The following is a 53,510-nucleotide window of genomic DNA, read 5'->3' as shown; positions in this document are numbered from 1 at the left end:
CGCCTGGTGCTCCATGGGCGGCGCGCGCCGCTCGATCGCGCTGATCAATTCGCCTGTTACGCTGTGGGTCTGCCTCGGTTATCTCCTGTTCGCGCTGGTCATGACCATGGCCGGCCGTTTCCCCGCCTTCGGCGGCATGTTCCCGGAATGGCTGTTCTCGGCCTTCAACCCCAACGACAAGACCAACCTCGCGCCGTACCGCTTCCTCCATTTCGTGGTGATCGTGATCCTGGTGATCCGCTTCGTGCCGAAGGAGTGGCCGGGGCTGGAGTGGAAGGTGTTCGATCCCTTGATCGTCTGCGGCCAGCAGTCGCTCGCCGTGTTCTGCGTCGGCGTGTTCCTGTCCTTCGTCGGTCATTTCGAGCTGTCGATGAGCTCGGGCTCGCTGCTCGCGCAGATCTTCGTCAGTGTCGCCGGCATCGCGATCATGACGACAGTGGCCTATTACATCTCGTGGTCGAAGAAGCAGGACAAGCCGCTGAAGCCGCCGCCGGCCAAGCCGGCTGCCGAAGCGAAGGCGGCCTGAGAGGCGGCGGCTAAGCCGCCTCTTCGCCGTCGAACTCGGTAAACTTCTTGTAGATCCAGTCGCGGCCGTCGTGGCGACGCCAGACCTTGCCGAGCACGAACTGCCCGTTGATGGAGCGGCGCGGTACGATCACCGTCCAGAGGTGCCAGATCTCGGTCCAGTTCGATTGCGGACCGACGGTCCTGATGTTGGGATCAAGAGACATGGGCAGAACTCGCTGGCGCAGAACTCAAAAGATGCGCGCGCCGCGACGAACCGTCATCTGTGGTCCCACAGAGTGAAAGCAGCCCATCGCGAGCCGGGACCGACGTGATAACAGCCACGCAGACGACCGCAACAGCCGCTCGTCTTTAACCTTGCCGATCAACCTTACTTCTTGGGATGGGGCGGCGCGATCGGTTGAAAGTCGGCGCCGGTTTTTCTAGAATGTCCGTGATTTGAGGGCGAGCGCGCCGTTTCGGCGCACAGTGATTTCTACACTGAACTTTGCAGACGATCGGAACGTTTGGAAGCAAGTAGATTGCGGGGGGACGACAATGATGAAATTGCAATGGGCACGTCTGCGCCTCGCGCTCCGCGTGGCGCCGCCCGCGCCAATCGTGAGCACGGCCTCTCGAGAGCCACCGCAAGCCGCCAACGACAACCAGATGGCCTGGTCATACGTCCCATTTCCGCCCGGCTGGTGCGCGTCGAACTGACGAGCGCGGCCCGAAAAGCGCAACGCCGCACAAGCGGAATATTCATCGCTTGGCGGCGTCCGTTTAGACATTGGGCGCTGAAATCCCCAACACGGATTTGTCGATGGCGACGGGCGAAGGTTCGATGAGGCTTTGCTGATTTCCGCGCGATGCGGAGGCCGGACACGTGGATGTGGCCATTGCCGGTTGGATGCTGACCTCTAGGCCAGCGCCGCCCGGGACTGGTCGGGGCAGCTGGATTCGAACCAACGACCTGCAGTACCCAAAACTGCCGCGCTACCAGGCTGCGCTATACCCCGAATGTCCGGCGAGCCCCGTCGATACACGCTTCCCAGAGCGCCAGCAAGCTTCCAAAGCCGCCGGCCGGGGTCGCAATAGCCCTGCCCGCCCTATTTGCCGCCGAACAGGGGGTGGCCGACGCGGTCACCGGGGCGGATGCCGTACTTCTGCGCCGTTCCCGCCACCACCTCCAGCACGGCCCGGGCGGGCCCCCGGGAGGAGATGATCTTCGTCGACAACGGCTCGGTATTCTCGGCGATGCGCAAAATGCGGCCATCGGCGCGGATGAAGATCATGTCGAGCGAAACATAAGTGTTCTTCATCCACATCGAGATTTCCTGCTCGGGATTGAAGTCGAACAGCATGCCTTTGCCGTCGGCCAATTCCTTGCGGTACATCAGGCCGGTCTCCTTCTCCTCCGCGGTCGTTGCCATCTCGACCGAGAACACCTGCACGCCATTCTTGGTGACGATCTCGAGCGGCTGGAAGCTGGCGGCGCCGGCCGGCGCGGCGGCGACGGCCCAGACGGCGATGACGAGGATGGCGGCCAGCCAGCCCTTCAGAGCGGACCAGACGGCCTTTCGATCAGAATTCATGGGGGCTCTCGCGGCGTGGGACTTAAGTCAGTCCTTACGCGGCGACCGCCGGAAAAGGAAGAGGCGCGCCACACTTGCAGCGCGCCTCTGCTCACGATTGCGGGAATTCTTAGTGCGACTGCAATCCCGGCGATCCGGTCTCGGGATGGATCTCGGCCGCCATCATACCCTTGGAGCCGGGCCCGAAGCGGACCAGCACATACTGGCCCGGCCTGAGCTCGGTCATGCCGAAGCGGCGCAGCGTTTCCATGTGCACGAAGATGTCAGGGGTACCCTCGCCGCAGGTCAGGAAGCCGAAGCCGCGCAGCCGGTTGAACCATTTGACTTGAGCCCGCTCCAGCCCGCTGGTCGGGGTGACCGTGACATGGGTGCGCGGCGGCAGCATCTGCGCCGGATGGATCGCGGTCGACTCGTCCATCGAGACGACGCGGAAAGCCTGGTAGCCCTTGGCGCGCTGGATGCACTCGACGACGATGCGGGCGCCTTCATAAGCCGTCTGAAAGCCGTCGCGCCTAAGCACGGTAACGTGCAGGAGGACGTCGGGCCAGCCATTGTCGGGAACGATGAAGCCGTAACCTTTGGAGGCGTCGAACCATTTGATGACGCCGGTGACCTCGACGAGGTTGGCGCTGGCTTCGCCCAATCCGGTGAACGGACTGAGTGCGGTGTCGCGGCCGGCGCTGCCATGCTCGCTCGGCGTCAAGCGCCCCGGCGAGGTGCCCTGTCCGGGAACTCCAAGCTTCTTGGACTCAAATCCGTCCGACGACCCCATAACCCCGGACCCCACACTGCCATGCAACCCGCCACATTGGCGGCGCTCGAATCACGCGTCTTAAGAGAATGTTCTCAATTCGACGCGACGCGAATCTTTCGACTCAAAAGATAACACTCCCGGTTGCGACGCATAGACAAAAAAGAGATTCGCCGGAACCTATGAACAGCTTGCACAGCCGCGAATCAAATTGACGCCTCAATTTGCGACAAAGGGCCCGAGAGTCTCGCCGATGTCGTGCTGGATGACGAGGTCGGCGATGTCGTCCTGCTCGGTCGGCTCGCGATTGATGATCACGAGACGTGCACCGGCGCGCTTGGCCATCATCGGAAAGCCGGCGGCCGGCCAGACCACCAGCGAGGAACCGATCGCGATGAAGAGATCGCAAGCCTGCGACAGCGCTGTCGCGCGCTGCATCTCGTCCTCCGGCATCATCTGCCCGAAGGAAATCGTGGCGGTTTTCACCGGCTCGTCGCAGGCGGTGCAGTTGGGCGCCGCGCCATCGTCGTCGAAACGGCGCTTCACCCAGTCGAGCGGATAGGCCTGCCCACAACCGATGCAGCGCGCATAAGTGGTATTTCCGTGAAGTTCAACCACGTGCTCCGGCGCGAAGCCCGAGGCCTGGTGCAGGTTGTCGATGTTCTGGGTGATGACGGCGGGAACCTTGCCGGCGCGGTAGAGCGATGCCAGCGCCCGATGGCCGCGGCCGGGCTTCGCTGCGGCAAAGACCGCCTCCATCGCAAAGCGCCGCCGCCAGGATTCGTCCCGCGCCTCCTGGCTCGCGACGAACTCGTGGAACGGGATCGGACGGTTGCGCGTCCAAATTCCGCCCGGCGAGCGGAAATCGGGAATGCCGCATTCGGTCGAGATGCCGGCACCGGTGAACGGCACGATGGTCCTGGCCTCGGCGATCATGTCGCCGAGCCGCTCGATACCGCTCTGAAGATCCGATGCGATCAATCGCGCCTCCCGAGTCCGTTCGGCATGACAGCAACATGCGCAAGCGGCAAGATCGTTGACGCTCTTATCAAGCGCCAACGCAACGCGCTCGGCAATTTCTTCCGACCTTCGCATATCACAATCCTGCAATGCCTCCTCCCCATTGACGCCCCATTCGGAAGTGCCAATGGATGTGTTGACGCGACTCAACGTGATTGCGGCGGCAGTGCTTGAGTTCAGATGTGCACATACTCAAGGTGTAGAGGGGAGATTTGACATGACCGAAGACGAACAGCGCAAAGAGCGCGAACGCGAAGAGATCGCCGCCCGTATCGCCGCCTTCCGTGCCACCCAGGAAAAGTTCAAGCGCGAGCGCGAGGAATACTTCGTGTCGACGCTGGAGAATGCCCGCAAGGTCGAGCGACCCTCGCTCTGGCCGTAGCATCGTCGCGCTGGCAGGCGCGATGACATGCGAATGAAAAAAGCCCGGAGCAGCGCTCCGGGCTTTTCGCTATTGGGGTCACCCAATCGCCGACCTACCAATGGCGCCAGTGGTGGTGACGCCGATAGTAAGGCCCGCCGTAATAGGCATACGGACCCGGTCCGTAATAGTAGCTCGGGCCGTCATAATAGCCGTAGCGGGGGCCGTAATAGCCATAGGGGCGAGAGGCTGCGACCGCGCCCGCGGTGATCGCGCCGGCGGCCAGGCCGAACGCAAGACCCGGGCCGATGCCGCGATCATGCGCCTCGGCGGGCGCAGGGGCTGCCACCGCGGTTACGCCGACGGCTGCGATGGTGGCCAGAACTGCCAGTGTCTTCGTCATGCTCTCCTCCTTCGCGTCTTGCGGGGATAACCGCGAGCGCCTGCGATGGTTGCGCGGGCGCAGGGAACCGATCGCCGTCAAAAACATGTCGATACGAGGGGAACGAAATCGCCTGTGGCGGATTGACGTTGCAAGTGCGGGAGCCTCCGCCATCCGGGTTGAGGCGACAGCACGAAGACCCCGTCAGCATCTCCGCGATGCTGGCGGGGTTTTCAGTTTAACGGGAGCAGATGGCAGCAGGCCATGACGGTTGCCAGCAGGGACGACGATCGAGGAGGAAAGCTTGCCGTTATCCGCTTTGCTGGCCCGTATCCGCAAATTGGTTCCCAGATCCGACGATGAGCACTACGACGAGATCGTCCGCAGCTTCGGTGTCGGCACGCTGCGCCCGCCGCCGACTCCGATGAGCGACCGCGAGCTGGCGCAGGCCATCGCCGAGTTCCTGAAGGAGCAGCCGTCGAGCGAATCCGTCGCCACCCTCGGCCGAAGGCTCGACCCCACCTCTCCGCTCTGAATTTCTCTGCGGGAGCACGGAACCGGGATTACGCGCGGACGTTGAATCTTTCCTCCCGCTGAGCGGAGGGAAAGAAGGCCGATATGCCCGTCTGGCTCGAAGTCTTGCTCAACCTGTCCGGCTATGCCGGCTTCGTGGCGCTCGCCTCGCGCGGTGACGCAGGCCCGCAGGCGCCGGCCGACGACCGCCGCTGCGGCGACGAGCGTTGAGCGTCAATTGGCGCGCGGTGCTTGGCCTGCCGTCCGGACCAGCCGGTCGGCCTTGACCGCAACGCGCGTGTCCTCGGCCTGCGGCCGCAGCGAGAAGCTGATCACGACGAAGGCAAGACAGAATAGCGCGCCGACGACGGCGACGCGCCGGTAGGTGTGCCGGTCGCCTTGAAAAAAGGACGGCTCTGAAAAAGGCATCATGGCAAATTGCTTCTTGGCAAAGTCGTTTCTTGCTTGTCTTTGCAGGACACCTACTCCAAGGCGCAGCAAGCGCAACGCGATTGGGCTTTTAACCTAACCGAATAGGGTTATCGGCATCCGCGTAAGCTATTGTTAGCCAGACCGCAGCCGGCAGCTCCGCGGCGATGAACTGCAACAACAACGACCTGCTTTGTTCCAGCTTCGACTCCATTTCGTTCGCGAAGAACGAATCGGAGTCGCAAGAATGAGCGCAGAGTAATTCCTAACGATCGATGAAGGCGCGCGCGCTCACACGTTCGGCGGCAGGACTCTTCGGCGGCAAGACCCTTCTGCAACAAGACCCTTCTCCGACAAAACTCCGCGACAAGAGTTCGCCGGCAAGCAAGGCGGCGACAGATCAAGCGCGCTCCCCTCAGAGCGGGGTCGGGCTTGCGCGTCGGCGCGCGGCGTCGATGCAGGTCAGGCCGCCCGCTTCGTCTTCTCCTTCGAGAAGCATTCGAGGATCTGGATGCGGAGCTCTTCCGCGGCAGGCCCCTCGAGCTTCCTGAGCTCGTTCCAGAGCCTGATCACTTCGCGCTGTTTCTCGACGGTCATGAGCAACCTCCAACGGTCCACCTGGGCGGCTCATACTAGAACAAAATGAGAACAAAAAGTCCAGCCCCCCGCAGGCGAAATTTCCTCGGGGCGACGTTGAACCTTTGCGGCGCAGCAAGCACTCATTGAAGCTGGGGATTTCAGCGCCCAGTTACACGGCAGCGCCGCCTGACGAACATATTCCGTCACGGCGGCGCTGTTGCTTTTTGCAATTTCAACTTTAGGTTAGGAGCCATGGCTGTCGGCCAGGCGCTGAAATCCCAACGCCGTCAGCCAGAAGAGCCTCGCGCGAAAGCGCGGGGCTTTTTCTTGTGAAGCGGGTGAGGATGGTGACGGAACGGGGCTCGCCGTTCCGGACAGCGCGAGTACCGCGCGCTACGGCCTGTATTTGATGGTCGCGGTGATGTTCGGCATCGCCATGGCCGAGCATCACCTGGTCTTCAGCCGTTGCTCGCTGCGCCGTCGCGCCAATGAGCGCGCCGCAACGACATCGCCGGCACGTCAGACGGCGTCCTTGGCCACCTTCAGCGGCGAGGCTTTGACCGACTTGCTGGCGGGCTTCGCCGCGAACTGCATCGGCTCCTTGGTGAAGGGATTGACGCCCATGCGGGCTTCGGTCGCCGGCTTGTTCACGACCGACATCTTCACGAAGCCGGGAATGACGAACTCGCCGGACTCGTTGAGCTCCTTGTAGCCGACGGTCGCCATGTACTCGATCACGGACTTCACGTCGTTCTTCGAAAGCTGCGTGCCCTCGGCAATTGCATCGATCAATTGGGTCTTCGTCATCTTTGCCATGGTCTGAATTCCTTTGAATGGGTGCGCGGAGCAATCTGCTGCTGGGGACGCGGCCGGACCCGCGAATGCGCGCTGCTGATTCATGCCAGAAGTCATGAAGTGATCGGGCTTAGACCCTATCGAGGCCGAAAACGCAAGCATGGGCTCTGCGGGGTTCCGGACTTCCTGTGCAAGATGTTGTAAGACCTGCAATTTTCTTGAACCTGCCAGAGCACCGCGCCTGCCATAAGGTCGCAAGTTTTCCGATGGGGTGCTGATGAAGGTCGCTATCGTCATTGCAGGTTTGATCGTGTTCGCCGTCGCAGCCCTCGTCGCGATCCAGCCAGGCTTCTTGAAGCCTGCGTCGCTTGCGCTCGTGAAAAAGTCCGACATCTTCGGCTTCTCGCCGGGGATGACATTCGATGAGGCGAGCAAGCTCGTCAGTCAACGCCACTATCTCTGCCGGCAGAGCCGAGGTCCGTACACCCTCGAATGCGAGATCAACGGCGCCAAGGTCACAGCCCACGGCGTTGAAGCCGACGCCAGGCATCCGATCTGGCGCGTCGATGCGACGCTGAACAATCCCGGATCGCAGGACACCGCCGTCAAATCGATCTCTGAGCAGTTCAACGCACCGGCCACCAAGGACCGCGAAGGCTGGACTTGGATCGTCGGCCGCGGGCTCAAGCTGAGTTATGACGGCGCCACCTTGAACCTGGTGGACGAGGCCATGGAGGCCGGGCTTCGCAAGGAGGACGCCAGGCGTTAGAGCATGATCCGGAGAAGTGTGTAGCGGTTCTCCGAAAAGATCATGCTCAAACAATAACCTAAAGCGCGATGACGATTCATCGCGCTTTAGAGCATGGAGTCACCTCGTCGTGAAACTTGTGGCTCGGCGCCCGTTGTTGACGCTTCAGTAACCTAACGCGACCAAGCTTCGATCAGGTTGGTTGCGTTGGAGTATCCTGACAATGCTGGATTTTAACGAGCTGCGTGAACTCGCAGCTGATGTTCGTATTTTTGTCGACGTCGCCGAAGACAAGGCGGAAGCGCTCAGAGCGGTCATCGCGGCTTACGACGTGGTGCTGGCGATCTTCCCCGTCAATGACGGCATGGGCCTCCACGTCATCAAGGGCAAGGAGATCCTGGACCAGATCGCGGCGTCGCGGACACACGCGATGTACAGCCACACGGCGATCGCGGTTCCGGATCTCGCACATGCCGAAGCGCTCAAGTTCCTGACGACGCCGGTCGAACACCGGATCGCGGCCTAGCCCGGCCGCAAGGGCGTGAAAGTGCGCACCGGCTTTCAGCGATGGAGGCAGGTCGCTCAGCAGCTTTGTCCGGACGCGCGGGCTCAAGCGGTTCGCCGCTTCCGTCGCAGGCCGATGCGCGTGCCCGGGAGATTGATGCCAAGCTCAATCGCGCGCGACCTGATCGATGCAATGGGCCGCTTCAGCTTCACGATCATCAGTGTGAGGCTCTTGCCGGTTTCACACATGGATCGAAGCAGCCGGTCGTCCTCTTCCGACCAGCGTTCGTGGTTGTAGGTGCGGGCAGCCATGGACGTTTGCCTCTGAGGCCAATGAGGCGGGACCTTAAGCGGGAGAATGTCAAAGGACCCGGCTTCGCCTGTTCTGAGCGCGGCGGCTGGGGGTCAGTTGAAGGGCGGCTTGTTACGCTGCCGCCTGACACAGAGATAGTTTTTCGAGGTCGATTTTCAACCGACTTACGGATTTGTAATTGCCGGGCGCGAGTGCATCCGCGTTTCGGCCAAGCGGCGCATCTTCTTTTTGAACTTTCTTGCCGCTTGCGCGTCTTACAGTTGAAGCGTCCCTAAGCTTCACCTCGACAGAGAACCCCGCTTCCCAAGGGCGGGGTTTTCGCTTTTGGCGCTGCATCAGCTCGCCCGGGATTTCAAGCGCTCTTTGCCGTTGACCCGGCAGCCCTCCAGACGCATTTTTTGCGACGGGCAGGGTTTTGAGGAGCCGTGATGCCGAAAACCCTTGTGGAATTCAGAGCGCAGAACCTTCGTTTGCTCGAGCGGCTTTGTCCCGAGGACCCGCGATATATCGCGGCTTGGCTGAAGCAGTTCGATGAGCAGAACGGGATCACGCCAAAAGCTCGTCGGAGGTCCGGCAAGAGCACTGCTTCGCCGCGAAGCAAGACCGCTTCGCCCGGGCGCACCAGGTCGGCTCTCTCCTCCGTCTCACCGCGCTAATCGGCGGCAGCGACAAGCGCGCATGCTTGGGGTTGCTTGCGCGCTCGCGACATAACCGAAGCGGCGCAAGCTTACATGACGCATCGTTCGTTGTGCGCGGGCTAATTTGCATCCGACGGCTTTGCCGGACCTCAGCGGCAGCGAGCCGCTGGAACGCTCACGGAATGTCCGCCGCCTTCCGGTTTTCTCCGATCGAAACCGGCTTGTTCAGGAAATACTCGCGGTTGCCTGTCGCAGCTTCCGCGTACTGGTCGATGGCGACGATGATGGCCTGGACGTGGGCATAGCACCACCCTTCCCGCGTCGCTCGTCGGCGAACGTCCTCGAGCGCGGTCAGGAAGGGCGACAGGTCTCTCTCGTCGTCGAACCATCGCCTGCTCACCATGTCCTCCCGCCGAGCACCCTGCCCTTGGTCTGGCGCGGCTCTGCCGCCTTCAGCGCGTCGCGTTCCGCGCACAGGCTCTCGACCTTCGCTTCCATCCGCGACAGCAGCGCTTCGGCCGAGGCCGTGCCGATACCTGCCCGCTGGAGCTGGAGGATCTCCTTCCTCTGCCTGCCCATCTGGCTGCGCATCCGTTCGATCTCCCGCCTGAGAAAGTCCAGGTCCGGCATTGTTCCGCCTCGCGAATTCTAGATTTGACCCATGAGAACAAAAACGGAACGAAGAGTCGAGTCCGACGTTCTACGGAAAACGGAATGGGAGATGAGCGATGGCCGACAACACCCGGAAGGACCCGAAGGACTGGGTTTCCGGCGACGATCCGATGACCGGAGCCCAGGAATCCTATCTCAAGACCCTCGCCGAGCAGGCCCACGAGAGCCCGCCCGCGGACGAGCTGACCAAGGCCGAGGCCTCGGAGCTGATCGACAAGATGCGGCAAAAGGCCGGGCTGGAGCAGTGAGCCGTCCGATTGCGGGAACCCGCCGTCGTGCGTATGCAAACGAAATTGGGAAGCGAGAATGCCTTATTTCGTTTGTGCCCGCGACGGAGCGGGCCAGATCATCTTGAAGAGAGACACCCGGGAAGCGGCCGAGAAGAAAGCCGCCGAGCTCCGCGACATGGGCTATTTCGAAGTCGAGATCGTCGCCAAGGGTGACGACGAGACGGCGTGAGGATCATGCTTCCCTCAGCACCTTGAAGGCGCTGAGAATGACGAAAGCACCGAGACCGTAGGTCAGTGCATTCACGACCCAGGACATGGCGATGCCGGCGAAGGTCGACCCTCCAACCGCTCCCCAGAAGAAATACGCTGCGGTGATGCCCGGCCACTCCAGCCAAAGAAACGCGAAGTCGGTCAGCGGCTCCAGGACGAGGAGCACCGTCGAGACGAGCGCCCCGATGGCCAATGCCACGGCGAGGTATGTCTTCACGGAGAGCATCAAAGACCCAGCAGGCCGGCAATAGCAGGAATGAGAAAAAAGGCGGCGGCCCCGAGCAGGAGGCCGAGGAAAAGGCGCGCAGAGCGGCTTTGAATCTTGGTATCGAGCCACGCACAGATGGCCACCGCAGCCTCTCTCAGCCAGCTGCCCACGATGGCTCTGACGAGATCGAACAGGATTTCTGCAAGGAATGCGGACATGGCGTTTGGTCGGCGCGACGTCTGGCGGGGTTCACGAGGCCGGTCATCGCGTGTTTCGATCGGCACGCGAGCCGCCGCGACGATAGCCCCGCAACGTTAGCGGGCGGGCGCCGCGGTCCTCTGCCGCCTCTTGTGCTCGTCATTCAATTGAATTACGCTGCTATATCGCATCGAAGGAGGCGAACGTGGCCGCAAATGCCCTTGTCCAGACCCGCATCGACGCCGAAGTCCGTGATCGTGCCTCTGCCGTCCTTGAGGAGATGGGGCTAACTGTATCGGACGCGGTACGCATCCTGCTGACCCGGACTGCCAATGAGGGCGCGCTACCGCTCGAGCTCCTCACGAACGGCAAGGCTCATGACGCCTGGTTTCGCGCGAAGGTTCTGGAGGCGTTGAACGATGCCCGGCCCGATGTCTCCGACGAACAGGCCGAAGCGCATTTCGCAAAGCGGCGCGCGGCGGCTCGCCGCAGGGCGGACGAACCAAAGTCGTGAAGCTCGTCTGGTCCGCCTTCGCGCTGTCGGACCGCGACGGCATCTTCACCCACATCGTCGCTGAAAATCCCCGGGCAGCCATCGCACTCGACGAGCGGATCGCTGCCGCTGCGCATCGACTCGTCGAGTTTCCCGAGAGTGGGGGCCCTGGCCGTGTCGCCGGCACACGCGAGCTCGTCATTGTGGGCACGCCCTATGTCGCGGCTTATACCGTAACGGAAAGCACGATCCGGATATTGCGCATCCTGCACGGCGCCCAGAGGTGGCCCGATGAGCTCCCCGAAGATTGAGGCTGCAGTGAGCTTACGCACATTCTTCGGCGACGACCTTCGGGCGCCACTCCCGCTGACTCTCAATGAGCGATCACGCAATCAACGCGAAACGGTGGCTTGAATGAAAACCGCACTTGTCTTCGGCGCAACCGGCTTCATCGGCTCGCATTTGCTGCGCGACCTGTTGGACAGTCCCGATTATTCGCGGGTTGTGGCGGTGGCCCGCAAGCCGCTGGCGGTGATCCATCCGAAGCTCACGGTGCTGATCGGTGATCTCGCTTCCCTGCCCGCACTCAAGCCGCAATTGGTTGCGGACGAGATCTTCATTGCGCTGGGGACGACGCGCAAGCACACGCCCGACGAGGCCGAGTACTACAAGATCGATCACGATTATCCGGTGTTGGCGGCCGAGATCGCCAGGGCGAACGGCGCACGATCGGTGTTTCTGGTCACGGCCGTTGGCGCCAACGCCGCTTCCAGCGTGTTCTATCTCAGGACTAAGGGCGAGGTGGAGCGGGACATTCTCTCGCTCGATTTCGAGCACACGCATATTTTCCGCCCGTCGATGATCCTCGGCGAGCGCGACGAGGACCGCCCGCGTGAACGCCTCATCATCGCGATATGGGGCGTGCTCAATCCGCTGCTCCTTGGCCCGGCCGACCGCTATCGCGGGCTCGCCGGCAACGACATCGCCCATGCCATCGCCAAAGCCGCGCGGCATCAAACCGAGAAGGTGCGAATCTATCATTGGAAAGAAATGGCGGCACTGCTTCGAACGTGATGCAGCTCGTAGGATGGGTAGAGCGAAGCGAAACCCATCGAGGGCCCTGTTGCGTGACGAAGCATGATGGGTTTCGCAAGTGCTCTACCCATCCTACGAACTAAGTCAGTGTCCGGCGTCCCGCCCCACACTCCGGGAGTCTGGTGCACGTCACCCAAAGTCGCAGCCGCCTCTTCGGGTGACGTTAATCCCAACAGCTTCCAATCAATCCTGCTTCATGAAGATCTCGCGCCGCAACTGCTTTTGCCCCGCTTTGAAATGACCGGGCACCCATTCCTTCCAATTCTCCTTCAGGAAACCGGCGTCCGGGTCGCCCTTGCCCGCCTCCTTGATCTTCTTGACGACATAGCGCGAATAGAAGTGGTCGAACACGCGCATGAACTCGCCGAAATAGATGTCGGCGACTCTCGTGTTACCGCGGATGACCAGCATATTCTCGTCGTTGGCGTTCTGTGACGGCTGGCTGAAATTTGCAGTGCCGGTGACGACGACCGGGTCGCCCCCCAGCGGATCGACTAGCAGAAACTTGTCGTGAACATAGAAGTTGCGGTTGAAACCGGTCAGCTTCTCGCCGAGGAAGAATTCGAGATCGCCCTTTGAAAGCTTGGCTCCGGGCGCCATGACACTGTTACCCGTGACTTTGATTTCGTCGGCAAACTCGTCTCCCGGATCCTTGTCGAACAGCGAGTAGCGGAGAGTATCATCGTCTTTTGCCAGCGCCTCGTAGAGGAAGTCGTCCAGGTTGAAGGCGAACGTGATACAGGCCATCCGCTTGGCGTCGGCGATGAGATCCGCATACCATTCCAGTGTCGTCGGCTTCGTCTTGTCGTCGCGCGGCGAGTACAGCTGCAAGATGCGATTCTTCGGCGGCAAAGTATGGCGCGCAGGCGTCGCATCGACAGCGAGATTTGCTTTCTTCAGGGGAGCAAGCGTGACGTCCGGTGCAGCCAGGCGCTCCCAATAATCGAGGAAGCTCTGTGCAATCTCCCCATCCCATATGACATGGCCGACATTGGAATGGCCGAAGATGCCGCCCGAGGAAATGTTCGTCGACCCCGTCCAGACGGCGATCGGCACGTCGTTGTGGAGCAGAACGATGAACTTATTGTGCCTAATTCCGGCGCGCGACTTCTGCGGCGTGCAGATGCTCTTGATCTTGGCCGCAGCTATCATCTCCTCGTTTTCGTCCACATAGCTTTGTGCCTCGTAGCGGATATCGACGTCGACGCCGGCATTCTTCGCTTTCTTGAACGCCAGGCCGACGGGCTTGTAGCGAAACTCGTAAAGCATCGCCCGCAAGGCGTAGTCACCGGGGTTTTGCAGCGTCGAGGGATATTCGATGAACTTGACGAGTGCCTCGAACAGGCCACGGGAAAGCCATTTCAGCGCATCCGAGCTGGGATCGTCTTCATCGAGCTCGGTCTTGCCGAACTTGCGTGCGAACGCCTGAGAACCGGCGGCGCCGCGGTTGAAATAGATGTCGTGAGTGATTTCTCCCGGCTTCTTTCCACCCTCTTCTGCCTCCGTGCTCACACGAATTTTGGTTGCCGATGCAACATCGAGCTCGAGGAGTTTTGGCTTGCCGTAGACCGGGATGACGCGGAATTCGTAGGTTGTCTCGGGCTTGGCGGTGTAGTCGCCCCACTGAAATGTCTGGATCGGATGCTCCGACGTCGGCACCGGAGTTCCAGGAGCCAGGCCCTCGTCCTTGTGCTTGAAGCGCTTGATCCCTCTAATGAAGTAGCGCTCGTGGATATTGTCGTTCCTGTCGAACTCGGTGCGCTCGATGGCAAAGCCCAATAGTCCGGTCTTCTTCGCTTGCTGGCCCGGTGCGAAGTCCCAAGCCAGCGTAACGACGTGCAGTCCAGCAATTGCGCGCACGTGCAATACGGCGCCTTCTTCAAATTCGCGCACGGAGATCCCCCAATTTTGTCCCTGCGCAATATGCAGGGGGTCGCGTTCTCTCAACGAGAACACGTGCATCTTTTCACGTGAACAATCCAAAGTCGAGACACCTCGTGGAAGATCACTGCAGCTGCCGTCGGAAAGGGACTCATCGGGTGCCGTCAGCATGTGTGTCCGGCTGGCAACCTTCGCTGACGCTTCGGCTTCGCGAGCCTTCCCCCTGCCCCTCCTCCCCGTTTCCTGCTATTTCCTACCTTGCCGTCCCGGCCCAAGACAAAACCCTCCGTCCGTTCCAGGGAGCAACAACCATGCGATACCTCCACACCATGCTGCGCGTGCGCAATCTCGATGTCGCGCTGAAATTCTATGTTGATGCTTTCGGCTTGAAGGAGGTGCGGCGGATCGAGAACGAGAAGGGGCGGTTCACGCTGGTGTTCCTGTGCTCGGCGGACGATCTCGAGGCCCTGAAGAAGCAGCCGCCGACGCGCGGGGCGCCGCTGGTCGAGCTCACCTACAATTGGGACGAGGAGAAGTATGGCGAGGATCGCTTCTTCGGCCATCTCGCCTATGAGGTCGACGACATCTACGCCACCTGCGAGAAGCTGATGAAGGCGGGCGTCACCATCAACCGTCCGCCGCGCGACGGCAACATGGCCTTCGTCCGCTCGCCGGACCTGCACTCGATCGAGCTGCTGCAGAAGGGCGATCCGAAGCCGCCGCAGGAGCCCTGGGCCTCGATGCCCAATACCGGCCATTGGTAGGCCCTTTCGCGCAGGAACAAGCGCCCACTGCCCGCGTTCACCCTCCAAGCGATGCGATTGGAGGAGGATGCGATGGCGAGAGGGCTGTTGCTGTGGATGCTTGGCGTGCCGATCCCGGTGATCATTCTGTTGTGGCTGTTCTTCGGCCGCTGAGCGAAAGGCTTGAACTTTGCAATGAAAGCTCCGCCGCGTGCGGAGCTTTTTGCATGAGGGGCACGATGCAATCGCGCATCGCTCGGCGCACCGAATTCCGCTATCACCCGCAGCAAGCGACAATGCGGGGAGACGCTTCATGCCTGACGCCAAGCCGACGATCTGGGGCCGCGCCAATTCGGTCAACGTACAGAAGGTGCTGTGGTGCTGCACCGAGCTCGGCCTCGCTTACGAGCGCATCGATGCCGGCATGCAATACGGCAAGACGCGCGAGGCCGATTATCTGGCAATGAATCCGAACGCGCGGATTCCGACGCTGGTCGAGGGCGACTTCGTGCTGTGGGAATCCAATTCGATCATGCGTTATCTCTGCATGGCGCACGGCCGCGGCACGCCGATCTACCCCGAGGCGCCGAAGCAGCGCGCCTCGGTCGACCGCTGGCTCGACTGGACGCTGGCGACGGTGCAGCCGGTCGACCGCCCGGTGTTCTGGGGCATCGTGCGCACCGCGCCCGCCGAGCGCGACATGATCCAGGTGCAGCGCGATGCCGATGCCGCCGCCGAGGTCTGGGCCATCGCCGACCGCCTGCTCGCCACGCGCCGCTTCATCGAGGGCGAGGCGTTCACGCTCGCCGACATCGCAGTCGGATCCTATGCGCGGCGCTGGCTCGGGGTCGAGGGCATCAGCCGGCCGGCACAGCCGCACCTCACGCGCTGGCTCGCCGAGCTCGGCAAGCGGCCGGGATTTGCGCAATTCGTCGCACCGCCGATGTCGTGAGCACCTCGCGCGGGCTAAGCTGTGGCGATCGCGCGTGGAATCCTCGTTCCGGCGCGCGTGCGCGGCGTCACGGCCGCGCTTGACGGCTACTGTGCATGGGGTTGTTTTCTCAACTTTTGATGTGCGCTAGCGCCAGCCGCGCTCGGCCAGCAGCACGGCGATGATCAGCAGCAGCGTCACCGCGGCGGTCGCAAGGCGCGCGGTCCAGCTGAGGCCGCGGCCGACCCACCACAGCAGCGCGCAATACATCAGCACGGGAACGATGATGTCGAGCCACACCAGATCCGCGGGCATGGCCTTCAGCGCCGGATGGTGTCGACGCTGATCGCGCCGCCGAGCTGGACGCAGGTCCCGGTGCCCTCGACCATCACGAAGCGCGGGCCGTAAGCGGCGCAGGCGCCTGCCCGCGTCTTCCCGGCCGTGCCGCCGGTCGGCGGCAGCTCCTTGCCCGCCTGCGGCCGCTCCGCAGGCGGCAGGCGCAGACTATTCGCCGCCGTCGCGGACGTGGCCAGCAGGCAGAGCAGGATGAGGAGCGGCGTGCGCATCGCCGCCTTGTAGCCCGGACCGCTCCCGCGCGCCATCGGGCGATCCGCGATCAGAGGAACCTGACGCCGGCCGACTTGCCGCGGCGCCAGATCACCTGGCAGCTCCGCCCGGTGCGCGCATCGCGCGCGAAGGCCATCCGGATCACGCCGGGAAGCTGGCTCGCGTCCTCGTCGAGAGTGATCTTGGCGCCCGAATCCGAAATATCCTGGACCAGGCAATGCCGCGCGGCGAATCCGCCATCCAGCGTAATCCAGGCGTGCTGCGACAGCAGCTTGCGGGCTGCGCGCTTCTTCGGCGGTGGCATTGGCAAAATCTCCCAGTCCAGCGCTACGCAGGGAACCCTAACAAACCGTTGAAATCGCCTCCGAATGATCCCGGGCTCGGGGCTATCCACCGGAGCCAAAAGACCGTTCCCGAACGGCTTGCCCGGGAGCGCAAAGGCCACTATACGTTCGCCCGCTGCAAGCCGCCGGACCCTGTTCGGCCGGCCAGCGGCCGTGCCGGGACAATCGGCAGGGCCCTGCGTTTGCTCCCTTCGTCTATCGGTTAGGACGCCACCCTTTCACGGTGGAGAGAGCGGTTCGATTCCGCTAGGGAGCGCCAGCCAGTCCGGATTCCCCTCACCGCTGCTCGATGAAGCTGCTGCCGACCTTCGCGCAGGCAAGCCCGACGGTATAGACGTGAATCCCCTCGATCAGGCAATGGTCGGGATTGAGGCCCAGCAGCCCGATCGAGCTTTCGGCATCGAGCGCCTCCGGTGCGCGGACGACGATGCAGGGATAATCCGCCGCGAGCTTCGCGTAGCTGTCCGGACGAAAGTTGTTCTTGAGGACGTGCGTGTAGCCGTTGTGGTCCAGCAGCGGGATCCTGAAGACGCTCGCATAGGCCGCAGAGAACCTGTCCCGCATCGCCTTGTCGCCCCAGAGCTGCACCGTCATGTCCCAGCCGTGGTTCATGTCGTTCTCCGGCGCGCGCACGAACATGCTGGAGACGTTGGCGCAGGCGGGGCCTGCCGCGACCACGGCCTTCGAGAGCCTGGCTCCGATCGCGTTCAAGCGAGACGAATGCAGCGCTGCGGCGCGGGCTTCGATCAGTGTCCCCGCGCTGATCGCCGCGCACAGGCTGCCAGCAAGCAGGCTCAGCGCGGCCGACGGGACCGCCGGGACCAGCCGCCTGACCTGCACCACGACCAGGACCAGCACGCCGCCCGTCAGCACCCACGGCAGCAGCATGTAATGGACCGCATAGTGCTTCGACGTTGCCACGAGGTGCGCGGCATAGATGAGGACGGCGGCACCGAGCGTCAGGCTGACCGAGTCCCGCCAGCTCCGGCTCTTGACGCACGAGGCCAGCGCCACGGCCGCGGCGACGACGTACACGGCGAGCACAAGCGGCGCGGCTTTGACGATCGCGGCCATGTTCGACCAGAATATTCCGAAATCAATGAACCCTGGCTCGCCCTCGCCGTAGTTTCCCTTGTGGGTGGCGATTTGCGCAAGCCATCCGAATCCGCGCGTGATCGTTCCCGGATTGAAGATCAGGCTGAAGCCAACGAAGCCGATCGCCCCGGCGATCGTGGCGGCGACGAACGCACGCCTGTTTCTGAGCAGGCACACGGCGAACAGCGCCTGCGGCAGATAGAGATATTTGGTCGAAAATCCGACGGCGAAGATGACCCCGGACACGACACCGAGCCCCGTCCCCGGCGGGCGCGCATCGAGCGCGGCCTTGATCACGATCGCCATGCCGAACAGCGCGAAGGCGGCCATCAGGCTTTCCGGCGCAAGCACGGTCTGGAAGTGAAACGAGTCGGAGTGCACGAACGCACCGGCCTGAAACAGCATCGCAGCGATCGCGCTCTGGGTCGTCCGACCGACGATGAGTCCGCCCGCCAGCAACGCGCCAGTGAGCGCCAGCGCCTCTCCGGTTCGGCCTGCCCATGTGATGGCATCGTAGTGTTCGAGCCCGAACGCGACGATATCCCCGGCCCCGGCGACCAGAGCCCAGCCCCTGACGATCAACGCGACGAGCAGCGTCGTCGTCGTACCCGGGTGATCGAATTTCAGCGAGCCGTATCCCGCCGCCATCGCCAGCCCGTTCATCGTGTAGGCCGATTCCGGATCGACCTGGACGCCCCAAACTGCCTGGTAGGCCGAATAGAGCAACGTCGCCGCCAGATACAGCGACGGCACGATGAGGATCAGCAGCGTTCTGATCCTTCCGCTCACGCGTGCGTCGGGAAAGCAATCGTCTGACATCATCGAACCGTGGCTTCCGCGGCCTAGATCGCCTTGATCTTGAAGAAGGCGAAAGCCACCATCTTCAGCAACATCCAGCCATGGCGAAACCTGGAGATCTGAGTCTGGCCGTACGTGCGCGCGGCATAGCGGATCGGGAGATCCACGGTCTTCAGGTTGAGCTTCGATGCGCCGAAGATCAGGTCGAAGTCACCGAACGGATCGAAATCACCGAAATAGGCCTTGCCGGCCTTCAGGCGCTGATAGTCGCTGCGGCGCAGAACCTTGGTGCCGCACAGCGTGTCGGTATAGCGCTGATTGAGCAGCCAGGAGAACAGATAGGAGAAGATCTTGTTGGCGATCAGGTTGAGGAAGCGCATCGCGCCATCGTCCATGGGATAGACCAGGCGCGATCCGTTGACGAACTCGCCCTTGCCCGCCTGCAGCGCCTGGACGAATTTCGGAATCTGCTCCGGCGGCATGGTCAGGTCGGCGTCGAGAATGATCAGCACGTCGCCGCGCGCCGCGTCGAAGGCGGTGAAGACGGCGTCGGCTTTGCCCTTGCCCGGCTGCCGCATCACCTTGATGTCCTTGGATGGATGCGCCTGCTTGACCCGCTCCATCTCCTCGAACGTACCGTCCTGGCTGTGACCTTCGATGAAGATGATCTCGATGTCGCTGCAGAAGTCGGGAATTCGCAGGACCGCAGGCTCGATATTGCCGCGTTCGTTGCGCGCCGGGACGACGACGGTGGCCGAAGCGAATTCTTCCCTCGCGCTGCGGCTGGAGCGAGCGACCAGATAATGCCGAAGCGCCAGTTGGCGGATCCCTGGGAGCACGCTGACGAAACGATTGAGAAAACGGCCGACCCCGAACATCCCGACCGGAGAGAGCACGCGTTGCTCCGACTTCACCGGATCGAAATCCGCAAGCCTGGCAAGGCTGCGCAGGTCGGTCGGCGACAGCACGTTCTGGTCCGGTTGCGGCATCCGCAGGCCGATGAATTCGGCGAATTTCAGCAGGGGATACCAGAGATGCGAGAAGTAGCCGATCACCAGGCGCGTATTCCGCGTACAGAACGGATGCAGCTGGGCAATCAACTTCTGACAGTCCTCCACCGAACCGATCGTATCGAGGACGAGGATATAGTCGAACGGACCTTGCAGCCCATCGAGCGTCGCGGGATCTTCGGCATCGCCTTCGACGAAGGTGAGATCGGGGTGGCGCTGCCGCGCGATCGCGATTTGCTTGCGACAGAAATCGACCCCGACGCCATGTGATGGCGCAAGACTCGCGAGCGTATCGCCGATGCCGCAACCAATGTCGAGGACGCGGCTTCCCGGCGGGATCAGAAACCGCAGATAGCGCTCATCCTCCTCGTGAAAAAAGCGGTTCTTCTCGCGCCAGGCCACGCGATCCGCGGCGATCCGGTCGGCGTGATCGAGAATGCCTGCCTTCCGCGGGGACAGGCAGTCGGAGACGACCGTCATGTCCATGGCAAGACGCAGATTTCATTGAGCCTGCTCGAACTGAAACGGACTGCAATTTCCAACGCCGAGGCGCAGGACGCCGCAGCCACCAAATTAGACATCAACATGGTCCCCCAGACCTGATCGTACTCAAGCGCAACTGGGGGGCGAGATCAACAGGAAGATCATCGACGTGGATCGCCGGACATGCCCCGCCATCCATTCTCCTCGGCCGGCGACGATGAGCGGCAAAAATCGTTACCCGGCATGAACTCCCCGGCCCTCACCCGCAACCAATGTGTGAAGGAAACCACCGCCGCGGCGGCGCCGCGCATTGAAGGATCTGGTTCAACTCATGGAGCAGGGCAAGCCGACCTTGGAAGGCCAGTCCGGCCTCCCCTCCACAACGACCGTGCCACCGACATGGATGCGCCGCACGGTGCCATATTCGCCGGAGCGACGCGCCAAAATGCTCGAGCACATGGCGCGCGCCCGGTCGGCGCCGCGGCCCCAGGCCGATCTTGCGCCGGCCGCACCCGTGCCGTCGGGCAGCAGCGCCAAGGACGTTGTTAGCGATGTCATCGCCTACGTCGTCCTGTTCGGTGTCGGCGGGCTGCTCTTCCAGTCGCACGTTCCTCTCTATTTCGGCGCGTTTCTGTTCCTGACCGACGGCGAGCGCATTGAACGCGCGCTGGCAAGCATCGGTATCCGCCTCGAGCCCGAAACGATCGGCCCAGACCTCGTCAAGCGCTCTGTATTCTGGTTCGGATGGTTCGCGTTGCTCGGCGCTTTGAAAGGCTCCGTCCCCGTGTGGCTCGCACCATGGATGCCTCCGACCGAGTCATGGCCTTCCCTGGCAGGCATTGCCCTTCTGCTCGCCGTCGTCGAGGCATTGACGGCGCTCGCATTGCGGCGCGCATTGCCGCGCTTGGGATGGGAGATCCGTCCGGACGGCCCGACATGGAGGACGATCCAGTTCGCCCTGGCCGCTGCCGCGCTGACTCTTCTGGTGCTGTTCGGACTCCTCTAGCCGCCGCCGCGGAGCGCCGTGTCTTCACCCGACGTTGTGCGATTGCCTGCACCATAACGGGTCCTTATGCCGCGCCTCCCGCTGCGCTGCCGAGCCGCGCATTTACTGAAAATTTACCCCTGCTCTCGGGCTTCAGTATCATTTGCTTAGAGTTTCTCAGTTACCGTGAAAGTACGGAAATCATCCAAAAGCAGATTGGCGCTCATGTCCGTCGCAGAGTTCCTGAGGCAGCGAGCAGTGGATGTTGCGGTCAGCGGCAGCTACTCGCTGCCCCGCTGGTACGATTGCGAGGGCAAGCTCCGCAGCTTCGCCTGCCGGACCAAGCGCGTCTCACCCTTCCGGATGATCGTGGACGTGCCTGTGGTCGGCAAGGTCGGCGAGCGCTTGACCTCCTACTTCCAGGATTTCGGCGAATTCCAGGGCACCATCAGTGCGACGCTGAAGGCGGGCTTCCTGATGGAGCTCGAGATGACGCGGGCGCGGCGCGCGTGGATGTCGGAAAAGCTGACCTGGCTCGAGAAGAAGCAGAAGGATGCGAGCGTTCTGGAGCTGCGGCGTGACGCGCGCTTCGTTCCGCAGGTCTCGCACACCGTCATGACCCTCGCGGACGGCAGCAGCCATCCCTGCTTCATCATCGACGTCTCGACCGCCGGCGTGGCGGTGTCCTCCGAGTACGATCCGGCGATCGGAACTCCGCTTGCTGTCGGCGGCTGCGTCGGGCGGGTGATCCGCAAGTTCGACCACGGCTTTGCGGTCAAATTCGCCGAAAAGCAGGACCGGGACGACCTCGGCCGGCTGATCGTGCGCGCGCCCTTGCTGAAGTCGGCCTGACCCTCCGCCACGCCGCCCTATAGCGGCCCCAATGCCGGATCAGCGTTTGCAGGTCTGTGCCTCGGGCCGGACGTCATTTTGCAGACTTGCGATCGGGGGACCGAATGGCAGTCGACAAGATCACGGTTGATAGGATCAAGGTTGGTAAGATCACCTGGGACAGGGTCGGCCGGGTCACCGAGCCCGGACGCTACATGTACACATTCGGCTGGCTCACCATCACCGCCGGCGATCTCGAGATCTGGAAGCGATACCCGCAGGCCGCCTTCACGCTGCTGGCGCAGCATTCCCCGTCACATGAGTCCGCCGGCGAGGAATTCCATCTCGGCGCCTTCGACGTCGCACCCGATACGCCGTCCCCGATCACCACGCACTGAGCCGAAAAGCGCGGTGGCACATACCTCGTCCGCGCGTTCTGGGAGCTCGAGCAGTTACGCGCGCGCCGGATCGACGCCCCGCCCCGCGGGCGCATAGCCGAACCAGACTAGGGCCAGCGGCTGCGGACTCGCCGCCGGGCCATATGCGCCGGGAATCGAAGAAACCAACGCATTTCCTTGATCTGACTTGCAAATCTCGACCCGCCGCCTGCCGCGCCATCGTTGCCATGCATGACGAGCTTCTTTTGTCATGCAATTGATTGCGCTTGTATTCTACTTCCCAGCAGGACAGGCGCGGATGAACGGCAGCTGTCGCGTGCGTTAAGCGACCCGACAGCCGGCGCATGACACATGGTCGCATCGCTGAACGTAGATAAGCGGATCAAGGGAACCTATTTTCGGCGCCAATGTACCTGATCGAAGCGCTCCCCACCGTCATTGGAACTGCCGCCATCGCCCCGGCGCTGCTGATGCTCTGGCTCGTCATTGCCGCCGAAGAGCGGCCCGGCCCACCGGCCCAGGTCTGGACCGCATTCCTGCTGGGAGCGGCCAGCATTTCACTCCTGGGTCTCGCCCGCGCCCCCTTCGCCAAGATGGTCGCCGCCCCGGACGACCCCTGGGCGGCGCTGGCCATGCATTCGATCTTCGGCGTTGCGCTGCCCGAGGAGGCCGTCAAGGTGGTCGCCATCGTGCTGGTCTCCTCCACCAAGCGGCGGACCTTTGCCAATCCGATGGACACCGTGGTCTACGGCGCCGCGGTCGGCCTCGGCTTCGCCGCCTACGAGAACCTCGCCTACCTGGTCCAGCACGCCGACATGTGGCGCTCGCTGGCCGCGTTGCGCAGCGTTCTGACCGTGCCCTTCCACGGCGCGCTCGGCATCATCGCGGGCGCCTACCTGACCATCGCGCGCGCCGGCACGGCGCTGGGCGCGAACCGTCACCATCGCGATTGGGCCCGTCTCTCCAGCCGGCTGTTGATCTTCGCCGGCCCGCTCGCGCTGCATTCGGCCTTCGACTTCCCGTTACTGACGCTCCAGCGCATGCCCGATCTCGATCCGACGCTCCGGATGTGGCTGGGCGCGGCGAGCCTGTTGATCGGCTTCGGCTCGATCGCCTTTGCCATCCGCCTGGTCCGGCGCGTCGCGCGGCACCATGCGCCGCGGACCGATGTCGCACGCGAGCGGCTCAGCCAGCTGCGCCGGATGTGGGCGCTGCTGCTCGCCGGCGGCGGCATCGGCTTTGTCGGGCTCGCCTTCGTCCTGACCTCGATCCATCACTGGTTGATCAACCCCGAGCGTAACCTGACGCTGGCGCTGATCCCGATCGGTTTCGTCTCGATCCTGCTCGGCCTTGCGCTTCTGATTGTCACATCGGCGATCTACATTCTCGGCCGCAACCGCATCCGCACCAGCGCGGAGGGCTTCTCCTCGGCGCCCGGCGGCAGTTGATCCACCGCATGGCGAACGCGCCATCGGCCTACTAGATTGGGGTAATCCTCTCGTTCCGGAGCCCGACGATGACATCGCCCGAGGAATTTGCTCGCCTCCAATCCGAGATGAACCAGGCGGTCAAGACGCATTGGAAGGCTTTTCTGTTCGAAGGCATCCTGCTTGCCGTCCTCGGCATTGCCGCGCTTGTCCTGCCGCCGCTCGCCAGTCTTGCGACCGCGATCTTCCTCGGCTGGATGTTCCTGATCGGCGGCATCGGCGGACTGATCGCGACCTATTGGGCCCGCAGTACGCCGGGCTTCTGGTGGTCGCTGATCTCGGCTGCGCTGGCCGTGCTCACCGGCATGCTGCTGTTGGCCCGGCCGATGCAGGCCGTGCTGACGCTGACCATCGTGCTCGGCGCCTATTTCCTCGCCGAGGGCGTCGCCACCATCATGTACGCGCTGGAGCACCGCCGCGAGCTCAGCGGCCGCTGGTCGTGGCTCCTGATCTCGGGCCTCGTCGACATCGCGATCTCGTTCATGGTGATCACGGGACTGCCGAGCTCGGCGGAATGGGCGATCGGCGTCCTCGTCGGTATCAACCTGCTGTTCGGCGGCGCCACCCTGATCGGCATGGCGCTGGCGGCACGCAAAAGCAACACCTGAGACGCGCGTTGCGTCTTGTGCCGTCGCGGGGGGTGACAAGGCGCCAGCGGCACGCTATATGGCCTTCCCATGATCACCGTCGCCACCAGCTATTTTTGGTACTTTAGCTACGACAGCTCGCTGGCGGCGGGAGGATCGCGCTCAATCTAAAACATTGCAGCAAACGTCCGAACAGCCGCCAGACCTGGCGGCTTTTTTATTGGCCGGCAGGTTCTAGAACAGACAGGAGCCCGCCGTGCTGAGCACGACCGACGATCTTCGTATCCGCGAACTGAAAGAGCTGAGCACGCCTGAAGAGGTGATGCGGGAAGTCCCCCGTACGCTCACCGCAACGCGTGTGGTGATGGCCGCGCGCAACGCCATCCACGCCATCCTGAGCAATCAGGACGACCGCCTTCTGGTCGTCGTCGGCCCATGCTCGGTGCATGATCCCAAGGCCGCGCTCGACTACGCCGAGCGCCTGGCAAAACTGCGCGAGGATCTCGCCGATCAGCTCGAGATCGTGATGCGCGTCTATTTCGAGAAGCCGCGCACGACGGTCGGCTGGAAGGGCCTGATCAACGATCCCGACCTCGACGGCAGCTTCGACATCAACAAGGGCTTGCGGCTCGCGCGCAACGTGCTCGCGGCCGTGAACAATCTCGGCCTGCCTGCGGGCACCGAGTTCCTGGACATGACCACGCCGCAATACATCGCCGACCTCGTCTCCTGGGCTGCGATCGGGGCACGTACGACCGAGAGCCAGATCCATCGCGAGCTGGCATCGGGGCTGTCCTGCCCGGTCGGCTTCAAGAACGGCACCGACGGCAATGTGCGGATCGCGGCCGACGCGGTGAAATCAGCCTCGCATCCCCATCATTTCATGGCCGTCACGAAGCTCGGCCGCTCGGCGATCGCCTCGACCGCCGGCAACGAGGACTGCCACATCATCCTGCGCGGCGGAGCTGAGCCGAACTACGACGCGGCAAGCGTTGCGGCCGCCTGCAATGAATTGACCAGATCCGGCGTTGCCCCGCTGGTGATGGTCGACGCCAGCCATGCCAATTCGAGCAAGAAGCCGGAGAATCAGCCGCTGGTGATGGCCGACATCGCCCGCCAGATCTCGGGCGGCGAGAGCCGCATCATGGGCGTGATGATCGAGAGCAATCTCGTCGCCGGTCGACAGGATGTCGTGCCGGGCAAGCCGCTCACCTATGGGCAGAGCATCACTGACGGTTGCATCGACTGGGCAACGACGTCGAAGACGCTCGAGCAGCTCGCCGACGCCGTCGAGATCCGCCGCAACACCCAGCGCGCGGGACTGCACGAGAGGTCAGCCTGACGGATCACTGGGTTAGATGGCTCGTTGCTCACCTCTCCCCGACGGGGAGAGGTGAAAGTCTCAGCAGCCGCGGCAGATGCTTTTGATCTTCTTGTCGAGCGCCTGGTTTTCCTTGCTGAGCGGATCGTTCGCATCGCTCAGATTCTTCTCGCTAGGCACATCCCCGGCACGCGGCTGGCGATGACCAACCGGCGCCGGCAACACCGATCCGGAGGATGCGCCGCTTGATGTCGATCCCTTGGAGCCGCCGGTCTGCGCAACAGCCGCGCCGCCAAGCAAGACCACGAGCGATGTTGCCAGCATGATCTTCTTCATGTCCGTTCCTCCATTCTCAAATCAGCGTCCATGCCATCGCCCCCTCATGTCTCGGGCGGATAGAGATGAACGTCGCCGCAATAGTCGACGATACGATAGCGCGTTTCCGATTCCGCTTCACGCGCCTCGTCCGCGGTATTTTGCACCGCCAACACGTAATTCGGCCCTACCGGCGACTTGCCGGCGCCGCCGGGAATGTCGATGACATAGTCCGGTTGACACAGGCCCGACACCCGTCCGCGCAGCTGCCGCATCAAGTCCTGGCCCTGCGCCAGCGTCGTTCGCAGATGCGCGGTGCCCGGCGCGAGATCGCCGTGATGCAGGTAATAGGGCTTGATCCGGCATTCGACGAAAGCTCGCATCAAATCCGACAGCGCGGCGATGTCGTCGTTGACGCCGCGCAACAGCACGGACTGGCTCACAAGCGGTATACCAGCATCGACGAGCCGCGCACAGGCGGCGCGCGCGGGACCCGTCAGTTCCCGCGCGTGGTTGGCGTGTACCGCGACCCAGGTGGCCGCGCCCGCGACCTTCAGGGCCGCAACCATCTCCGCGCTGACGCGTGCAGGTTCGGCCACGGGAACGCGGGTATGAAGACGGATGATCTTGACGTGATCGATGGCCGCAAGATCGGCCATGATCTCGCTCATCCGCCGGGGCGACAGCATCAGGGGATCGCCGCCGGTCAGGATCACTTCCCAGATCTCGCCATGCGCCCGGATGTAGTCGATCGCGGCGCTATAGGCACTCTCCGACAACGCATTGTCCTTGCCGGGGCCGACCATCTCGCGGCGGAAGCAGAAGCGGCAATAGACCGCACAGACATGAACGAGCTTGAACAGCACGCGGTCGGGATAGCGGTGCACGATTCCGGCGACCGGCGAATACGGGTGATCGCCGATCGGATCGGCATTCTCGCCCGGCTGCGCCTCGAGCTCGGCCGCGGTCGGAACGAACTGCCGCGCGATGGGATCGTCGGGATCCGTCGGGTCGATCAATCCGGCCAGATCAGGCGTGATCGCCACGGCATAGCGCGCGGCAACGCGTTCGAGCGCCGGCAGCGCCGCTGCGGGCACCAGCCCCTCGGCCACCAGCTCGGCAGGTTCGCGCAGAGTGCGTGCAAGGTTGGTCTTTGTCATCTCTCATCCGCAGGGGGTGTCCACACCACCTGATCAATTCGTATTGCGCCGCTCGCCAGCATCACCAGCCGATCGAAGCCGAGCGCGACACCGCTCGCCTCCGGCATTGCGGCGACCGCCGCCAGAAAATCCTCGTCGAGCGGATAGGCTTCGCCGTAGCGGCGCTGCTTCTCCGTCATCGATTCCGTGAAGCGTTTGCGCTGCTCCTCGGCATCGGTCAGCTCTCCAAAACCGTTGGCGAGCTCGACGCCGCAGGCATAGACCTCGAAACGTTCGGCGACCCTCGGATCGTCCGTCTTCACCCGCGCCAGCGCCGCCTCTGGAGATGGGTATTCGAACAGGATGGTCAAACGCCCCTGCCCCAGCTGCGGCTCGACATGCTCGACCAGGACCTTGCTGAAGAGGTCCGACCAGGTGTCGTCCTCGGCGACACGGACCTTTCCGGCTGCCGCCGCGGCGAGCGCCGCACGGTTACCCTCGCCGCCCGAAATTGTCGACAGCAGGTCGATGCCGGCAAAGTGCTCGAAGGCGCCGGCGACCGTCAGGAGCTCCGGCTCGGCGAAGGGATCTGCGGTCCGGCCGCGGAAGGAGAAGGTCCCGATCCCGGTCGCCTGCGCCGCACGGGCAATCACCACGACGCAATCAGCCATGATGGCATCATAGGGGGCGCCTGCCCGGTACCATTCCAGCATGGTGAACTCCGGCAGATGCAGGTCGCCGCGCTCGCGGTCCCGGAACACCCGTGCGAACTCGAAAATCCGCGTCTCGCCCGCCGCCAGCAGCTTCTTGCAGGCGAATTCAGGCGAGGTCCGCAGGTATCGGCTGGCCCGGCTGCCGTCGGGCCGCATGATCTCGGTCCGGGGGGCGTGCAGATGGGTCTCGTTGCCCGGAGAGACCTGGAGAACGGAGGTTTCGACCTCCACAAACCCTTGTTCGGCGAAAAACCCCCGCAAAGCTCCGGTCACGGCGCCCCTGGCCTGGAGGAACGGCCGCCGGTCGAGGTGCCGCGAGGGCGACCAAAACGGCGACATCGGCTTGTCCCCAGCCATCAACCGACAGCCCCGGCCGGCAGCAAAGTGCTGGCATCCAACGGCAAAATCAGTATGTTGCGGCCCGAAACGGGCGCCGAGGTCCGATTTGAGGCCCCAAGTCCCCCATCAATTCGACCACGTCCTGGCCGCAGCCGGGCCAAGCAAGCAGGAAATACAGCTTTGAGAGTCATCGCCAGTTCTATTCGCAAGGGCAACGTGATCGAGCAAGACGGCAAGCTTTATGTCGTCGTGAGCGCCGAGAACATCCATCCCGGCAAGGGCACCCCGGTCAGCCAGATCGAAATGCGCCGAATCTCGGACGGGGTAAAGATCTCCGAGCGCTACAAGACCACCGACCAGGTCGAAAAGGCCACCATCGAAGAGCGTAACTACACCTATCTTTATGAAGATGGCGACGGCTACCACTTCATGAACCCGGAGACCTACGACCAGGTCCAGGTTTCCAAGGACGTGGTCGGCGACGCCGCCGCCTATCTTCAGCCAGACATGACCGTCAAGCTGTCGACCCACGACGTCAATGTGGTGTCGATGGCGCTGCCGCAGCGCGTAACGCTCGAAGTGGTCGAAACCGAGCCCGTGACCAAGGGGCAGACCGCCTCCTCGTCCTACAAGCCGGCGGTGCTCTCCAACGGCGTGCGCACCACCGTGCCGCCGCACATCTCGGTCGGCACCCGTATCGTGGTGATGACCGAAGACGGCTCCTACTCCGAGCGCGCCAAGGACTAACGGGGAACCGAGCGATCGCAACAGGTACCGCCGGGGGGCGAGGCAGTGGTTGGGAAGGGTTTCCGCTTCGTCTCGCTGCTTCTGGCGCTGCTTTCGCTCCTCATTGCCACTCCGCTCGCCGCGGATGAATTCCGCAGCCCCTCCCTGACGGGCCTGCGCGTCGACTGGCGCGCGGCGCTCGACCAGCTTCGCAGCGAGATCAACAGCCGTCCCCAGATTGCGGGCGACTTCATCTTCGCACCCCGCCGCACAGTGCCGCGTTACGATCCGCGCGCGATGCCTGCACTGGTGCAGCTCAACGCGATCTCCTCGCGCTTCTTCACCGGCGTTACCCGAAGTCCCGTACCCGTGCTGCTGCCGTTCGACGCCGCCGCGTATCTCGATGCGCAGCGCAGCGGCGCGCCGGCGACGCTCGCGCTGTCGCGCTACCAGGCCGATTTCAATCCCGTCGACATGTTCGATGCCGGGCCAGCCGGCTACAGCGCGACCTTCTCGCTCGAGCCGGGCGCTGGTGAGGGCATGCCGAGCCGGGTTTACGCAAGGCCCGTCGAGGTGCAGATCACGGGCTCGGCGCTCGTCTACGACATCGCCGATCCGGCCGGGGGCAAGGGCGAGCCAGTCAAGCCGCTCGCCGCAGCCTACCCCAATCTGCGCAGGTTCATCCGGGAAGGCTATGTGCGCTACGCCTTCACCCGCTTCGGCGCCGCCTATGTGGTCTCGATACAGTGCCTCGACAGCGTCGCGAGGCCGCGGCGGCTCGCCTGCAAGGAGGCCTATCCGGTCGCCGAGCGTTTCCTGAAGGCGCTGCGCATCGCCGGCGGCCAGCGCATGCGGCCACTGACGGACGTTGCGTCCAACATCATCGATCGCCCCGCGGTGCGTTCACCGGATTTCAGCTACCGGCCGAGCGGCGACATCATCCCGAACACCGGTTTCCGCAAGCAGGGCGGCCATCCCGACGCTATGGCCTATGCCCAGATCCGCTTTCCGCTGGAGAAGGCGCCCGCCTTCGTGCGCTCGCAATCCTTCGGCAAGCGCGACAAGAGCGAAAGCCCGACCGCCTATCCCTGGCGCGACAATTTCTGCGAGTCCCGCAGTTTCGAAGTGTGGCAATGCGGCGGAGGCTACGGCCACCAGGGCGAGGACATCCGCGCCGCCGACTGCCCACCGCCCGGCGAAGGCCGCGAGCCCTGCGATCCCAAGCAGCGCCGCGTCGTCGCCGTGCGTGACGCAATCGTCATCCGCGGCGCCAAGGACCAGGCGGCGACGCTTCAGGTCAATAGCCGCACCGAGCACATCCGTTTCCGCTATATGCACATGAATCCGCACGCGATGAACGCCGATGGCGTGCTCAATGGCCGCCTCGTCACCGAAGGCGAGAAGATCGGCGTGATCTCGAACTATCTCGACCATCCCGCCGGCACGTCGATGCACCTGCATTTCGACGTCCAGGTGTTCACCCGGGACGGCTGGATCTGGGTCAGCCCCTATGTGACGCTGGTCTCGGCCTATGAACGGCTGATCCGCGCGCGCGGCCGCGAGGTCGGTCCGGAGATCGCGGTCACGTCGCAACCGGTGGCCCATGCGCTGCCGGAGGACGTGCTCAAGCCCGACTTGCGTGAGGGATCGAGCGGCGAGGAGAACTGAGGGCGTACTCGTTCGTTGCCGGAGCGTGCAGGAGCATCTGGTCGCGCGCTCCGCCGGCTCGAACGTAGAAGGACAGGTTGATGAGTGTCGGACTGATCGGTCTTCTCGACGACATCGCGGGAATCGCAAAGGTGGCTGCAGCCTCGCTCGACGATGTCGCGGCCCAGGCTGCCAAGGCGGGCACAAAGGCGGCCGGCGTGGTCATCGATGATGCGGCGGTCACGCCGAACTACGTCATCGGCTTTGCATCGAAACGCGAACTGCCGATCGTCGGGAAGATCGCGGTCGGATCGCTGCGCAACAAGCTGCTGATTCTGCTGCCCGTTGCCCTGTTGCTTGGCTATTTCCTTCCCGCCGCGGTCACGCCGCTGCTGATGCTGGGCGGCGCCTTTCTCTGCTATGAGGGCGCCGAAAAGGTGCTCGAAGCCGTGCAGCCGCATCATGCGCACCAGCACGAAGCTCGGCTGCAGCCGATTGCGTTGAATACGCGATCGGTCGAGGACGAGAAGGTCGCAAGCGCCATCAAGACGGATTTCATCCTGTCGGCTGAGATCATGGCGATCACGCTGGCGGCTATCCCTGCGGGCAGCATCTGGACGCAGGCGCTGGTGCTGGCGCTGGTCGGCGTCTTTATCACCGTTGGGGTCTATGGCGTGGTCGCCTTGATCGTGAAGGCGGACGATGTCGGCATCGCCCTTGCGCGCTACGACGGCGCCTCATTCGTTGGCCGCGCGATCCGCTTGCTTGGACGCGCGCTCGTCCGCGGCATGCCCGCCTTCCTGGCGGTGCTGAGCACGATCGGCACCGCCGCCATGATCTGGGTCGGCGGCGGGATCATCCTGCACGGCATCGAAAAGTACGGCCCGCCCGCGATCGGCCATACGGTCCATGCCGCAACCGAGGCTGCCGCACATCTCCTTCCATCCGTTGCCGCCATCGTCGAATGGTCGGTCGAGGCAGCCATCTCGGGCGCGCTTGGGCTACTCGTCGGCGCGGTTGCCATTCCGGTCGTCGAATACGGACTCGCACCGGCATGGAAACGGCTGAGGCGATCGCGATCGGCCTGAGCACGGCTGTCGCGAATGCCCCGTGTAGGCTACTCCAGGAAAGTCGTCAGCTGCGCGCCTTCATCGGCCACGAACACCGCAATCAACTCCGCCGGCTCCGTCATACTGGCATTGGCCGAGACCAGATGCGTCGAGCCCGGTGGTTCGAAGAAGGACTGGCCGACGCCGAACGTCTCGACCGGGCCGCCACCGAGCTGCGAGCGGATCTCGCCCTTGGTGATGTAGGCCGTGACCGAGCCCGCGTGACGATGTGGCCGCGAAAACCCGCCCGGACCATAGGACACGCGCACGATGGTGACGCGCTTGCCGGGCACGTTCGGAAGCGCGTAGGAGCCGATCGGCTCGACCTTGTCTAGCGGCGAGCCCTCCGCGGCCGTGGCGCAGAGCGGGGTCAGTACGCCTGCGACGGTGTCCATCGTCACCGGCAGCGTCTTGCCGATCGCGAGCGCGCAGGCGACCCCTGCGACGACGGCGAGCGTCGTCGAACGCGACGGCGCCGGACACTGAACGGCAGAAAGGCTCATGGCTGTCATCGTGATTCTCCCCTCTCTCCGTCAGGACGAAGCTGCAGCGGCGGCCGCCGGCCGCTGTGCCGGCGTCCAGCGAAACGCCGCGCCGAAGCGGTTCCAGACGTTGATCGAGGCGACGGCCGAGGTCAGGTACGTCAGTTCAGTCTCGGAGAATTCGCCGGACGCTTCGGCGTAGACCTCCTCGCTGACGCCATCAGGCAGACAGGTCAGCGCCTCGGCCCAGGCGAGCGCAGCCCGCTCGCGCGGCGAAAAGATCGGCGCCTCGCGCCAGACCGCGACCAGATGGAGCTTGTCGACGGGAACGCCGATCCGTTCCGACAGCAGGACGTGGTGCTGCACGCAGAAGGCGCAGCCGTTGATCTGCGAGGCGCGCAGCTTGACCAGCTCGAGCAGTTGCTTGTCGAGGCCGGCCTTGCCCGCAAGCTGGCCCAGAGCCAGCACCAGATCATACGCATCGGGCGCGATCCGCTTGAAATCCTCATATTCGCTGCGGGCGTGTGACATTGCCATTCACCTCGGCTTATTATAAGAGCTCGGATATCTTATAAGAGCTCTTATATGCCGCGCAAGACGAATGACGTCACGAGATCGCAATCGGGACGAAAGCCAGTTGAACACGGCGCCGTGCATGTTCCCGCGCCGGGCGAAGGCAAGCGCGGCGAGCAAGGCTATCTCGGCTATCTGCTGCGCCAGGCCCACGCCGCGGTTCGCCTGACGATGGAACGCACGCTCGCCGATCTCGGCGTGACGTCGCCGCAATTCGCGGTGCTGACGATGCTGAACGCCTATCCGGGCTTGTCGGGGGCCGATGTCGCCCGCCTCACCTTCCTGACGCCCCAGACCGTCGGCGTCATCATCCGCAATCTCGCACGCGACGGCGCGATTGTGATGACGCCTCATCCCGTCCACGGCCGCATCCAGCAATGGACGCTGACGCCGCGCGGCGCGACACTTTTGAAGGCGTGCCGGCAGCGTGTGCTCGAATTGGAAAAGCGCCTCGCTCGCAAATTGGATTCAAAGGCTGAAACCACGATCCGGCGCTGGCTTGCCGAAATCGCGGCTGACCTGCAGGAGGACTAGCGGCCGGCATCGCGGCTGTCGCGGCCGCAGTGCTAGCCGCCTTTCAAGGCGTTCTTGACGGCGCCGTCGGGCCAGGCCTCGTCCGCCGCGATCACCCGCACGCGGGTCTGGTCGGCAGTATTGACCAGCACGTGCGAATTCACCCGTTCACCGCTCGGCTCGAGACGCAAATCGGTTTCGGGCTTCCAGCTCAGCGTGGTCGCGAGATCGCCGGGAAAGATCTTCCATTGCGATCCGTCGTCGAGCTCGACGACATGGCTTTCCGCATGCGTGCGTATCTTCATTCCACCCCGATGTTTCGATGAACAGACGTACGAAAGGTCGGCCCGGCCCACGGCCGAGTCTTCTCCTCCTTCCGGGTCTGGAGGGAATGCGGGAAGAGCGACACTTGTTCCAGTCGGAACAGCCGACCCCGCCCAGGCAGAACTTCACGCACTCTGCCGTTCCGGGAACCGACTCACACGGGCCGTGTTTCCGGCTAGAATGTGCCCATGAAGCACGCTGATTCCTCGCTCCGTCACACCCGCCGCGCCCTGCTCCAGTCGACGCTCGGTGCAGCCGCTTTGCTCGCGCTTCCCACCCGCGCTCTCGCCGCGCCTCCGGGCTTCGACGAATGGCGTGAGAGCTTTCGCGCACGCGCGATGGCAAAAGCTATTTCCGCCGCGACATGGCAGCGCACGATGGGACGCGTCGAGCCGGACATGAGCGTGTTCGCGCAGATGCGCAACCAGCCCGAATTCCGCGAGCAGGTCTGGCAGTACATCAACCGGCGCGTCTCGGACTGGCGCATCATCAACGGCAAGATCGCGCTGAAGAACAACGAGGCGCTGCTCGCCCGCATCGAGCGCGATTTCGGGGTCGAGCGCGGCACGCTGCTGGCGCTGTGGGGCGTCGAGTCCGCCTATGGCGATCCCCTGGTGCAGCAGAACCACATGAGGCCGGTGTTTCCCTCGCTCGCCGCGCTCGCCTGGAACGAGCCGCGCCGCAAGGCCTATTGGGAGACCGAGCTGATCAATGCACTGCGCATCGTCGACAAGGGCTGGTCCACGCCCGAGGAGATGAAGGGCTCCTGGGCCGGCGCGATGGGGCATTCGCAATGGATGCCGGAAGTCTGGCTCAATGTCGGCATCGACTATGACGGCGACGGCAAGGTCTCGCCGTTCGGCAAGCCCGACGACGCGCTGGGCTCGACTGCAAAATACCTTGTCAATCGCGGCAAGTGGCATCGCGGCGAGCATTGGGGCTACGAGGTGCGCGCGCCCGGCAACATGAGCGGCAGCCGCACCTATGCAGCCTGGCAGGCGGCGGGTGTGAGCCGCGCTGACGGCCAGCCTTTTCCGCAGCCCAACGCATCCGCACAGATGTGGACGCCGGTTGCGGGCGGGCCGACCTTCCTGCTCGGACCGAACTTCTATTCGGTGAAGAGCTATAACCCCTCCATGAACTACGCGCTGGCGATCTGCCATCTCGGGGATCGCTGCCTGGGAGCTCCGCCCTTCATCCAGCCCTTCCCCGGCTCCGAGCGTGCGTTGACGCTCGCCGAGGTGCAGGAGATGCAGACGCGCCTCACCAAGGCGGGCTTCGACACCGGCGGCACCGACGGCCGCGTCGGCAACGACACCATGAAGGCGGTCAAGGATTTCCAGCAGCGCGCCGGCATCACGCCGGCGGACGGATATGGCGGGCTGAAGGTTCTGGCCAAGCTGCGGCAGGGTGGATAGTCGCGCTCGTCATTCCGGGGCGCGCGAAGCGCGAGCCCGGAATCCATCGGGCAGCAAGCGCGCGGAAAAATGGATTCCGGGTTCGCGCCAAGTGGCGCGCCCCGGAATGACACCGTGGCTGGTGCTCCCCTTCTCAGTGCCTGTACTGCGGCTCCTCCGCATCGAGCTGTCTGCGGATCGCGGCAAGGTGCAGCCGAGCGGATTCGGAATCGCCTTCGCGCATCTGCCTGTAGGTCTCGGCCGCAATCGCGGGATCGACCGGCAGCACCTTCCGTCCCGTCGACATCGCCAGCACCTGCACCTCGGCGGCGCGCTCGAGATAGTAGAGATCGTCCCAGGCCTCCGCGATGGTCGGCGCCAATACCATCACACCGTGATGCTTCATGAAGACGATGTCGGCATCGCCGACGGCGGAAGCGATGCGCGCGCCTTCGCGGTTGTCGAGCGCGAGGCCGTTGTAATCGTGGTCGACCGCGGTGCGGCCGTAGAATTTCAGTGCGGTCTGGCCGGCCCAGATCAGGGGCTCGCCCTCGGTCATCGACAGCGCCGTGGCATAGGGCATGTGCGTATGGAAGGCGACCTTGGCGCGCGGCAGCAGCCTGTGCATCTCGGCATGGATGTAGAAGGCGGTCGCCTCGGGCACGCCCTCGCCGTCGAGCACGTTGCCGTGGAAATCGCAGATCAGGAGCTTTGACGCCGTCAGTTCGCGGAAGGCGTAGCCGTAGGGGTTGACGAGGAAGAGGTCGTCATGGCCCGGCACGACCGCCGAGAAGTGATTGCAGATGCCCTCCTCAAAGCCGTTGCGCGCGGCGATGCGGAAGCAGGCGGCGAGATCCTCGCGCGCGGTGCGGATCGCGTCGGTGGCGAGATCCGGCCGATTGGAGCGGAAGGTCGCGGGCGCGGGTGAGGACGCGTGAAGGCTGTGCGCCATGGCGAAGGACACCTCTGTCGGGTTGGGAGCTGGCCCGTGTTGTACAGGGCTGGCGCCTTCGCGTCAGCCCCTGCGGCCGCCACCCTGCCCTGCGCAGTTCAAGCGCGCCGCGGCACCCCGCCGGCGTTCATGCCGCCATCGATGACGAGCTCGCTGCCGGTGACGTAGCGCGAGGCATCGGAGGCGAGATACAGCACGCCCGAGGCGATCTCCGCGGCCTGGCCGGCGCGGCCAAGCGGCGTGACGACGCGAGCGCGCTCCTCCGGATCGATCGGGGCGTTCTGGCCGGCGCCGGCCGCTCCCGTCGGGATCTTGCCCCAGATCGGGGTATCGATGATGCCGGGATGAACCGAGTTGACGCGGATGCCGTCGTTCGCCGCCGCGCACTCCATCGCGATCGATTTGGCGAACAGCCGCACGCCGCCCTTGGTCGCTGAATAGGCCGACAATCCGGGCGAGCCGCGCAAGCCCGCCAGTGAGGACATCATGACGATCGAGCCGCCGCCGGTCTTGCGCATCAACGGCAGGCAATGCTTGACCGACAGAAACACGCCATCGAGATTGATCGCATTCTGCCTGCGCCAGTCAGCGAGAGTCATGTCGACGATCGAGGGCACGGAAATGCCGATGCCGGCATTGGAGACGAGCACGTCGAGCCGGCCGAAGCGCTTGGCGACCTCATTGACGATCTCGATCCAGCGCTCTTCGCTCGTGACGTCCTGCTCCAGGAAGATCGCCTTGCCGCCGGCATTCGTCACGCGCTTGGCGAGGTCGGGCCCACGCAGCTCATCGATGTCGGTGATGACAACGGTCGCGCCTTCGCGCGCAAACAGCTCGACGACGGCCTCGCCAATGCCGGAGGCCCCGCCGGTCACCAGCGCGACCTTGCCCTCAACCTGCCCTGCCATGCTCACTCCCTTTCTTGTTGTCGTTCGAGGCCGTTGTCATCTAATCACGGATGGCCCCTGGTCCGGTAGCGCGACGTCGACGACGCGGAATTGCACGCGCTCCGCGCCCTGGTAGCGGTCCACCGACAACGAGCCCGCGACGTGCATCTGCTGGCCGCGGTTGGCGAGCAGCGCATTGCCGAGCTTCTGGCCGATCGAACGGAACGCGATGCCGTTGACGATGGCGCCATCACCCGCCTTGAAGCGCAGGCGCAGATGCGCCTGCCCGACTTCGTCGGCGAAGACGAGTTGATGCGCCGGCAGCGCCAGCACCGGCTCCGGATTGCCGCTGCCGAACGGGCCGGCGCGGTTGAGCGTCGTCGCCAGCTCCGGTGTCACCGCGCGCGCCGAGACCGCGCCGTCGACATGGAGCTCGTTGACGTGGCGCGCCTCGGCGACGTCGCGCGCCAGCGCGGTCTCGAGATAGGCGCGGAATTCGGCGAGCTTCTCCTTGCGCAGCGTCACGCCCGCGGCCATCGCGTGGCCGCCCCCCTTGAGCAGAATGCCGTCAGCGACCGCCTGCCGCACCGCCTTGCCGAGATCGACGCCGGCGATCGAGCGGCCCGAACCGGTGCCGATGCCGCCGGGCTCCAGCGCGATGGCAAAGGCAGGCCGCGAAAACTTCTCCTTCAGGCGGGAGGCGACGAGGCCGACCACGCCGGGATGCCAGCCTTCGGAGGCCGTGACGATCACGGCGAGCTTGTCCTCCAGCCCGATCGAGGCCAGCGCCTCGGCTTCGGCCTGGGCTTCCGCCGCCTGCTCGATGACACGACGTTCGCTGTTGAGACGGTCGAGCTCGGCCGCGATCCGCGCCGCCTCGACGCTGTCGCCTTCGAGCAGCAGCCGCACGCCGAGATCGGCACGGCCGATACGGCCGCCGGCATTGACGCGCGGGCCCAGCATGAAGCCGAGATGCCAGGCCTCCGGCGGGCCGTTCAGCCGTGCCACGTCCATCAGCGCGGTGTGGCCGACATGGTCGCGCCGCCGCATCGCGATCAGCCCCTTGGCCACGAAGGCGCGGTTGAGGCCGATCAGCGGCGCGACGTCGGCGACGGTGCCGAGCGCGACGTGATGCAGCATGCCCAGGAGATCGGGCTCCGGCATCTCCCTCGTCCAGAAACCGCGCTGGCGCAGCTCGCGATTGACCGCGACCAGCGTCACCAGCACGAGGCCGACGGCGGCGAGATGGCCAAGGCCCGAGAGATCATCGGAACGGTTCGGATTGACCAGCGCATCGACCTCGGGAAGATCGAGGCCGCATTGGTGGTGGTCGATCACCACCACGGACATGCCGAGGCGTTTGGCCTCGGCGAGAGGCTCGATGCTGGTGGTGCCGCAATCGACGGTAATCAGCAGCGTCGCGCCCTTTGCCGCCAGTCCACGCACGGCTTCTACGTTCGGGCCGTAGCCCTCAAAGATGCGATCGGGAATGTGGATCAGCGGATCGAGCCCGCAATGGCGCAGATGCCAGGCCAGCAGCGCCGCCGAGGTCGCGCCGTCGACGTCGTAGTCGCCGAAGATCGCGACCTTCTCGCCCTTGGTCGCGGCATCCGCGATGCGCTTGGCGGCAGCTTCCATCTCCGTCACCGTGAACGGGTCCGGCAGCAGCTTACGGATGGTCGGATCGAGGAAGTCGGTGACGGCGTCGATATCGACCCCGCGCCCCGCCAGCACCCGCGCCAGCAGCTCCGGCAATTGGTGCCGCTGCACCATGGCGAGCGCCTGGGCCGCGCCGCGGGCATCGAGCCGGTCGCGCCACAGCTTGTCGGTGAGCGAGCGCGCCACGCCCAGGAACGCCTGGGGCGCTTCGACGGGAAGTGCGGATGCGGGAGGCGTCATGGCGAGGGCTATCGATTGGGAACTCGGGTCCGGGCGATCACGCTCGCGGCCGGGACTGGCTTGAACGGATTGGCTGGGAAACCCTGGCGATTTGCAACGGCTGGGACGCACAAAGCGGTGGATGGCAGGTCGGCGGGCGGGAGTGACTATCATTTAGGCATTCCGTCAAACAGCAAATTAAGCAGGCGTTAGGCGGAATCCTCGAAAAAGAATCGTATTCGATCTGTAAGTTGTTGTTCTGGGTTCATTGCAGATCAGACCTCATTGCCAAGGGAAGTTCCCGATGTCTGCTGCGCTGGGTCTGAAAGCCAAGCCGATCGCCACCGAATCTGCGGACGACGATTCCGACATCTCCGCGCTGATCAACCGCCTCACCGCGGAGGTCAACCAGATCGCGGTCGACAAGACCAAGTCGATCCAGCAGATCACCAACCAGATGAAGATGCTGGCGCTGAACGCGCTGATCGAAAGCTCGCGCGCCGGCGCACAAGGCGCGGGCTTTGCGGTCGTGGCGCAGGAGGTGCGCGGCGTCGGCCAGCAGGTCGAGACCATCGCCCGCGAGCTCGAGACCCAGTTGACGAAACGCACCGGCGACCTCGTCGCCTCGATCGACCGCATGAGCCAGCGCTCCCGCGGCGAGCGGATGGTCGACCTGTCGCTCAACGCGATCGAGCTGATCGACCGCAATCTCTATGAACGCACCTGCGACGTGCGCTGGTGGGCGACCGATTCCGCCGTGGTCGATTGCGCGGCCTCGCCCAGTGCTGCGGCCGTCTCCCATGCCTCGCAGCGCCTCGGCGTGATCCTCGGGGCCTACACCGTCTATCTCGATCTCTGGCTCTGCGACCTCGACGGCAACGTCATCGCCAACGGCCGCGCCGACCGCTTCCGCGTCGTCGGCCAGAACGTCGCCCATACCAAATGGTTTCGCGACGCGCGGTCCTTGCGCTCCGGCGACGATTATGTCGCCGGCGACGTCGAGAACCAGCCGCTGCTCGGCAATGCGCAGGTCGCGACCTATTGCGCCAGCGTCCGCGCCGGCGGCCAGGCGAGCGGCGCGCCGATCGGAGTGCTCGCCATCCATTTCGACTGGGAGCCGCAAGCCCGCGCCATCGTGCAGGGCGTGCGCGTCGGCGACAGCGACAAGGCCCGCGTGCTGCTGGTCGATTCGAATTTCCGCGTGATCGCGGCCTCCGACGGCCAGGGCATCCTCAGCGAACGCATCTCGCTGTCGCTGAACGGCCAGCGCTCCGGCTTCTACCACGACCGCACCGGCGCGCTGGTCGCGTTCCATGCCACGCCGGGATACGAGACTTATCGCGGGCTCGGCTGGTACGGCGTGATCGTCTGCGGGGCGTGAGGCGAACGGCGGTCGCCCGCCCAATCAAAACTGCGAAAACAACCCCATGCACAGTAGCCTGGGAGTTGGTTTCATTGGCCTTTTTCTAGCGGCCTGCGCCGCCTCCGTCAGTATGCTGTCAGCCTGTGCGCACAGCCATCTCCGCTGCGAGCAGCAGTGCAGCGCGGCTGGCGCCAATCGAGGCGATGCCTTGCCCCGCGATGTCGTAGGCGGTGCCGTGCGCGGGCGTGCAGATCGGGAATGGGAAGCCGCCGAGCAAGGTCACGCCGCGATCGAAACCCATCAGCTTCATCGCGATCTGGCCCTGGTCGTGATACATCGTCAGCACGGCATCGAACGCGCCCGCCTTGGCGCGCAGAAACACGGTGTCGGCCGGAAACGGTCCCTCGGCGGCAATGCCCTCGCGCTGGCTTGCTGCGACCACCGGCGCGATCACGTCGATCTCCTCGCGGCCAAAATTGCCACCGTCCCCCGCATGGGGATTGAGGCCTGCGACCGCGATGCGCGGCCGCGCAAAGCCGGCGTTGCGCATGCAGGAATCGGTCAGCTTGAGCGCGCGATGGATGCGTTCGCCGGACAGCTTTGCAGCGACGTCCTTGAGCGGGATGTGCGACGTGACCCGTGCGTTCCAGAGACGGTCGAGCACGTTGAATTCGCTCGCCGGCGTTTTGAGACCGACGACCTCGGCCGAGAACGCGATCTCGTCGTCGTACTCGGCACGGGCAAGGCGCATCGCCTGCTTGTTGAAGGGGGTGAAACAGACCGCGTCGACATGACCGTCGCGGCCGAGCTCGAGCGCGTGCCTGTAATTGGCCAGCGCGAATTTTCCGCCGGCAAGCGTCGCGGTCTTCGGCTCGACCTCCCTGGGATCGAGGTGGCGGAGATCGATGAACAGTGCATCGCCCCTCGCCGCGCGAAGGTCGGCGCCCTGCTCCACCGTGGACAAGTCCGGCCTGACGCCGGCGACGCGTGCCCCCTCGTCGAAGATGCGGCGGTCGCCGATGACGACGAGCCGGCAGCTCGCGCGAATGTCGTCCTGCGCCACCAGCTTCGCCGTCAGCTCCGGGCTGATGCCGGCGGGATCGCCCATGGCCAGCGCAATCAGCGGCTTTGCGGTCATATGATCACCTTTTCCTGGACTGGCGTATCGGTCGCGGGCGAAGCGGGTTTGCGCCAGAGCCGCGCCAGCTGCAGCACAAGCGGAAGCAGCAGCAGCGCGATGCCGCCCACGATCAGGCACGTCACCAGCTTGTTCGCGAAGAAGATGCCAAGCGAGCCCTTGGAGATCAGCATCGACTGCCGGAACGCGTCCTCTGCCTTGTCGCCGATGACGATCGCGAGCACGAGCGGCGCCAGCGGATAGAACAGCTTCTTGAAGAGATAGCCGACGACCCCGAAGCCGAGCATCATGACGACGTCGAGATAGGAGTTCGACACCGAATAGGCGCCGACGACGCAGATGATCACGATCAGCGGCGCGATCACCACGAAGGGTATCCGCATCAAGGCGGCGAACACCGGGACCGTCAGCAGCACCAGCACCACGGCAACGATGTTGCCGACATACATCGAGGCGATCAGGCCCCAGACGAAATCCTTGCTGTCGACGAACAGCATCGGCCCGGGATTGAGGCCCCAGATCATCAGCCCGCCCATCATCACGGCCGCGGTCGCCGAGCCGGGAATGCCGAGCGAGAGCATCGGCAGCAGCGCACTGGTCCCGGCGGCATGATCGGCCGTCTCAGGCGAGATGATGCCTTCGACCTCGCCGGTGCCGAAATATCGGCCCCGGCGCGAGAAGCGGCGGGCGATGCCGTAGCTCATGAAGGAGGCCGCGGTCGGGCCGCCCGGCGTGATGCCCATCCAGCAGCCGATCGCGGCACTGCGCAGCAGGGCAACGCCGTGCCGCGGCAGGCGGCCGACGGCGCGGAACACCTCGCGCCAATCGATCTTCGAGGAGACCGCGCGGGCGTGAAACTCCTCCTCGACGGCAACCAGCAGCTCGCCAATGCCGAACAGGCCCATCACCGCGACGACGAAGCTGACGCCCTTGACCAGCTCATCGACGCCCATGGTGAGGCGGACACTGCCGGACACCGTGTCGATGCCGATGGCGGCGATCGCAAAGCCGATCGCGAGTGCCACGACGGTCTTGATCGGCGCCGCGCCGCCCATGCCGACGAAGCTGGCGAAGGCCAGGAAATACACTGCAAAATACTCGGCCGGTCCGAATGCGAGCGCGACCTGCGCCACCCAGGAGGCGAGGAAGGTGATCAGGATGACGCCGACCAGCGCGCCGAACGCCGCCGAGCCGAAGGCCGTCGCGAGCGCCGTGGTCGGCCGGCCGTCGCGCGCCATCGGATAGCCGTCGAAGGTGGTCGCGACCGACGACGGCTCACCCGGAATGTTGAACAGAATCGAGGTCACCGATCCGCCGAACAGTGCGCCCCAATACATGCTGGACAGCAGGATGATGGCCGAGACCGGCTGCATGCCGAAGGTGAGCGGCAGGAGCAGCGACACGCCATTCGGCGCGCCCAGCCCCGGCAGCACGCCGACAAGAATGCCGAGCAGCACGCCGACCACCATCAGGGCCAGATGCGGCGCCGTGACCGCGATGGTGAAGCCGTGCAGGAGCTCTGCGAGATTGTCCATCGGGCCCTCCGTCAGAACCCGAGGGCGGCGGCGAGCGCGCCGTGCGGCAGGCTGACCTGGAACATGCGCTCGAACACGAGGTAGAGCGCGAGCGCCGTGGCTCCTGCCATGGCGAGCGCGCGCGGCACGGATTGATGCCGCGGGATCGCCAGCACCGCAAAGACATACAGCGCCGAGGCGACGTACATCCCGGCCAGCGGGATCGCGGCGACGAAGATCGCAGCCGGCACGAACAGGCCGGCGAGCCGGCGCAGCTCGATGGACGTGATCGCGATGGGAACGTTTGCGAGCGTCGCGGCCGGCAGCACGCCTCGCACCAGATTGTAGAGGCTGCCGAGCACGACGATGATCCCGGTCAGGAACGGGAACGTGCCGGCGTCCACGCCTGCGCTCGACCAGCCGATGCCGTTGTCGAGGCTGGAGACGACGACGGCCACGCCGAAGCTGCCGGTGAGCACAGCTGTCCCAAGTTCAAGTGCGCGGCGGGAGATCATGGCGTAATGCCTTACTTCACCAGCCAGCCCTGCTCGCCTGCGACCTGCTTCACGTGCTCGAGGTCCTCCTTGATGAATTTTTCGAGCTCGGCACCGGTCAGGAAGGTGTCGACCTGGGAGGTCTTCTCGATGTAGTCCTTCCACTCCGGCGTCGCCTGCACCTTCTTCATGAGGTCGACATAGAAGGCGGCCTGCTCCGGCGTGACCTTGCCGGGCAGCCACACGGTGCGGGGCTGCTCGTATTGCTTGATATCGAGGCCTTGCTCGACGCAGGTCGGAACGTCGCCCCAGCCTTCGGTCGCGGTGACCTTCGGCCCTTGCGGCAGCCGCTTCGGGCTGAACACGCAAAGCGGTCGCTGCGTGCCGCCGCGCCATTGCCCGAGGCTTTCGCTGGGGTTGTTGACGTGGGAGTCGAGATGGCCGCCGGCGAGCTGCACGGCGGTCTCGGCGCCGCTCTTGAAGGGGATGTAGGTCAGCTTGACCTTGCCGGCCTTCTCGATCATGCGCGTCAGCACCTCGTCGGTGTCCTTGGACTGCGCGCCGCCCATCTTGAATTCGCCCGATGCGGCCGCCTTCAGATAGTCGCCCGCAGTCTTGTAGGGCGCGTCCTGCTTGACCCAGAGCAGGAACTCGTCCTGCGCCATCGCCGCGATCGGCGTGAGATCGGTGTAGTTGAAGGCGACCTTGGAGACGAGCGGCTGCTGCCAGGCATTCGACGTGCCGAAGATCACCTTGTAGGGATCGCCCGCGGAGGCCTTGCCGTAGACGTAGCCCTCGGCGCCGCTGCCGCCGCCCTTGTTGACGACGACGATCGGCTGGTCCGTCAGCTTGTGCTTGGTGATGATGTTCTGCACCGCCCGCGCGAGATTGTCGGTGCCGCCGCCGGGGCCGGCGGTGGCAATGAACTCGATCGGCTTTTGCGGCTGCCAGGCGGCGAGCGCCGGCATGGTGCCGGCGAGCACGACTGCGGCTGCGGAGAGCAGAAATGTTGACGTCCGACCCATAATTTCCTCCAGCTGATTTTTTGTTCTTTTGTTGTTGTCGTATCGACACCAGCTCAGGCGACGCGTTCCTCGCGTCTTTCCTGGGCGGAGACGATTGCGCCTTCTTTTTCGAGCGCTTCGATGTGCGTCTGGTCGAACCCGTGCTCGGCCAGAACCTCTCTCGTGTGTTCACCATAGACCGGCGCGCCCGATCGCACTTTGCCCGGGGTCTCGGAAAACTTGATGGGAAGCCCGATCGTCTTGACGGGACCGAGCGTGGAGTGCTCGACCTCGACGACCATCTCGCGCGCCAGCGTCTGCGGATCGCTCAGCGCCTCCAGCATGTCGTGCACGGGGCCGCACGGCACGCCCTTCTCGTCCAGCGCCGCCAACCAGTGCGCCCGCGACCTCGTGCGGAAGCGCTCGCTCAGGACGGCTTCGAGCTCCTTCAGGTTGGCCATGCGATCAGCACCGGTGACGAAGCGCGGATCGGCGGCAAGCTCGCTCGCGCCGAGCGCCTCCAGCATCAACAGCCAATGCTTCTTGTTGGCGCCGCCGACCACGAGCCAGCCGTCCGAGGCTTCGAACGCCTGATACGGCGCGTTGAGCGGATGCGCCGAGCCCATCGCGCGCGGCGCGGTGCCCGCGGCGAGCGCGATGGTCGACTGCCAATAGGTCTGCACCAAGGCGGCTTCATAAAGCGAGGTCTCGACCCACTGCCCCTCGCCCGTCTTGAGGCGATGGGTGTAGGCCGCAAGGATGCCCATGCTCGCGAGCAGGCCGGCAGTGATGTCGGACAGCGGCGGCCCGCACTTGACCGGAGGACCGTCGGGCCGCTCGCCGGTAAAGCTCATGATGCCGCTCATGGCCTGCGCGACGAGGTCGAATCCCCTGCGATGCTTGTAGGGGCCGGTACGGCCGAAGCCCGACAGGGAGCAATAGATCAGGGCCGGGAATTCCGCGTGCAGCGCCTCATAGCCGAAGCCGAGGCGCTCCATCGCGCCAGGCGCAAAGTTCTCGACCAGCACGTCGGCGTCCGCGATCAACCGGCGCAGCACCTCCTTGCCGCCGTCGGTCTTGAGATCCAGCACGATGCCGCGCTTGTTGCGGTTCATCATCAGGAAGGACGCCGCCTCGTCGCCGATCTTCGGCGGCACCGAATGGCGGGTGTCGTCGCCGTTCGGCCATTTCTCGATCTTGATGACGTCGGCGCCCATGTCGGCGAGCATCAACGTGCAGGTCGGTCCGGCCATGACGTGGGTAAGGTCAATGACCTTGAGGCCTGCCAGCGGCCCCGAACGGCGAGAGGTGGATTGTGAACTTTGCATCGGCTCGTCCTATTGGCCGCGCCATTGCGGCGCGCGCTTGTTGAGGAAAGCATCGAGCCCTTCGCGAAAGTCCTGGCTCGTGTAGCACATCAGGATGAGGTCTTCGCCCTCGTCCTGCGTCAGCCGCCGTTGCAGGCGGCCGACAGCCTGCTTGGTCGCATTCAGCGTCAGCGGCGCATGGCTCGCAACGAGCCGGGCGACCTCGTCCGCGCGTCGTTCAAGGGCGGCAAGATCCTCGACGACCTCGCCGAGCAGTCCGACGCTTGCGGCCTCCGCGGCATCGACGAGGCGCGCGGTGAAGATGAGATCCTTGACGCGCGCCGCGCCGATCAGGGCGGTGAGACGGCCAACATTGGACATCGACAGGCAATTGCCGAGCGTCCTGGCGATGGGAAATCCGATCTTCGCAGCTTTCGTGCCGATGCGGAGATCGCAGGCCGCGGCGATGCCGGCGCCGCCGCCGGTGCAGAACCCGTTGATCGCCGCGATCGTCGGCACTCGGCACTGCTCCAGTGTGGTCAGCACACGATCGATGCGGTTCTCGTAGTCGATGGCGTCCTGCGGCGTCCTGAATTCGCGGAACTGGTTGATGTCGGTGCCGGACGCGAAGGCCTTGTCGCCCGCACCGCGCAGCACCAGCACCTTGATCGCATGGTCGCGGTTGGCCTGCTCGCAGATCGCGGCAAGCCGCTCGTACATGGCGAAGGTGAAGGCGTTGCGGGCTTGCGGGCGGTTGAAGGTGATCCGTCCGATGCCGTCGTTGCATTCAAAAACGAGGTCGTCCGCCTCCGTAGCCAGGTCCATTTTCCTCTTGTCCTCTTGTTTTTTACATTTTTGAATGCAAAATTTGCGATTAGCAAGCGGGAACTTCCGAATATCGCCATGTAATCCCGCTTTTGCATTCAAAATGGAGCGCTTCCATGCTTCACGAGGAGGTTGTCGGCCGCATCCGCGCCATCCTGCTCGACGGCGAAATCCCGCCGGGCGCGCGTATTCCCGAGCGCGAGCTGTGCGAGCGGCTCGAAATCTCGCGCACGCCGCTGCGCGAGGCGCTCAAGGTGCTGGCCGCGGAAGGGCTCGTGCAGCTGCTGCCGCATCGCGGCTCGCGCGCAGCAAAGCTGACCGACAAGGACATGCGCGACCTGTTCGAGGTCTGCCAGGGCCTGGAGGCCCTCGCCGGCGAGCTCGCCTGCGAGCGCATTGGCGATGCCGAGATCGACGCGATCGCCGCCGCGCATGCAGACATGGTGCAGCATTATCGCGACGGCGACTTGATCCAGTACTATCGCGGCAACCGCGCCATTCACGAAGCCATCGTGACCGCAGCAGGGAATCCGGTACTCGCCGGGCTTTACGCCTCGGTAACCGCGCGCATCCGGCGCGCGCGCTACGTCACGCCGATGACGCCGCAGCGCTGGGCGCTCGCCGTGAAGGAGCACGAGGCGATCCTCAACGCACTTCAGCGCCGCGACGGCGTCGGCCTTTCCCACATCTTGCGCGCGCACCTGCGCCATAAGCGCGAGGAGGTTTTGCAGGCGGGTTTTGCCGAGACGGAAGGAAGTGAGCCCACTTTGCGTATTGCGTGAGTAGCGATACGGCCGGCGGGTAGTCGCGCTGCCCGGAAAAGATGCAACCTTCTGTTGCCCGGCAATCACACGGACCCAAAATCGTCAGTGAGGCCAGCGACTAGAAGTGGCGCCGGTGGTCCGCCGGCCGCGAAGCAGCTACGTATTTCTCTCTCGGAATATTTGGCCACGCATTGCATCGGGGCGCCTTGTGGAATTGGCAATTGGGGTCGGCGGCTCGCGTACGACGCGGAGAACGAGTTCAATCAAGGCGCTGTTGACGAGTACCGCGTTGGCGGCGGCGCTACCCGCCGTGGCGGCAGGTTTGCTCACGGCGATCTCCGGTCAGGCGGCCGCCCAGACCTGGAACGGCGGCCCTGGGTTTTGGGCCGCAGCCGGAAGCTGGACGCCGGCCACCGTTCCCAACGCAGTCGACGCTGTTGCGACATTCAATGCGACGGCCCCGAATCAAGCTCCACAGGTCAATCTACAGGCCGGGACGTTCACGATTGGCACGTTGAATCTGAACTCTACGGCCACGAACAGCAATTTCGGTTTCGTCAACGGCACCCTGATCATGCAGACCAGCGCGGGCTCGGCCGCGATCAATGTGCAATCAAGCAATCCGCTCCTGAGCGGCGATATTACGGCCGGCGGCGTTCTTCAGCTCAATTCTAACACCGTCATCACGACGGCCTCCGCGAGTGCGGAGTTTCTGGTCGACAGCACAGGCCAGATCACAGGTCCCGGCAGCTTGACGGTCGCCGGTCCCGGCAGAGTCACGCTGAACAGCACCAACACCTATGCGGGCGGTACCGCGGTCACCGGCGGGACACTGACGGGCGGTCACGCAACTGCGGGCGCAATCGACGCGTTCGGGGGCGGTGCCATCACCATGAGCGGCGGCACATTGCGCACGACCGTCACGGGGGCGCTGGCGAACGATATTACCTTCACGGCCGCGACGACCTCGACATTGTCGGCGGCCGCCGGCACAACTCTGTTGGCTTCGGGCGGCATGAGCGTGAATGACGCTCATGTGCAGTTCGGATCCGCGACGGATACGGGAACCGTGCAATTGCAGTTCGCGGTCGGCACGTCCGTAAGCACCGGCACGACGCTCGCAGTCAACGGCGGCACGTTGCAGGCAACCGACAGCATCTTGTCGTTTCTCACAGGCAACGCCGGCTCAACGACGGTGGCCGCAGGCGCGGTCCTCGATTACAACGACAATACGAGCGCCCTTCGCAACCTGCTTGGCGCAGGAACGGTGAACACCGGGTCCAGTGCCGCGACCACCATAACTATTCTCAATGGCGATTTCGGTGGTGTCATCCAGGGCGCCGGGCGCCTGAGCCTGAGCTTCGGCCCCTCCGGGACCGTGACATTGACCGGCGCCAACACCTACACCGGTGGGACCACCATCAATTCCGGCCATACGTTGCAGCTCGGCAATGGCGGCACGACCGGTTCGATCGTCGGTAACGTCGTCAACAACGGCACTTTCGCCGTCAATCGCACAAACGTTCTCACCTTCACAGGCGTGATCAGCGGCACCGGCGCCTTCCAGCAGAATGGCAGCAGCGTAACAAGCGTGACATTGCTGACGGCTGCGAACACCTACACCGGGTCAACAACCGTCAATAGCGGCGTCCTCGCCGTGATTGGCTCGATTGCATCCTCGGTCCTCACTACGGTGAACGCGAGCGGCCAACTGGTCGGCAGCGGCACCGTTGGTGCCACCCAGATCAACGCGGGCGGGCTTTTCTCGCCGGGCATTGTAGCCACGCCAGGTACGTCGATGACCGTGGCAAGCCTGGCGATGCAGTCCGGGGCGCTCTACTATGTCTATGCGGATCCCACGACGTCGACTTTTGCCAATGTGACCGGCAATGCGACCCTCGGCGGTGCCACGGTGGCTGCGACCTTCGCGGCCGGAAGCTATGTCGCCAAGCAGTACACCATTCTCAATGCAGGCAGCATCAGCGGCACATTCAGTCCGACGGTCCTGAATTTCGGCCTGCCTTCGGGCTTCAATACCACGCTGAGCTACGACGCAACCCACGCCTATCTGAACCTTGCGCTGAACTTCGTGCCCCCATCGGGCAACCTCAATGTCAATCAGCAGAACGTCGGCAACGCGATCATCAACTATTTCAACACCAACGGCACGATCCCGCTGGTGTTCGGCGGGCTGACGCCGGCGGGTCTGACCCAGCTCTCCGGCGAGGTCGGCAGCGCCTCGCAGCAGACGACCTTCAACGCGATGAACCAGTTCATGGGCGTGATGACGGATCCGTTCGTCGCGGGCCGCGGCGATCCCGTCAGTGCGGGCGGCGTCCCGAATGCCTATGCGGACGAGACCGCCTTGGCGTACGCGAGCAAGCGCAAGCCAAACGACGCATTGGCTGCGATCTACACCAAGGCACCGGTCGCGCCGCCGTTCGAGCAGCGCTGGAGCGTCTGGGCGGCGGGCTTCGGCGGCGCGCAGCAGACTGACGGCAGCACAGTCGTCGGATCCAACACCACCACGAGCAACCTCTATGGCACCGCCGTCGGTGCCGATTATCGCATCTCGCGAGATACGCTGGTTGGCTTCGCGCTCGCCGGCGGCGGCACCAACTTTACCGTAGCGAACGCGCTCGGCGGCGGCCGGTCCGACCTGTTCCAGGCCGGCGCCTTCTTCCGGCACATCGTCGGCCCTGCCTACATCACCGGTGCGCTGGCCTATGGATGGCAGGACATCACCACAGATCGCACCGTGACGGTTGCCGGCGTCGATCGCCTGCGCGCCGAGTTCAACGCCAACGCCTATTCCGGCCGGCTCGAGGGCGGCTATCGCTTCGTCACGCAGGGCGTCGGCCTTACGCCTTACGCCGCAGCGCAGTTTACGACGTTCGATCTGCCGGCCTACGCCGAACAGGCCATCGTTGGCGGCAACCTGTTCGCGCTGGGCTATGGTGCCAAGAGCGTCACCAACACCCGCACCGAGCTCGGCCTGCGCACGGACAAATCCTTCGCCCAGGCTGACGGGATCGTCACCTTGCGCGGGCGACTCGCCTGGGCGCACGACTTCAATCCGGACCGCGTCATCGGAGCCACGTTCCAAGCTCTTCCCGGCGCGAGCTTTGTCGTGAACGGTGCGGCGATGGCCTCGGACTCCGCGCTGGTGACGGGATCGGTCGAGAAGAAGTGGCTCACCGGCTGGTCGGCTGCCGGGACGTTCGAGGGTGAGTTCTCGAACGTCACGCGCTCCTACGCAGGCAAAGGCGTGGTCCGATACAGCTGGTGATGCCGCGGGCACACGACCACCAGACACATCAAACACAAAAGTGACACAATCATTGGCCGGCGGAATGGCTTTCGCTTCGGCAGGCGGCAGTCATGGTCAAAACCAAATCCACTTGCTAGCTCATCTGAACCGGAGCAGCATCCGCCGATCGGCGCGAGCCGAGCACCACGCGCGCACGACGCGTTGTGAAAACGAAAGCGGAGAAAAAGAATGACATTCGACGTCTCGCGTCGGTCCCTACTCGCACTCGGCGCTGGTCTCAGCGCCAGCGCCATGCTCGGCAGCAGCGCGATGGCGCGGGCGCCCAAGCTCGGCACCCAGACGCCCTACTGGCACCGCTTCGTTCTCGGCGATGCCGAGGTGACCGTCGTATCCGACGGACCGCTTCCGCTCGGCGATCCCTCCGGGACCTTCACCGGCGTTCCCAAGGAAGAGGTCAAGAAGATGCTGGCCGACAATTTCCTGTCGCCGGACAATGTCGTGCTCGAACAGAATTCCCCGATCGTCAACACCGGCGACAAACTCATCCTGTTCGACACCGGCATGGGCTCATCGAAGATGTTCGGCGCCGGCACCGGACGGCAGCAGAAGAGCATGACGGAGGCCGGCATCAAGCCGGAGGACATCGATGCCGTCGTGTGCTCGCATGCCCATATCGATCATATCGGTGGCATCGTCGACGAGGGCGGCAAGCCGCTGTTCCCCAACGCGCAAGTCTACATTGCCCAGAGCGATTTCGACTTCTGGACCGACGAAGGCAAGCTCAGCAGCGCGGCGAAGGACTTCGTCGTCCACGCCCGCAAGAACCTGCTGCCGGTCCGGGACCGGATCAAGTTCTTCAGGGACGGTGAGGAATTCCTGCCCGGCGTGCAGGCGATCGCGGCGCCCGGCCACACCGTCGGTCACACCATCTTCATGGTCTCATCCGCAGGCAAGTCGTTCGCCTTCCTCGGCGATCTCTCGCACCATTCGGTGCTGCTGCTGGAGAAGCCACGGATGGAGTTCTCCTACGACTCCGACCCGAAGCAGGCGGCCGAGTCGCGCGTCAAGCTGCTGACGATGCTGGCCGCGAACAAGATCCCGGTGATGTCCTATCACTTCGCCTGGCCGGGCTATGGCCACGTCGCCAAGGCCGGAGATGGCTTCCGCTACTATCCGGAGCCGATGAAGATGACGTTGTAGCTATCAGTTCAGGTCCGGGCGGCGCCGGCCGCCCGGACTGTTTCTCGCGGCGCGAGGCGCCCAGCAAGCTGGCCTCGCGCGAGCAATCCAGAGTTAGGATCCCCTCCTCCCGCTATGGATCGATATCGGCATCGCCGAAGACCTCGACCAGGCGGAAACGCTCGCACATCAGCATCATGTCGTCGCTATAGCGCCCGAGCCTGCCGAAATAGGATTGATGGGCACGGCGCCAAAAAGCCAGGCTCCGGTCTCCCTCTCCCTCGTCATGTGCAAAGGCTGCATCGACCTCGTTGAAGCGCCGGTATGTCACCTCGATGGATTCGATGACGCAGCGCGGCTCTCCGCGCCCGTCGAGCACGACCCAGCGCTCACCTGATGTAGACGTGTTCGGCTCGTCCTCGGTGCTGCACGTCGCGGTCTTGATGCCCTTGACGACGAGCTCGACCAATTCGTCTGCCAGCGCAGGGCTGTCGCCGAACGCGAAGGTTCGGAGATGTCGATACGGCTCGGGAATCCCCTTGCCCATCCTAGCAGCCGAGCTTGTCGGCGATGCCGCCAAAATCCTTCGCGACGATGTCCCACTTGCCGGTCGCTTCGAAATCGACCTTCTGGAGCGGGCCATACTCCGTCGGCCGCGCCACGAAGGCGGTCTTCAATCCGTTCTTCTGCGCGGCCGCGAGATCGCCGTTGTGGGCGGCGACCATCATCACCTCTTCCGGCTTGAGGCAGAGCAGGCGCGCGGCGCCGAGATAGGTTTCCGGATCGGGCTTGTAATGCTCGAACAGCTCGGCCGACAGGATAAGGTCCCACGGCAGGCCGGCGAACTTCGCCATGTTGGTGAGCAGCGCGACGTTGCCGTTCGACAGCGGCGAGATCACGAATTTTGATTTCAGCCGCGTCAGGCCGGCGACGCTGTCGGGCCAGGGATGGAGCCGATGCCAACCCTTGGTGAGGTAATCGAGATCGGCCTCGGTGAGGCCCTTGATCGCGAATTTCTCGACGAGCTGCTCCAGTGAGCGGCGGTGAAGATCATCGAGCATGACATAGCCACGCTCGGGATGTTTGCGCACGTCGTCCATCGAGGCCATGTACATGCCGCGCCAGCCGTCGACCAGCGCGGTCCAGTCAGCGCTGATGCCGCGCTGCTTGCTCCACCACATGAAGTCGGTGATCAGGCTGGTGCGCCAGTCGACCACTGTGCCGAAGACGTCGAAGACGAGGGCTTTGACGGCGGAGAGATCGGACATGGCGCTTCCTCCGATTGTTTTTGTTGTCATTCCGGGGCGATGCGCAGCATCGAGCCCGGAATCCATTTCGCGTCGGAGTTTGCCGCCCGATGGATTCCGGGCTTCGCGAGCCCCGGAATGACGGCCGTTGGTGTTGCCTGGATCAGTCCAGATGGAACTTCGCCAGCTCGCGATGCTCGGCCTTGATGTAGCGCACCGTGCCGGTGACGGAGCGCATCACGACCGTCTCGGTCTCGATCACGCCGTCCTTGCGGAATTTGACGCCCGACAGCAGCGAGCCCGTGGTGACGCCGGTGGCGGCGAACAGGCAGTCGCCGCGTGCCATGTCCTCGATGCCGTAAATCATCTTGGGATCGTTGACGCCCATCTTGGCGGCGCGCTCGCGCTTCTCGTCGGAGTCGAGGATCAGGCGGCACTGCATCTGGCCGCCGATGCAGCGCAGCGCCACGGCGGCGAGCACGCCTTCCGGTGCACCGCCGGTGCCGAGATACATGTCGACGCCGGTGTTGTCGGGGTCGGCGCAGTGGATCACGCCGGCGACGTCGCCGTCGGTGATCAGGCGCACGGCAGCGCCGGTCGAGCGCACGCTCGAAATGATGTCGGCGTGGCGCGGACGGTCGAGCACCAGGA

65 protein-coding genes and 2 tRNA genes (2 of these 67 running past the window's edge) are annotated in these 53,510 nt (G+C 64.3%); 29 read left to right on the top strand and 38 right to left on the bottom strand.

Going from position 1 to position 53,510, the window contains the following annotated elements; all coding sequences use genetic code 11:
* Positions 1-526, top strand: the 3' end of a protein-coding gene (locus XI05_RS03330; RefSeq protein WP_271498595.1) for an OpgC domain-containing protein. 647 nt of this gene lie to the left of the window's left edge; the window shows 526 of its 1,173 coding nt (coding positions 648-1,173); its start codon lies off the left edge, out of view; it ends in the stop codon at positions 524-526.
* 10 nt (positions 527-536) lie between these two features.
* On the opposite strand, the gene XI05_RS03325 is transcribed toward XI05_RS03330, so the two are convergent.
* The 5 genes from XI05_RS03325 to XI05_RS03305 form a co-directional block, all read right to left on the bottom strand.
* A complete protein-coding gene (locus tag XI05_RS03325) occupies positions 537-731 on the bottom strand; it encodes a hypothetical protein (protein WP_172789565.1) in 195 nt (64 codons plus the stop codon).
* Positions 732-1,446: 715 nt separating this feature from the next.
* Positions 1,447-1,523, bottom strand: a tRNA-Pro gene (locus tag XI05_RS03320).
* A gap of 90 nt (positions 1,524-1,613) precedes the next feature.
* Positions 1,614-2,099: a DUF192 domain-containing protein gene (locus XI05_RS03315; protein ID WP_271498593.1), complete on the bottom strand. Its 486-nt coding sequence runs from the start codon at positions 2,097-2,099 to the stop codon at positions 1,614-1,616.
* A gap of 109 nt (positions 2,100-2,208) precedes the next feature.
* Positions 2,209-2,871: a cold-shock protein gene (locus XI05_RS03310; protein WP_172789563.1), complete on the bottom strand. Its 663-nt coding sequence runs from the start codon at positions 2,869-2,871 to the stop codon at positions 2,209-2,211.
* Positions 2,872-3,069: 198 nt separating this feature from the next.
* Positions 3,070-3,831, bottom strand: coding sequence for an SIR2 family NAD-dependent protein deacylase (locus XI05_RS03305; RefSeq protein WP_271498591.1), 762 nt, complete (start codon positions 3,829-3,831; stop codon positions 3,070-3,072).
* A 256-nt stretch (positions 3,832-4,087) separates the two neighbouring features.
* On the opposite strand from XI05_RS03305, the gene XI05_RS03300 reads away from it, so the two are divergent.
* Positions 4,088-4,252, top strand: a complete 165-nt coding sequence (locus tag XI05_RS03300) for a hypothetical protein (protein ID WP_271498590.1) — start codon at positions 4,088-4,090, stop codon at positions 4,250-4,252.
* A 94-nt stretch (positions 4,253-4,346) separates the two neighbouring features.
* On the opposite strand, the gene XI05_RS03295 is transcribed toward XI05_RS03300, so the two are convergent.
* The gene (locus tag XI05_RS03295; RefSeq protein ID WP_271498589.1) at positions 4,347-4,634 is read right to left on the bottom strand and encodes a hypothetical protein; all 288 of its coding nucleotides are present in this window, start codon (positions 4,632-4,634) and stop codon (positions 4,347-4,349) included.
* A 283-nt stretch (positions 4,635-4,917) separates the two neighbouring features.
* On the opposite strand from XI05_RS03295, the gene XI05_RS03290 reads away from it, so the two are divergent.
* On the top strand, positions 4,918-5,148 hold the full coding sequence (locus XI05_RS03290; RefSeq protein ID WP_271498588.1) for a hypothetical protein: 231 nt from the start codon (positions 4,918-4,920) through the stop codon (positions 5,146-5,148).
* Positions 5,149-5,231: 83 nt separating this feature from the next.
* Positions 5,232-5,357, top strand: a complete 126-nt coding sequence (locus XI05_RS03285) for a hypothetical protein (RefSeq protein WP_271498586.1) — start codon at positions 5,232-5,234, stop codon at positions 5,355-5,357.
* Between the two features lie 3 nt (positions 5,358-5,360).
* Here the strand turns inward: XI05_RS03285 and XI05_RS03280 are convergent, their stop codons facing one another.
* From XI05_RS03280 to XI05_RS03270, 3 genes are all read right to left on the bottom strand, one after another.
* Positions 5,361-5,558, bottom strand: a complete 198-nt coding sequence (locus tag XI05_RS03280; RefSeq protein ID WP_212257284.1) for a hypothetical protein — start codon at positions 5,556-5,558, stop codon at positions 5,361-5,363.
* Between the two features lie 459 nt (positions 5,559-6,017).
* The gene (locus tag XI05_RS03275) at positions 6,018-6,152 is read right to left on the bottom strand and encodes a hypothetical protein (protein ID WP_257187419.1); all 135 of its coding nucleotides are present in this window, start codon (positions 6,150-6,152) and stop codon (positions 6,018-6,020) included.
* A 501-nt stretch (positions 6,153-6,653) separates the two neighbouring features.
* Entirely contained in the window at positions 6,654-6,950 is a 297-nt protein-coding gene (locus XI05_RS03270) for an HU family DNA-binding protein (protein ID WP_018323108.1), read from the bottom strand.
* A 256-nt stretch (positions 6,951-7,206) separates the two neighbouring features.
* Here XI05_RS03270 and XI05_RS03265 point away from each other — a divergent pair, with 256 nt between their 5' ends.
* Both XI05_RS03265 and XI05_RS03260 read left to right on the top strand, forming a co-directional pair.
* A complete protein-coding gene (locus XI05_RS03265; protein WP_271498584.1) occupies positions 7,207-7,698 on the top strand; it encodes a hypothetical protein in 492 nt (163 codons plus the stop codon).
* A gap of 202 nt (positions 7,699-7,900) precedes the next feature.
* Positions 7,901-8,203, top strand: a complete 303-nt coding sequence (locus XI05_RS03260; protein ID WP_271498583.1) for a hypothetical protein — start codon at positions 7,901-7,903, stop codon at positions 8,201-8,203.
* An 83-nt stretch (positions 8,204-8,286) separates the two neighbouring features.
* Here XI05_RS03260 and XI05_RS03255 read toward each other — a convergent pair whose 3' ends face one another.
* From XI05_RS03255 to XI05_RS03245, 3 genes are all read right to left on the bottom strand, one after another.
* A complete protein-coding gene (locus XI05_RS03255) occupies positions 8,287-8,493 on the bottom strand; it encodes a hypothetical protein (protein ID WP_271498582.1) in 207 nt (68 codons plus the stop codon).
* A gap of 814 nt (positions 8,494-9,307) precedes the next feature.
* Complete coding sequence (locus XI05_RS03250; protein WP_271498581.1) at positions 9,308-9,535, bottom strand: hypothetical protein; 228 nt, start codon at positions 9,533-9,535, stop codon at positions 9,308-9,310.
* A complete protein-coding gene (locus tag XI05_RS03245; RefSeq protein ID WP_271498580.1) occupies positions 9,529-9,762 on the bottom strand; it encodes a hypothetical protein in 234 nt (77 codons plus the stop codon). The genes XI05_RS03250 and XI05_RS03245 overlap by 7 nt, the downstream gene beginning before the upstream one ends.
* A gap of 98 nt (positions 9,763-9,860) precedes the next feature.
* Here XI05_RS03245 and XI05_RS03240 point away from each other — a divergent pair, with 98 nt between their 5' ends.
* Both XI05_RS03240 and XI05_RS03235 read left to right on the top strand, forming a co-directional pair.
* A complete protein-coding gene (locus XI05_RS03240) occupies positions 9,861-10,052 on the top strand; it encodes a DUF3072 domain-containing protein (RefSeq protein ID WP_271498578.1) in 192 nt (63 codons plus the stop codon).
* Between the two features lie 58 nt (positions 10,053-10,110).
* On the top strand, positions 10,111-10,263 hold the full coding sequence (locus tag XI05_RS03235) for a hypothetical protein (RefSeq protein ID WP_172789552.1): 153 nt from the start codon (positions 10,111-10,113) through the stop codon (positions 10,261-10,263).
* A 3-nt stretch (positions 10,264-10,266) separates the two neighbouring features.
* On the opposite strand, the gene XI05_RS03230 is transcribed toward XI05_RS03235, so the two are convergent.
* Positions 10,267-10,530 carry a hypothetical protein gene (locus XI05_RS03230; RefSeq protein ID WP_271498576.1) on the bottom strand — a complete coding sequence of 88 codons (264 nt, stop codon included), beginning with the start codon at positions 10,528-10,530 and terminating at the stop codon, positions 10,267-10,269.
* Positions 10,530-10,730, bottom strand: coding sequence for a hypothetical protein (locus XI05_RS03225; RefSeq protein WP_271498574.1), 201 nt, complete (start codon positions 10,728-10,730; stop codon positions 10,530-10,532). Before XI05_RS03225 ends, XI05_RS03230 begins: the two co-directional genes overlap by 1 nt.
* Positions 10,731-10,915: 185 nt before the next feature.
* Between XI05_RS03225 and XI05_RS03220 the strand changes: the two genes are divergently transcribed.
* The 3 genes from XI05_RS03220 to XI05_RS03210 all read left to right on the top strand — a co-directional run bounded on the left by XI05_RS03220 (position 10,916) and on the right by XI05_RS03210 (position 12,277).
* Positions 10,916-11,224, top strand: coding sequence for a type II toxin-antitoxin system RelB/DinJ family antitoxin (locus XI05_RS03220; RefSeq protein WP_271498572.1), 309 nt, complete (start codon positions 10,916-10,918; stop codon positions 11,222-11,224).
* Complete coding sequence (locus XI05_RS03215) at positions 11,221-11,514, top strand: type II toxin-antitoxin system RelE/ParE family toxin (protein ID WP_271498570.1); 294 nt, start codon at positions 11,221-11,223, stop codon at positions 11,512-11,514. The genes XI05_RS03220 and XI05_RS03215 overlap by 4 nt, the downstream gene beginning before the upstream one ends.
* Positions 11,515-11,617: 103 nt before the next feature.
* The gene (locus XI05_RS03210; RefSeq protein ID WP_271498568.1) at positions 11,618-12,277 is read left to right on the top strand and encodes an oxidoreductase; all 660 of its coding nucleotides are present in this window, start codon (positions 11,618-11,620) and stop codon (positions 12,275-12,277) included.
* 204 nt (positions 12,278-12,481) lie between these two features.
* Here XI05_RS03210 and XI05_RS03205 read toward each other — a convergent pair whose 3' ends face one another.
* The gene (locus XI05_RS03205; protein WP_271498566.1) at positions 12,482-14,350 is read right to left on the bottom strand and encodes a hypothetical protein; all 1,869 of its coding nucleotides are present in this window, start codon (positions 14,348-14,350) and stop codon (positions 12,482-12,484) included.
* A gap of 140 nt (positions 14,351-14,490) precedes the next feature.
* Here XI05_RS03205 and XI05_RS03200 point away from each other — a divergent pair, with 140 nt between their 5' ends.
* Both XI05_RS03200 and XI05_RS03195 read left to right on the top strand, forming a co-directional pair.
* Positions 14,491-14,943 (top strand): VOC family protein, encoded by a 453-nt coding sequence (locus XI05_RS03200; RefSeq protein ID WP_172789182.1) that lies wholly within the window; start codon positions 14,491-14,493, stop codon positions 14,941-14,943.
* Positions 14,944-15,235: 292 nt separating this feature from the next.
* On the top strand, positions 15,236-15,874 hold the full coding sequence (locus tag XI05_RS03195; RefSeq protein ID WP_271498564.1) for a glutathione S-transferase family protein: 639 nt from the start codon (positions 15,236-15,238) through the stop codon (positions 15,872-15,874).
* A gap of 126 nt (positions 15,875-16,000) precedes the next feature.
* On the opposite strand, the gene XI05_RS03190 is transcribed toward XI05_RS03195, so the two are convergent.
* Genes XI05_RS03190 through XI05_RS03180 form a run of 3 tightly spaced genes read right to left on the bottom strand, consistent with a single transcriptional unit; the run spans position 16,001 to position 16,724 of the window.
* Complete coding sequence (locus XI05_RS03190) at positions 16,001-16,168, bottom strand: hypothetical protein (RefSeq protein WP_271498562.1); 168 nt, start codon at positions 16,166-16,168, stop codon at positions 16,001-16,003.
* Between the two features lie 5 nt (positions 16,169-16,173).
* Positions 16,174-16,419 carry a hypothetical protein gene (locus XI05_RS03185; RefSeq protein ID WP_271498600.1) on the bottom strand — a complete coding sequence of 82 codons (246 nt, stop codon included), beginning with the start codon at positions 16,417-16,419 and terminating at the stop codon, positions 16,174-16,176.
* A 50-nt stretch (positions 16,420-16,469) separates the two neighbouring features.
* Positions 16,470-16,724, bottom strand: coding sequence for a PilZ domain-containing protein (locus tag XI05_RS03180; protein WP_172789179.1), 255 nt, complete (start codon positions 16,722-16,724; stop codon positions 16,470-16,472).
* A 224-nt stretch (positions 16,725-16,948) separates the two neighbouring features.
* Here XI05_RS03180 and XI05_RS03175 point away from each other — a divergent pair.
* A tRNA-Glu gene (locus XI05_RS03175) sits at positions 16,949-17,023 on the top strand.
* 17 nt (positions 17,024-17,040) lie between these two features.
* Here XI05_RS03175 and XI05_RS03170 read toward each other — a convergent pair.
* Together XI05_RS03170 and XI05_RS03165 are read right to left on the bottom strand one after the other, a co-directional pair.
* Positions 17,041-18,648: a hypothetical protein gene (locus XI05_RS03170; protein ID WP_271498560.1), complete on the bottom strand. Its 1,608-nt coding sequence runs from the start codon at positions 18,646-18,648 to the stop codon at positions 17,041-17,043.
* Positions 18,649-18,701: 53 nt separating this feature from the next.
* Positions 18,702-20,153 (bottom strand): glycosyltransferase, encoded by a 1,452-nt coding sequence (locus tag XI05_RS03165; protein WP_442869227.1) that lies wholly within the window; start codon positions 20,151-20,153, stop codon positions 18,702-18,704.
* Positions 20,154-20,460: 307 nt separating this feature from the next.
* On the opposite strand from XI05_RS03165, the gene XI05_RS03160 reads away from it, so the two are divergent.
* The 6 genes from XI05_RS03160 (at position 20,461) to XI05_RS03135 (ending at position 25,780) form a co-directional block, all read left to right on the top strand.
* Positions 20,461-21,156: a hypothetical protein gene (locus XI05_RS03160; RefSeq protein WP_271498558.1), complete on the top strand. Its 696-nt coding sequence runs from the start codon at positions 20,461-20,463 to the stop codon at positions 21,154-21,156.
* A 204-nt stretch (positions 21,157-21,360) separates the two neighbouring features.
* On the top strand, positions 21,361-21,987 hold the full coding sequence (locus XI05_RS03155) for a PilZ domain-containing protein (protein WP_271498556.1): 627 nt from the start codon (positions 21,361-21,363) through the stop codon (positions 21,985-21,987).
* A 104-nt stretch (positions 21,988-22,091) separates the two neighbouring features.
* Positions 22,092-22,364 (top strand): hypothetical protein, encoded by a 273-nt coding sequence (locus XI05_RS03150; RefSeq protein ID WP_271498554.1) that lies wholly within the window; start codon positions 22,092-22,094, stop codon positions 22,362-22,364.
* Between the two features lie 407 nt (positions 22,365-22,771).
* On the top strand, positions 22,772-23,812 hold the full coding sequence (locus tag XI05_RS03145; RefSeq protein ID WP_271498553.1) for a PrsW family glutamic-type intramembrane protease: 1,041 nt from the start codon (positions 22,772-22,774) through the stop codon (positions 23,810-23,812).
* 68 nt (positions 23,813-23,880) lie between these two features.
* Entirely contained in the window at positions 23,881-24,459 is a 579-nt protein-coding gene (locus XI05_RS03140; protein WP_172789174.1) for an HdeD family acid-resistance protein, read from the top strand.
* Between the two features lie 235 nt (positions 24,460-24,694).
* A complete protein-coding gene (locus XI05_RS03135) occupies positions 24,695-25,780 on the top strand; it encodes a 3-deoxy-7-phosphoheptulonate synthase (protein ID WP_271498552.1) in 1,086 nt (361 codons plus the stop codon).
* Positions 25,781-25,840: 60 nt separating this feature from the next.
* Here XI05_RS03135 and XI05_RS03130 read toward each other — a convergent pair whose 3' ends face one another.
* Genes XI05_RS03130 through epmA form a run of 3 tightly spaced genes read right to left on the bottom strand, consistent with a single transcriptional unit; the run spans position 25,841 to position 28,283 of the window.
* Positions 25,841-26,095, bottom strand: coding sequence for a hypothetical protein (locus tag XI05_RS03130; protein ID WP_172789172.1), 255 nt, complete (start codon positions 26,093-26,095; stop codon positions 25,841-25,843).
* Between the two features lie 44 nt (positions 26,096-26,139).
* Complete coding sequence (locus XI05_RS03125; protein WP_271498550.1) at positions 26,140-27,234, bottom strand: lysine-2,3-aminomutase-like protein; 1,095 nt, start codon at positions 27,232-27,234, stop codon at positions 26,140-26,142.
* Positions 27,231-28,283 (bottom strand): EF-P lysine aminoacylase EpmA, encoded by a 1,053-nt coding sequence (epmA, locus tag XI05_RS03120; protein WP_271498547.1) that lies wholly within the window; start codon positions 28,281-28,283, stop codon positions 27,231-27,233. Before epmA ends, XI05_RS03125 begins: the two co-directional genes overlap by 4 nt.
* A 162-nt stretch (positions 28,284-28,445) precedes the next feature.
* Between epmA and efp the strand changes: the two genes are divergently transcribed.
* From efp to XI05_RS03105, 3 genes are all read left to right on the top strand, one after another.
* The gene (gene efp / locus XI05_RS03115) at positions 28,446-29,012 is read left to right on the top strand and encodes an elongation factor P (RefSeq protein ID WP_172789169.1); all 567 of its coding nucleotides are present in this window, start codon (positions 28,446-28,448) and stop codon (positions 29,010-29,012) included.
* Between the two features lie 45 nt (positions 29,013-29,057).
* Positions 29,058-30,659, top strand: a complete 1,602-nt coding sequence (locus XI05_RS03110) for a M23 family peptidase (RefSeq protein WP_271498546.1) — start codon at positions 29,058-29,060, stop codon at positions 30,657-30,659.
* A gap of 80 nt (positions 30,660-30,739) precedes the next feature.
* On the top strand, positions 30,740-31,726 hold the full coding sequence (locus XI05_RS03105; protein ID WP_271498544.1) for a DUF808 domain-containing protein: 987 nt from the start codon (positions 30,740-30,742) through the stop codon (positions 31,724-31,726).
* A gap of 29 nt (positions 31,727-31,755) precedes the next feature.
* Here the strand turns inward: XI05_RS03105 and XI05_RS03100 are convergent, their stop codons facing one another.
* Both XI05_RS03100 and XI05_RS03095 read right to left on the bottom strand, forming a co-directional pair.
* Positions 31,756-32,259 carry a cupin domain-containing protein gene (locus tag XI05_RS03100; RefSeq protein WP_271498542.1) on the bottom strand — a complete coding sequence of 168 codons (504 nt, stop codon included), beginning with the start codon at positions 32,257-32,259 and terminating at the stop codon, positions 31,756-31,758.
* A gap of 21 nt (positions 32,260-32,280) precedes the next feature.
* The gene (locus XI05_RS03095) at positions 32,281-32,760 is read right to left on the bottom strand and encodes a carboxymuconolactone decarboxylase family protein (protein ID WP_271498540.1); all 480 of its coding nucleotides are present in this window, start codon (positions 32,758-32,760) and stop codon (positions 32,281-32,283) included.
* Between the two features lie 54 nt (positions 32,761-32,814).
* Between XI05_RS03095 and XI05_RS03090 the strand changes: the two genes are divergently transcribed.
* A complete protein-coding gene (locus tag XI05_RS03090; RefSeq protein ID WP_271498538.1) occupies positions 32,815-33,336 on the top strand; it encodes a MarR family winged helix-turn-helix transcriptional regulator in 522 nt (173 codons plus the stop codon).
* A gap of 32 nt (positions 33,337-33,368) precedes the next feature.
* Here XI05_RS03090 and XI05_RS03085 read toward each other — a convergent pair whose 3' ends face one another.
* Positions 33,369-33,620, bottom strand: a complete 252-nt coding sequence (locus XI05_RS03085; protein WP_271498536.1) for a hypothetical protein — start codon at positions 33,618-33,620, stop codon at positions 33,369-33,371.
* A gap of 207 nt (positions 33,621-33,827) precedes the next feature.
* Here XI05_RS03085 and XI05_RS03080 point away from each other — a divergent pair, with 207 nt between their 5' ends.
* Entirely contained in the window at positions 33,828-35,057 is a 1,230-nt protein-coding gene (locus tag XI05_RS03080) for a lytic murein transglycosylase (RefSeq protein WP_271498534.1), read from the top strand.
* 133 nt (positions 35,058-35,190) lie between these two features.
* Here XI05_RS03080 and XI05_RS03075 read toward each other — a convergent pair whose 3' ends face one another.
* The 3 genes from XI05_RS03075 to recJ form a co-directional block, all read right to left on the bottom strand.
* On the bottom strand, positions 35,191-35,988 hold the full coding sequence (locus XI05_RS03075; RefSeq protein ID WP_271498532.1) for an aldolase: 798 nt from the start codon (positions 35,986-35,988) through the stop codon (positions 35,191-35,193).
* A 98-nt stretch (positions 35,989-36,086) separates the two neighbouring features.
* Positions 36,087-36,896 (bottom strand): SDR family NAD(P)-dependent oxidoreductase, encoded by an 810-nt coding sequence (locus XI05_RS03070; RefSeq protein ID WP_271498530.1) that lies wholly within the window; start codon positions 36,894-36,896, stop codon positions 36,087-36,089.
* A gap of 36 nt (positions 36,897-36,932) precedes the next feature.
* Positions 36,933-38,774: a single-stranded-DNA-specific exonuclease RecJ gene (recJ, locus tag XI05_RS03065; RefSeq protein ID WP_271498528.1), complete on the bottom strand. Its 1,842-nt coding sequence runs from the start codon at positions 38,772-38,774 to the stop codon at positions 36,933-36,935.
* Positions 38,775-39,057: 283 nt separating this feature from the next.
* On the opposite strand from recJ, the gene XI05_RS03060 reads away from it, so the two are divergent.
* Positions 39,058-40,134, top strand: coding sequence for a methyl-accepting chemotaxis protein (locus tag XI05_RS03060; RefSeq protein WP_271498526.1), 1,077 nt, complete (start codon positions 39,058-39,060; stop codon positions 40,132-40,134).
* Positions 40,135-40,252: 118 nt separating this feature from the next.
* Here the strand turns inward: XI05_RS03060 and XI05_RS03055 are convergent, their stop codons facing one another.
* The 6 genes from XI05_RS03055 to XI05_RS03030 are packed head-to-tail and all read right to left on the bottom strand — an operon-like array spanning position 40,253 to position 46,398.
* Positions 40,253-41,254 (bottom strand): 4-hydroxythreonine-4-phosphate dehydrogenase PdxA, encoded by a 1,002-nt coding sequence (locus XI05_RS03055; protein WP_271498524.1) that lies wholly within the window; start codon positions 41,252-41,254, stop codon positions 40,253-40,255.
* Entirely contained in the window at positions 41,251-42,789 is a 1,539-nt protein-coding gene (locus XI05_RS03050; RefSeq protein WP_271498522.1) for a tripartite tricarboxylate transporter permease, read from the bottom strand. The genes XI05_RS03055 and XI05_RS03050 overlap by 4 nt, the downstream gene beginning before the upstream one ends.
* A gap of 11 nt (positions 42,790-42,800) precedes the next feature.
* Positions 42,801-43,283, bottom strand: coding sequence for a tripartite tricarboxylate transporter TctB family protein (locus XI05_RS03045; RefSeq protein ID WP_271498519.1), 483 nt, complete (start codon positions 43,281-43,283; stop codon positions 42,801-42,803).
* A gap of 11 nt (positions 43,284-43,294) precedes the next feature.
* A complete protein-coding gene (locus XI05_RS03040) occupies positions 43,295-44,287 on the bottom strand; it encodes a Bug family tripartite tricarboxylate transporter substrate binding protein (RefSeq protein ID WP_271498517.1) in 993 nt (330 codons plus the stop codon).
* 53 nt (positions 44,288-44,340) lie between these two features.
* Positions 44,341-45,594, bottom strand: a complete 1,254-nt coding sequence (locus XI05_RS03035; protein ID WP_271498515.1) for a CaiB/BaiF CoA transferase family protein — start codon at positions 45,592-45,594, stop codon at positions 44,341-44,343.
* Positions 45,595-45,603: 9 nt separating this feature from the next.
* Entirely contained in the window at positions 45,604-46,398 is a 795-nt protein-coding gene (locus XI05_RS03030; protein ID WP_271498513.1) for an enoyl-CoA hydratase/isomerase family protein, read from the bottom strand.
* Positions 46,399-46,514: 116 nt separating this feature from the next.
* On the opposite strand from XI05_RS03030, the gene XI05_RS03025 reads away from it, so the two are divergent.
* The 3 genes from XI05_RS03025 to XI05_RS03015 all read left to right on the top strand — a co-directional run bounded on the left by XI05_RS03025 (position 46,515) and on the right by XI05_RS03015 (position 51,633).
* Positions 46,515-47,180 carry a GntR family transcriptional regulator gene (locus tag XI05_RS03025; RefSeq protein ID WP_271498511.1) on the top strand — a complete coding sequence of 222 codons (666 nt, stop codon included), beginning with the start codon at positions 46,515-46,517 and terminating at the stop codon, positions 47,178-47,180.
* A gap of 106 nt (positions 47,181-47,286) precedes the next feature.
* Positions 47,287-50,451, top strand: a complete 3,165-nt coding sequence (locus tag XI05_RS03020; RefSeq protein WP_271498510.1) for an autotransporter outer membrane beta-barrel domain-containing protein — start codon at positions 47,287-47,289, stop codon at positions 50,449-50,451.
* Between the two features lie 210 nt (positions 50,452-50,661).
* Positions 50,662-51,633 (top strand): MBL fold metallo-hydrolase, encoded by a 972-nt coding sequence (locus XI05_RS03015; RefSeq protein WP_271498509.1) that lies wholly within the window; start codon positions 50,662-50,664, stop codon positions 51,631-51,633.
* Positions 51,634-51,745: 112 nt separating this feature from the next.
* Here XI05_RS03015 and XI05_RS03010 read toward each other — a convergent pair whose 3' ends face one another.
* From XI05_RS03010 to glpX, 3 genes are all read right to left on the bottom strand, one after another.
* Positions 51,746-52,159, bottom strand: coding sequence for an ASCH domain-containing protein (locus XI05_RS03010; protein ID WP_271498508.1), 414 nt, complete (start codon positions 52,157-52,159; stop codon positions 51,746-51,748).
* A gap of 1 nt (position 52,160) precedes the next feature.
* Positions 52,161-52,880 (bottom strand): haloacid dehalogenase type II, encoded by a 720-nt coding sequence (locus tag XI05_RS03005; RefSeq protein WP_271498506.1) that lies wholly within the window; start codon positions 52,878-52,880, stop codon positions 52,161-52,163.
* A 142-nt stretch (positions 52,881-53,022) separates the two neighbouring features.
* On the bottom strand, positions 53,023-53,510 hold the 3' end of the coding sequence (gene glpX / locus XI05_RS03000; protein WP_172789145.1) for a class II fructose-bisphosphatase. It continues 514 nt past the right edge of the window; 488 of the gene's 1,002 nt are visible here — the last part of the coding sequence; the start codon falls outside the window, past its right edge; the stop codon is at positions 53,023-53,025.

The sequence above is a fragment of the Bradyrhizobium sp. CCBAU 11357 genome, assembly GCF_028128865.1.
Taxonomy (GTDB): domain Bacteria; phylum Pseudomonadota; class Alphaproteobacteria; order Rhizobiales; family Xanthobacteraceae; genus Bradyrhizobium.
The sequence above is the reverse complement of the archived record's forward strand: the minus strand, read 5'-3'. Positions and strand labels throughout refer to the sequence as shown.

Coding starts and splice junctions, on each gene's coding strand:
- XI05_RS03010 (WP_271498508.1), bottom strand. CDS start 52,159: ATGGGCAAGGGGATTCCCGAGCCGTATCGACATCTCCGAACCTTCGCG.
- XI05_RS03030 (WP_271498513.1), bottom strand. CDS start 46,398: ATGGACCTGGCTACGGAGGCGGACGACCTCGTTTTTGAATGCAACGAC.
- XI05_RS03025 (WP_271498511.1), top strand. CDS start 46,515: ATGCTTCACGAGGAGGTTGTCGGCCGCATCCGCGCCATCCTGCTCGAC.
- XI05_RS03040 (WP_271498517.1), bottom strand. CDS start 44,287: ATGGGTCGGACGTCAACATTTCTGCTCTCCGCAGCCGCAGTCGTGCTC.
- XI05_RS03310 (WP_172789563.1), bottom strand. CDS start 2,871: ATGGGGTCGTCGGACGGATTTGAGTCCAAGAAGCTTGGAGTTCCCGGA.
- XI05_RS03280 (WP_212257284.1), bottom strand. CDS start 5,558: ATGATGCCTTTTTCAGAGCCGTCCTTTTTTCAAGGCGACCGGCACACC.
- XI05_RS03105 (WP_271498544.1), top strand. CDS start 30,740: ATGAGTGTCGGACTGATCGGTCTTCTCGACGACATCGCGGGAATCGCA.
- XI05_RS03210 (WP_271498568.1), top strand. CDS start 11,618: ATGAAAACCGCACTTGTCTTCGGCGCAACCGGCTTCATCGGCTCGCAT.
- epmA (WP_271498547.1), bottom strand. CDS start 28,283: ATGGCTGGGGACAAGCCGATGTCGCCGTTTTGGTCGCCCTCGCGGCAC.
- XI05_RS03200 (WP_172789182.1), top strand. CDS start 14,491: ATGCGATACCTCCACACCATGCTGCGCGTGCGCAATCTCGATGTCGCG.
- XI05_RS03080 (WP_271498534.1), top strand. CDS start 33,828: ATGAAGCACGCTGATTCCTCGCTCCGTCACACCCGCCGCGCCCTGCTC.
- XI05_RS03295 (WP_271498589.1), bottom strand. CDS start 4,634: ATGACGAAGACACTGGCAGTTCTGGCCACCATCGCAGCCGTCGGCGTA.
- XI05_RS03240 (WP_271498578.1), top strand. CDS start 9,861: ATGGCCGACAACACCCGGAAGGACCCGAAGGACTGGGTTTCCGGCGAC.
- XI05_RS03125 (WP_271498550.1), bottom strand. CDS start 27,234: ATGACAAAGACCAACCTTGCACGCACTCTGCGCGAACCTGCCGAGCTG.
- XI05_RS03060 (WP_271498526.1), top strand. CDS start 39,058: ATGTCTGCTGCGCTGGGTCTGAAAGCCAAGCCGATCGCCACCGAATCT.
- XI05_RS03270 (WP_018323108.1), bottom strand. CDS start 6,950: ATGGCAAAGATGACGAAGACCCAATTGATCGATGCAATTGCCGAGGGC.
- XI05_RS03250 (WP_271498581.1), bottom strand. CDS start 9,535: ATGGTGAGCAGGCGATGGTTCGACGACGAGAGAGACCTGTCGCCCTTC.
- XI05_RS03140 (WP_172789174.1), top strand. CDS start 23,881: ATGACATCGCCCGAGGAATTTGCTCGCCTCCAATCCGAGATGAACCAG.
- XI05_RS03145 (WP_271498553.1), top strand. CDS start 22,772: ATGTACCTGATCGAAGCGCTCCCCACCGTCATTGGAACTGCCGCCATC.
- XI05_RS03100 (WP_271498542.1), bottom strand. CDS start 32,259: ATGACAGCCATGAGCCTTTCTGCCGTTCAGTGTCCGGCGCCGTCGCGT.
- XI05_RS03090 (WP_271498538.1), top strand. CDS start 32,815: ATGCCGCGCAAGACGAATGACGTCACGAGATCGCAATCGGGACGAAAG.
- XI05_RS03055 (WP_271498524.1), bottom strand. CDS start 41,254: ATGACCGCAAAGCCGCTGATTGCGCTGGCCATGGGCGATCCCGCCGGC.
- XI05_RS03085 (WP_271498536.1), bottom strand. CDS start 33,620: ATGAAGATACGCACGCATGCGGAAAGCCATGTCGTCGAGCTCGACGAC.
- XI05_RS03300 (WP_271498590.1), top strand. CDS start 4,088: ATGACCGAAGACGAACAGCGCAAAGAGCGCGAACGCGAAGAGATCGCC.
- XI05_RS03045 (WP_271498519.1), bottom strand. CDS start 43,283: ATGATCTCCCGCCGCGCACTTGAACTTGGGACAGCTGTGCTCACCGGC.
- XI05_RS03075 (WP_271498532.1), bottom strand. CDS start 35,988: ATGGCGCACAGCCTTCACGCGTCCTCACCCGCGCCCGCGACCTTCCGC.
- XI05_RS03225 (WP_271498574.1), bottom strand. CDS start 10,730: ATGTCCGCATTCCTTGCAGAAATCCTGTTCGATCTCGTCAGAGCCATC.
- recJ (WP_271498528.1), bottom strand. CDS start 38,774: ATGACGCCTCCCGCATCCGCACTTCCCGTCGAAGCGCCCCAGGCGTTC.
- XI05_RS03130 (WP_172789172.1), bottom strand. CDS start 26,095: ATGAAGAAGATCATGCTGGCAACATCGCTCGTGGTCTTGCTTGGCGGC.
- XI05_RS03235 (WP_172789552.1), top strand. CDS start 10,111: ATGCCTTATTTCGTTTGTGCCCGCGACGGAGCGGGCCAGATCATCTTG.
- XI05_RS03015 (WP_271498509.1), top strand. CDS start 50,662: ATGACATTCGACGTCTCGCGTCGGTCCCTACTCGCACTCGGCGCTGGT.
- XI05_RS03205 (WP_271498566.1), bottom strand. CDS start 14,350: ATGCTGACGGCACCCGATGAGTCCCTTTCCGACGGCAGCTGCAGTGAT.
- XI05_RS03190 (WP_271498562.1), bottom strand. CDS start 16,168: ATGCCCGCGGATCTGGTGTGGCTCGACATCATCGTTCCCGTGCTGATG.
- XI05_RS03005 (WP_271498506.1), bottom strand. CDS start 52,880: ATGTCCGATCTCTCCGCCGTCAAAGCCCTCGTCTTCGACGTCTTCGGC.
- XI05_RS03095 (WP_271498540.1), bottom strand. CDS start 32,760: ATGTCACACGCCCGCAGCGAATATGAGGATTTCAAGCGGATCGCGCCC.
- XI05_RS03255 (WP_271498582.1), bottom strand. CDS start 8,493: ATGGCTGCCCGCACCTACAACCACGAACGCTGGTCGGAAGAGGACGAC.
- XI05_RS03275 (WP_257187419.1), bottom strand. CDS start 6,152: ATGACCGTCGAGAAACAGCGCGAAGTGATCAGGCTCTGGAACGAGCTC.
- XI05_RS03150 (WP_271498554.1), top strand. CDS start 22,092: ATGGCAGTCGACAAGATCACGGTTGATAGGATCAAGGTTGGTAAGATC.
- XI05_RS03245 (WP_271498580.1), bottom strand. CDS start 9,762: ATGCCGGACCTGGACTTTCTCAGGCGGGAGATCGAACGGATGCGCAGC.
- XI05_RS03165 (WP_442869227.1), bottom strand. CDS start 20,153: ATGGACATGACGGTCGTCTCCGACTGCCTGTCCCCGCGGAAGGCAGGC.
- XI05_RS03050 (WP_271498522.1), bottom strand. CDS start 42,789: ATGGACAATCTCGCAGAGCTCCTGCACGGCTTCACCATCGCGGTCACG.
- XI05_RS03315 (WP_271498593.1), bottom strand. CDS start 2,099: ATGAATTCTGATCGAAAGGCCGTCTGGTCCGCTCTGAAGGGCTGGCTG.
- XI05_RS03185 (WP_271498600.1), bottom strand. CDS start 16,419: ATGCGCACGCCGCTCCTCATCCTGCTCTGCCTGCTGGCCACGTCCGCG.
- XI05_RS03180 (WP_172789179.1), bottom strand. CDS start 16,724: ATGCCACCGCCGAAGAAGCGCGCAGCCCGCAAGCTGCTGTCGCAGCAC.
- XI05_RS03265 (WP_271498584.1), top strand. CDS start 7,207: ATGAAGGTCGCTATCGTCATTGCAGGTTTGATCGTGTTCGCCGTCGCA.
- XI05_RS03325 (WP_172789565.1), bottom strand. CDS start 731: ATGTCTCTTGATCCCAACATCAGGACCGTCGGTCCGCAATCGAACTGG.
- XI05_RS03070 (WP_271498530.1), bottom strand. CDS start 36,896: ATGGCAGGGCAGGTTGAGGGCAAGGTCGCGCTGGTGACCGGCGGGGCC.
- XI05_RS03230 (WP_271498576.1), bottom strand. CDS start 10,530: ATGCTCTCCGTGAAGACATACCTCGCCGTGGCATTGGCCATCGGGGCG.
- XI05_RS03285 (WP_271498586.1), top strand. CDS start 5,232: ATGCCCGTCTGGCTCGAAGTCTTGCTCAACCTGTCCGGCTATGCCGGC.
- XI05_RS03035 (WP_271498515.1), bottom strand. CDS start 45,594: ATGCAAAGTTCACAATCCACCTCTCGCCGTTCGGGGCCGCTGGCAGGC.
- XI05_RS03155 (WP_271498556.1), top strand. CDS start 21,361: ATGTCCGTCGCAGAGTTCCTGAGGCAGCGAGCAGTGGATGTTGCGGTC.
- XI05_RS03195 (WP_271498564.1), top strand. CDS start 15,236: ATGCCTGACGCCAAGCCGACGATCTGGGGCCGCGCCAATTCGGTCAAC.
- XI05_RS03260 (WP_271498583.1), top strand. CDS start 7,901: ATGCTGGATTTTAACGAGCTGCGTGAACTCGCAGCTGATGTTCGTATT.